The sequence below is a fragment of the Pseudomonas sp. VEM90 genome, assembly GCF_054611535.1.
The window spans coordinates 1-56,193 of record NZ_JBTRAR010000005.1 but is presented as its reverse complement, the minus strand read 5'-3'; the positions used below and the strand labels follow the sequence as shown (position 1 = coordinate 56,193).

The window sequence follows — 56,193 nt, the reverse complement described above, 5'->3', positions numbered from 1 at the left end:
GGGTGCAGGTGCAGGTTGCGCATGTTCTTCAGCGCGCCCAGATAAAGCGGGCTTTGCAGATGCTCCGCCACTGCAGAGCGGTCGAGCAGTTGCACCTGCTCGCCCATGCCACGGCGTCGTGCTTCGGCCTCGAACGCACGCAGCTCGTTCATGTGCGAAGGCTTCATGGCTGCATGCAGGTGGCCACGCTTGAGGTCGCAATCGATGCCATAGCGCGCCACGCGTTGCTCGATCACCTGGTGCCCGCGCCAGCGCAAGTGCCAGATGAAATCGTCGACTTCGGCGCCCAGGTGGTTGCGCATCTGCGCGCGCATGGCCTCGTCGCCCGACAGGCTGCCGGTGACCTGGCCACCGTTGCGCCCGCTGGCGCCCCAGCCGATGCGGTTGGTTTCGACGATGGCGACCTTCAGGCCGCGCTCGGCCAGTTCCACCGCCGTGGCCACGCCCGTAAAGCCACCGCCGATGATCGCCACATCCACCTGCACTGTGCCCTTGAGTTGCGGGTACTCGCTGTGGTCGTTGAGGGTAGCGCTGTAATAGGACGGCGCGCGCTGCGCCGGGCCGTTGTTCAATGCTGCGTTCATGGGTGTTCCTTGTTATGTGGGGGCTCAGGCCTGGTGCAGGTACCAGCGCCAGTCCTGTTCGCTGACTTCGGCCATGAACTGGCGGTACTCGGCGCGCTTGACCTTCAGGTACACGCCAAGGAAGTCTTCGCCCAATGCTTCGCGGGCCCAATCGGAATGTTGCAGGGCGTCGAGGGCGGTCAGCCAGTCGGTGGGCAGGTGTTCGGTGGCCTGGGCATAGCCGTTGCCTTCAACGGGGGCGCCTGGGTCAAGCTGTTCGCGGATGCCCCGGTGGCTGGCAGCAAGGATCGCCGCAGCAGCCAGGTAAGGGTTGGCATCAGCGCCACAGATGCGGTGCTCCACATGCCGGCTGTTGGCCGGGCCACCTGGCACACGCAGGCTCACGGTGCGGTTGTCCACGCCCCAGGTTGGCGCCAGGGGCGCATAGCTGTTGGCCTGGAAACGGCGGTACGAGTTGGCGTTGGGGCAGAACAGCAACAGCGAGTCGCGCAGGTGACGCAGCATGCCGGCCACGGCCTGGCGCAGCAACGGGGTGCCGGCCTTGTCTTCACTGGCGAACAGGTTGTTGCCAGCGCTGTCGGCCAGGCTCAGGTGCATGTGCATGCCGGTGCCGGCCAGTTGGGCGAATGGCTTGGCCATGAAGCAAGCCTGCATGCCGTGGGCATGGGCCACACCTTTTACCAGGCGCTTGTAGCGCACCGCCTGGTCCATCGCCTGCAGCGCATCGCCATGCTCCAGGGTGATTTCTACCTGGCCGGGGGCGTACTCGGAAATGGCCGTGCGCGCCGGGATGCCTTGGGCCTTGCAGGCAGCGTACAGGTCGGCGAGGAACGGTTCGATCTGCTCCAGTTCGCGCAGGCCATAGACCTGGGTGCTGCGGGGGCGACCACCATCGTTGTCCAGCGCCGGTTGTGGGCGGCCTTGGGCATCACGCTGCTGGTCAAGCAGGTAGAACTCCAGCTCGCAGGCCATCACCGGGTGATAACCGTCAGCCTTCAGCGCTTCGATGGTGCGCAGCAGCACATGGCGTGGGTCAGCGATGCTGGCCGGCAGCCCCTCGCTGGGGTGCATGCTCACCTGCACTGCGGCAGTTGGCACCCGGCGCCAGGGCAGGCGCACCAGGCTGCCGTCAAGCGGGTAGGCACGGCAGTCGATATCACCGACGTCCCACACCAGGCCGGAGTTTTCCACGTCGTCGCCATTGAGGGTCAGGCCCAGGATGGTGCTGGGCAGTGGCCGGCCGGTCTGGTACACGGCCAGCAGTTCCTCGCGGTGCAACAGCTTGCCGCGTGGCACGCCGTTGGCGTCGAGGATGAACAGTTCGAACAGCTCGATATCGGGGTTGTCGGCCAGAAAACGGGTAGCCTGCTCTACAGGGGCAAAGTGCATGATCAATTCGCTCATAGACGCGCAGGGCCACCGCGCAAGCAGGCGGCCCGGTTGAGTCAAACGGCCAGAAGGTGGCCGGGTTTGGTCACAATGGCGTGAGCGAGGTGTCCGGTGGGCGCGCGTGACGGCAGTGCCACAAGGCCCAGAAGGCGAGGATGATGTGGACCAGCGGATTTTCCCCGGCACGCCTCCGGGCCTTCGGCAGCGAAGGGCGGGACGACGGTGGGGCGATGGGCTGGGCGGGAGTCATGCCTTTGATACTCACATGCGGCGTAAGGTTGATTAAAGCAGTGAATGGCAACCTTTACATCGCACTTGGCTAAACATTCGTGTTGAAAGCATCACGGTCAAAGTGGGAGCGTGCAGGCAGCAGAGAATCCGCAAATCTGCGACAATCGCCCGACTTTCCGAATGCCGATCATGAAAAAGCAGGCTCACCTGCATCACTAAAAAGCCCCATGACTGACCACGCCATCGACAAACTGCTGCAAAACCTCGACCACGCCATGATTGCCGACCGCCATCGCCTGCGCCGGCAACTGCACGAACTGCGCAAGCGCCCCGACGAGGCGAAGCTGGCGCAGTGGGTGGAGAAGGTCCAGGCCTCCTGCGCTCAGGTCACCGCGCGTCAGCAGAGCGTGCCGACCGTACGCTACGACGACAACCTGCCCATCGCCGCCAAGCGTGACGAAATCAAGAAGGCCCTGGCCGAAAACCAGGTGTTGGTGATTGCCGGCGAAACCGGCTCTGGCAAGACGACCCAGTTGCCGAAGATCTGCCTTGAGCTTGGCCGTGGCAGCCATGGGTTGATCGCCCATACCCAGCCACGCAGGATCGCAGCGCGTAGCGTGGCAGCGCGGGTCGCCGAAGAGCTGGGCACGCCCTTGGGCGCGCTGGTCGGCTACCAGGTGCGTTTCGAAGACCAGAGCGATTCCAACACCTTGGTCAAGCTGATGACCGACGGCATCCTCCTGGCCGAAACCCAGCACGACCGCTTCCTTGAACGCTACGACACGATCATCGTCGACGAAGCGCACGAGCGCAGCCTGAACATCGACTTCCTGCTCGGCTACCTGAAAACGTTGCTGCATCGCCGACCGGACCTGAAGCTGATCATTACCTCGGCCACCATCGACCTGGAGCGCTTTTCCAGGCACTTCGACGGCGCACCGATCATCGAGGTGTCCGGGCGCACCTTCCCGGTGGACACCTGGTACCGCCCGCTGACCAGCGAACAGGACGAAGAGGGCAACCAGATCGAGGACGACCTCACCGTCGATCAGGCCATCCTTGCCACCCTCGATGAGCTGGCGCAGCACGAACGCAGCGAAGGCAAGGGCCCCGGCGATGTGCTGATCTTCCTGCCGGGCGAGCGGGAAATCCGTGATGCCGCCGAGATTCTGCGCAAGGCGCAACTGCGCCATACCGAGATTTTGCCGCTGTACGCGCGCCTGTCACCGGCCGAGCAGCAGCGTATCTTCCAACCGCACACCGGGCGCCGCGTGGTGCTGGCCACCAACGTCGCCGAAACCTCGCTGACTGTGCCGGGCATCCGCTATGTGATTGACACCGGTACTGCGCGCATCAGCCGCTACAGCTACCGCGCCAAGGTCCAGCGCCTGCCGATCGAGGCAGTGTCACAGGCCAGTGCCAACCAGCGTAAAGGCCGTTGCGGCCGGGTCGAGCCTGGCATTTGCGTGCGTCTCTACAGCGAAGAGGACTTCAACAGCCGGCCAGCGTTTACCGACCCGGAGATTCTGCGCACCAACCTGGCGGCGGTGATCCTGCAGATGTTGCACCTGCGCCTGGGTGCAATCGATGCCTTCCCGTTCATCGAGCCGCCAGATGGCAAAGCCATCAGCGACGGCTTCAACCTGTTGCAGGAGCTTTCGGCGGTCAACCGCGAGAACCAGCTGACGCCAATTGGCCGCCAGTTGGCGCGCTTGCCGATCGACCCTCGGCTGGGCCGCATGCTGCTTGAAGGCGCACGCCTGGGCAGCCTGCAGGAAGTGCTGATCGTCACCAGCGCGCTGTCGGTGCAGGACCCGCGTGAACGCCCTCCAGAACGCCAGCAGGCCGCCGATCAGGCGCACGCACAGTGGAAGGACGTGGACTCGGACTTCGCTGCGCTGGTCAACCTGTGGCGTGGCTTCGAGGAACAACGCCAGGCGCTGACCGCCAACCCGCTGCGCAACTGGTGTCGCAAGCAGTTCCTGAACTACCTGCGCCTACGCGAGTGGCGTGATGCTCATCGTCAGTTGGCGCTGATTTGCCGCGACCTGCAACTGACGGTGAACAAGGAACCGACCGATTACCAGAAGCTGCACAAGGCGATCCTCAGCGGGCTGCTCAGCCAGATCGGCCAGAAAACCGAAGAGGGCGACTACCAGGGCGCCCGCCAGCGGCGCTTCTGGGTGCATCCGTCGTCGGGCCTGGGGCGCAAGCGCCCGCAGTGGGTCATGGCTGCCGAGCTGGTCGAAACCACCAAGCTGTATGCGCGCATGGTGGCCAAGATCGAGCCGGACTGGATCGAGCCGCTGGCCGGCCACCTGATCAAGAAAAACCATTTCGAGCCGCACTGGGAGAAGAAGCGCGGGCAGGTGGTGGCCTACGAGCAGATCACCCTCTACGGCCTGATCCTGGTCGGCCGCCGGCCAGTGCACTACGGCCCGATCGACCCGGCGACCTCGCGCGAGCTGTTTATCCGCGAAGGCCTGGTGGGTGGCGAAATCCAGTCGCGGGCCAAGTGCCTGACGGCCAACAAGCGCCTGCTTGAAGAGCTGGACGAGCTGGAAGCCAAGGCTCGCCGGCGTGACATTCTGGCTGACGAAGAAACGCTGTACGCTTTTTACGAAGCGCGCCTGCCGGCAGAAATCCACCAGACGGCGACCTTCGACAGTTGGTACCGCATGGGCAGCCAAAAGGACGCCAACCTGCTGATCATGCGCGAGGAGGACGTGCTGGCCCGCGAGGCCAGCGAAGTGACCGCCGCACAGTACCCCGACAGTATGCAGGTGGGCGATTTGCGTCTGCCGCTGAGCTACCACTTCGAGCCCGGCCACCCCCGCGATGGTGTGACGGTGCGGGTGCCGGCGCCGCTGTTGCCGAGCCTGCCGGGCGAGCGCCTGGAGTGGCTGGTGCCAGGTCTGCTGGAGGCCAAGTGCGTGGCGCTGGTGCGCAACCTGCCCAAGGCCCTGCGCAAGAACTTCGTCCCGGTGCCAGACTTCGTCAAGGCTTCGCTGGCGCGCATGACCTTCGGCCAAGGGGCGCTACCGCAGGCCCTGGGCCAGGAGTTGTTGCGCATGACCGGGGCACGTGTGTCGGATGAGGCCTGGGACGAGTCGGTCAACCAGGTCGAAGGCCACCTGCGCATGAACATCGAAGTGGTCGATGGTCAGGGCAAGTTCCTTGGCGAAGGCCGTGACCTGGCAGAACTGACCGCGCGCTTTGCTGCCGCCAGCCAGGCTGCCTTGGCCGTGCCGCGTGACGCCAAGGGTGAGCAGCCGGTGCAGGCCAAGGCCTTCAGCGAAGTGAAGCAGACCGCCCAGCAGAAGATCGCCGGCCTGTCGATGACCGTGTACCCGGCACTGGTGGAAGACAACGGCACCGTGCGTGAAGGGCGCTTCTCGACCCAGGCCGAAGCCGAGTTTCAGCACCGCCGCGCATTGCAACGGCTATTGCTGCAGCAGTTGGCCGAGCCGGCCAAGTTCCTGCGCGGCAAGCTGCCGGGGCTGACCGAGCTGGGCCTGCTGTACCGTGAAATGGGGCGAGTAGAGGCGCTGGTCGAAGACATTCTGCTGGCTAGCCTGGACAGTTGCATCCTCGAAGGCGAACAACCGTTGCCACGTGATGGCGCGGCCTTGGCCGGGCTGGCTGAACGCAAGCGCGGCAGCTGGGCCGAGCATGCCGAGCGCCTGGCCAGGCAGACCCTGGAAGTGCTGAAGCTGTGGCATGGGCTGCAGAAGCGCTTCAAGGGCAAGATCGACCTGAGCCAAGCGGTGGCACTGAACGATATCAAACAGCAGCTAGGCAACCTGGTGTACCCGGGCTTTGTGCGCGAAACGCCTGGGGTGTGGTTCAAGGAGTTGCCGCGTTACCTCAAGGCGGTTGAATTGCGCCTCGAGAAACTTGGCTCGCAAGTACAGAAGGACCGGGTGTGGAGCGGCGAGCTGGCCAATTTGTGGACGCAGTACAAGGCCCGTGCCGACAAGCATGCCCAGGAAGGCAAGCGCGATGAGCAACTGACCGTGTACCGCTGGTGGCTGGAAGAGTATCGAGTGTCGCTGTTTGCCCAGCAGTTGGGGACCAAGGTGCCGATTTCTGACAAGCGATTGAGCAAACAATGGAGTCAGGTGGAAGGCTAACCTTCATTATTTGTGGCAAACTTTGGGGCGTTTGGGGCCGCTTTGCGGCCCTTGGCGGGTAAGCCCGCCCTGCGGGGGTAAATGTACGCCCCTGAATTGGCACTAAAGTGCCATTAACCTGTCATATTCCCAGCCAGCGCCTTGTGGCGATGGCCTTTGACCAGAGGAACGACCGTGCATAACGTCGTGATCAGCGGCACCGGCCTGTACACCCCGGCCCAGAGCATTTCCAACGAAGAGCTGGTGGCTTCCTTCAACGCCTGGTCGCAGCAGTTCAACCAGGACAACGCTGCCGCCATCGAGCGCGGAGAGGTCGAAGCGGCGCCGCTCTCCGACGCGGCGTTTATCGAAAAGGCCTCGGGCATCAAGAGCCGTTTTGTCATGGACAAGGCCGGTATCCTAGACCCGCAGCGCATGAAGCCGCGCCTGCCCGAGCGCAGCAACGATGAACCGTCGGTGCTCTGTGAAATGGCCGTGGCCGCTGCCCGTCAGGCCCTGCAGCGCGCTGGCCGAACGGCGGCCGATGTCGACGGGGTGATCGTCGCCTGCTCCAATTTGCAGCGCCCGTACCCGGCCATCGCCATCGAAGTGCAACAGGCACTGGGTATCCAGGGTTTTGCCTTCGACATGAACGTGGCCTGCTCGTCGGCCACCTTCGGCATCCAGACCGCCGCCAACAGCGTAGCGCTGGGCCAGGCGCGGGCAGTGCTGATGGTCAACCCCGAAGTGTGCACTGGCCACCTCAACTTCCGTGACCGCGACAGCCATTTCATATTTGGCGATGCTGCCACCGCCGTGTTGCTGGAGCGTGCCGACCAGGCCACTTCGGCGCACCAGTTCGACGTCGTCAGCAGCAAGCTCTGGACTGAGTTCTCCAACAACATCCGCAACAACTTCGGCTTCCTCAACCGTGCGGCGGAAGAGGGCGAAGGCGCTGCGGACAAGCTGTTCATCCAGGAAGGCCGCAAGGTGTTCCGCGAGGTGTGCCCGAAGGTGGCCGAGCTGATCGGTGAGCACCTGCAGGAGAACGGGCTGCAACCGGGCGACGTGAAGCGCTTCTGGCTGCACCAGGCCAACCTCAGCATGAACCAGCTGATCGTCAAGAAACTGTTGGGGCGTGAGGTGGCCGAGGAAGAGGCACCGGTGATTCTGGACCGTTACGCCAATACCAGCTCGGCGGGGTCGGTGATTGCCTTCCACCTGTATCAGGATGACCTGGCCAAGGGCTCGTTGGGCGTGTTGAGCTCGTTTGGTGCGGGGTATTCGATTGGTAGCGTGATTCTGCGCAAGCGCTGATTGAGCAGAAGCCTGTTCCGGCCCTTTCGCGGGTAAACCCGCTCCTACGACGGGCCGTGCCGGACCGCCCATGCGTGTACACCACCGACCGTTGTAGGAGCGGGTTCACCCGCGAATACGGTAGCGCCGGCACCGGTGAACGCCCGGTAGAAAGTGGCCGATGCATTTCTGGCAGGCAAAAAAGCGGGAAACGCCGGATGGGGTCGGCATTTCCCGCTTCAGGTGAAGCAGAGCAGGGTGTCGCTTAGAACTTGGCTTCCAGATCAACCTGCAGGGTGTCTACGTCAGCATTGCTGTTCGGCAGCTGCGACAGGTCGGTCTTGGCCATCAGATAGGCAGCACCCAGGGAGAAGTTCTTGTCGATCTCGTAACCGACCTTGAACTTGTGACCACGCGAACCGGTGAAGCCGTTGCCGAAGTCCGAATCGGTGAACAGGCTGACCACCGCGTTACGCTGCACATCGCGGTAGTTGTAGTCCAGGCTCCAGGCGCCCATTTTGGTTTTCAAGCCAGCCAGCCAGGCCTGATCTTCGCCATCGGTGCTCTCGGTATTCTTCACGTACTGGCCATAGGCCGACAACGGAATGGCCAAGCCGGTGAAATCGATCTGGCCAAAGCCTTCCACCAGATTGAACTCGTTGGTGGTGTTGCCGAACGACTGCAGGATGGCTGCTTCCTTGTCGTTGTCGTAACCATAGATGCTGGCACCCACGGTGAGCTTGAGCACGTCGGCCGGCGCGAACTTGGCGCCCAGCTGTCCGTGGTAGACCTGCGCATCGTGCTTGTACTGGACGCCGTCACCATCGACGTTATCCTTCAGGGTGTACTGACCGGCGCTGGCAAAGACCTCGGCCCCACCCAGGTCAGCCTTGTAAGTGGCAGCCACACCTTCCGGGTTGATGTCGCCATCCCAGATGATGTCGCCCATGCTCACCCAAGGCTGTGGCATCTTGCCGCCAATCAGGTGCAGGTTAGGGACTGCAGTCGGGTGCCAGTCGAGGTAGGCCAGGTCGACCCACAGCGACTTCTTGTCGAAGTAGTTATCGAGGCTTTGGTTGGTCGAGCGCCGGTCGGCGCTGCTGCCAGTGGCTATACGAACCCCTGCGTCGACCTGCGGGTTGATCTCGCTGTAGAAGCCGACACGGGCACGCACGCGCTGGCGGTCCTGGTTGCCGCTGCTGCTGTTCGGGTCGTCGACGTTGACGTCTTCGTAACGCAGGCGTACGTCACCTTTGATCTGGGTCTTGGCGGCCCATGCCACTTTTTGTTCAAAGGAGCTCATACGTTCGGACTGAGCTTTCTGGTCGGCCTTTTCCTTGGTTTCTTTTGCCAGGTCGCCCTGCAGTTCGTTGTACTGCGCCTGGTTGATCGAGCCATTGGCGCGGAGCATTTCGAGCAGCTTGGCGTCGACAGCAGCACTGGCCGGGGCACTCAGGGCCAGCATCATGCCGGTGAGGCTTACTCCGGTAAGTGTGGAAACAAGACGCATAAGGTTCTCCCTACTGAAAAAAATGGGGGAGGCTCGAGCGCCTGCCCCTGCATTGGCATGTCTTCGGAAAGGGCCTGAGTAGACAGGTTCTGTGGATCCGGAAAACAGGCGCAAGTATTGCGGGGGCCAATGACAGATTAATGTCTGATTAGTGGCACTGTTGTTAAGTAATTGAGAATGAAGGGATCAACCCGTCGATCGTCATTTGAGCGGCGGGCCTTCCTTGGGGATACTGACGGTCTTCAGACAGCGAGCCGAAAACGTGACCAGCCTGTACAGCCTTGCCCATCTGCGTGATCTTCCGACGGCCACCTGGGATGCCCTTGTGCCAGCCGGTCAACCCTTCCTGCGCCATGCTTTTCTCAGTGCAATGGAGGACAGCGGCAGCGTGGCGCGCAACACCGGCTGGGCCAGCGAGCACCTGGTGCTGGAGCGTGACGGGCAGGTGCGGGCGCTGTTGCCCGCGTACCGCAAGTGGCACTCGTTTGGCGAGTATGTGTTCGATCATGGTTGGGCCGATGCTTGTCAGCGGGCCGGTATCGCCTACTATCCAAAACTGCTTGGCGCTGTACCGTTCAGTCCGGTCAGTGGCCCGCGTTTGCTGGCTGCTGACCCAGCCGACGGCTTGCTGGTGCTGCAGGCGCTACCGGAATACCTGGGTAAGGGTGGGTTGTCAGGGGCGCACATCAACTTCACCGACCCGCAGCTGGATGCGCAGATGGCTGGCTTGCCGGGCTGGATGGAACGGTTGGGTTGCCAGTTCCATTGGCGCAATCACGGTTACCGCGACTTTCAGGACTTTCTCGACAGCCTCAGCTCGCGCAAGCGCAAGCAGATGCGCAAGGAGCGCGAGCAGGTGGCGGGGCAAGGCATCGATTTTCGCTGGTATCGGGGCGACGAACTGGATGAAGCACAGTGGGACTTCGTCTTCCTGTGTTACGCCAACACCTATGCGGTACGCCGTCGGGCGCCTTACCTGACCCGCGAGTTTTTCAGCCTGCTGGCCGAACGCATGCCCGAAGCGTTGCGCGTGGTGATGGCCCGCCAGGGTGGGCGAGATGTGGCGATGGCCTTGAGCCTCGTGGGCGGTGATAGCCTGTTTGGCCGCTACTGGGGCTGCCTGGATGAGTTTGACCGGCTGCATTTCGAGACGTGTTTCTACCAGGGCATGGACTTTGCCATTGCCGAAGGGCTGCAGCGGTTTGATGCCGGGGCGCAGGGTGAGCACAAGTTGATTCGCGGTTTCGAGCCGGTGTTGACGCGGTCGTGGCATTACCTGCTGCACCCGGGGTTGCGGCGGGCGGTGGAGGACTTTCTGCTCCAGGAACGGGAAGGGGTCAAGGGGTATGCCGAGGAGGCGCGGGGGATGTTGCCCTACCGCCGGGACTGAGCGTTTTGTGTTGCCTGTGCCGGCCTTTTCGCGGGCTTGCCCGCTCCCACAGGTATTGCACAGTTCTGATGGCCTGTGGTGATCCTGTGGGAGCGGGCGAGCCCGCGAAGAGGCCGCACAGGTGTCAATCGACCCCGACAAAGCCTCCGGTCTGGTGGTGCCACAATCGGGCATACAGCCCTTGCTGCTCCAGCAACTCACTGTGGCTGCCACTCTCGGCAATTCGCCCCTTGTCCAGCACCACCAGCCGGTCCATCCGGGCAATGGTCGACAGCCGGTGGGCGATGGCAATCACCGTTTTGCCCTGCATAAGCGTCTCCAGGCTTTCCTGGATCGCCGCTTCCACTTCCGAATCCAGCGCTGAAGTGGCTTCGTCCATGATCAGGATCGGCGCATTCTTCAACAGTACCCGGGCAATGGCGATACGCTGACGCTGACCGCCCGACAACTTGACCCCGCGCTCCCCCACATGGGCATCGAAGCCGGTACGCCCCTGGGCGTCCGACAGTTGCGGGATGAACTCGTCGGCGCGGGCACGGCGCACGGCTTCTATCAACTCCGCCTCGCTGGCGTCTGGGCGACCATACAGCAAGTTGTCGCGGATCGAACGGTGCAGCAGCGAGGTGTCCTGGGTGATCATGCCGATCTGCGCACGCAAGCTGGCCTGGCTGACCTCGGCAATGTCCTGGCCGTCGATCAGGATGCGCCCACCCTGCACGTCGTACAGGCGCAACAGCAGGTTGACCAGGGTCGACTTGCCTGCCCCGGATGGGCCGATCAAGCCAATTTTCTCACCAGGGCGGATGTCCAGGTTGAGCCCTTCGATGACATTGGCAGCCTTGCCGTAATGGAAGTCGACGTCATCAAAACGCACCGCGCCGCGGCTGACCTTCAGTGCCGGCGCATTGGGCGGGTCGGTGACGGTGACCGGCTGGGCGATGGTCTGCAGGCCGTCCTGCACCATGCCGATGTTCTCGAAAATGCCGTTGACCACCCACATGATCCAGCCTGACATGTTGACGATGCGGATCACCAGGCCAGTGGCCAGGGCGATGGCGCCAACGGTGATCAGCGACTGGCTCCAGAGCCACAGGGCAAGGCCGGTGGTAGTGACCACCAGCAGGCCATTGAGCGTGGTGATGACCACGTCCATGCTGGTGACCACCCGTGAGGCCAGCTGGGTTTTTTCGGTTTGTTCGCGGATTGCTTCGCGAGCGTATTGCTGTTCGTAGTCGGTGTGGGCGAACAGCTTGAGGGTGGCGATGTTGGTGTAGCCATCGACGATACGCCCCATGAGCTTGGAGCGGGCGTCGGAAGAAATCACCGAGCGTTCCTTCACCCTCGGCACGAAGTAGCAGAGCGCGGCGATGTAGCCGATGATCCACAACAGCAGCGGCAGCATCAGGCGCCAGTCGGCCTCGGCAAACAACACCAGCGACGTAATGGCGTAGATCAGTACATGCCATAGCGCGTCCACGGCCTGTACGGCGGAGTCGCGCAGCGAGTTGCCGGTCTGCATGATGCGTTGGGCAATGCGCCCGGCAAAGTCGCTCTGGAAGAAGTTCAGGCTCTGCTTGAGCACGTAGGTATGGTTCTGCCAGCGGATCAGGCTGGTCATGCCAGGGTTGATGGTCTGGTGCACCAGCAGGTCATGCAGGCCGAAGAACACTGGCCGCAGCAGCAGGATCACCACCAGCATCCAGATCAGCTCGCCGCTGTGCTCGCTGAAGAAGTTGGCATTGGGCGTACCCTGGGCCAGGTCGATGATGCGGCTGAGGTAGCTGAACATCGCCACCTCGATCAGCGAGGCGAACAGGCCAACCACCAGCAGCGCGAGAAAAGCAGGCCATACCTGGCGCAGGTAGTACAGATAGAACGGCCACACCGTGCTCGGTGGGGCTTCGCTCGGTGCCGCGCGGAAAATATCGATCAGTCTTTCGAAACGACGGTACAGCATGGTCGACAACACTCCTGTTCGTCCGACCCTCAGGCGGTTTCACATCCTTGTGAAGCTGCAGTCAGTCGATACGTTTGGCGGACTTGATATAGACCGGATCGGCCGGTACGTCGCGCATGCCTTTTTTGATGGTGGTGGGCGAGTTGACGATCTGGTCGACCACTTCCATGCCCTTGGTCACTTTGCCGAACACGGCGTAACCGGCGTCGCGGCCCGGGTTGAGGAAGTCGTTGTCGGCGACGTTGATGAAGAACTGGCTGGTGGCTGAATTCGGGTTGGACGTGCGCGCCATCGACAGTGTGCCGCGGGTGTTCTGCAGGCCGTTGCTGGCCTCGTTCTTGATCGGGTCGTTGGTGTTCTTCTGCACCATCTGGTCAGTGAAACCGCCGCCCTGGACCATGAACCCCGGGATCACGCGGTGGAAGATGGTGTTGTTGTAGAAGCCGCTGTCGACGTACTCCAGGAAGTTCTTGGTACTGATCGGTGCCTTCTCGGCGTTCAGCTCGATTTCGACCTGGCCGAAGCTGGTGTCCAGCATGACGTGCGGGGTCTTGTCGGAAGCCATGACACTGGTGGCGAAGGCAACCGAGCAGGCGGTGAGCAGGAGTTTTTTCAGCATGGGCTCAAAGATCCTTGAGAGGTGGAAGCGGCTGCGAGGAACTGCAGCAGGGTCTGGTTGAAGACCTCGGGTTGATCGAGGGGTGTAGCGTGCCGGGAATCGTCGACGACGACCAGCCTGGCGTTGGGTATTAGGGCGACGTAGCGCTCTTTGAGTTGTATCGGCGTGTAATCGTGGTCGGCGGCGATCACCAGAGTAGGGCAGCGAATCTGCCCGATGCGTTCCTGCACGCCCCAGTCGACGATAGCGTCGAAGCTCTTGAGGTAGGCGCGTTTGTCGTTGCGCGCCCAGCGCTGGGCCATCTTCTGCCGCAGGTCTGCTTGTTGTGGTTTGGGGAACAGTCGCTCGGCCAGCCCCTTGCCGACGGTTTCGACACTGAGGACGCGCGCCAGGCTCCAGCGCTTGAACCACCATAGCCAGTCACTGCGGGTGCGGCGCTTGACCTCGGGGGCGCTGTTGACGATGCACAGGCTGCGCAACCATTGCGGGTGGTCGGCGGCAAACTGGAAGCCGACCATGCCGCCCATGGACAGGCCGACGAAGTGCACCGGGCCTGTGTGCAAGTGTTCGAGCAGGGCAAGCAGGTCGGCACTGAAGGTGGCGATCTGGTAACCGTCAGCGGGTTTGTCGGAGCGACCGTGGCCGCGGATGTCCATGAGGATCACCCGATAGTGGCGGCTGAGCACTGGCACCTGCAACTCCCAGTCCTGGCAGCTGGAGCCCAGCCCGTGCAGCAATACCAGGGGTTCGCCCTGGCCATATTCCTCGTAATGCAGTGTGCATCCTTCGTGTTCGAAATAGGCCATGGGCGCGGTCCTCTCAGGCTTGCGGGGGGGCTGCGAAGGGCACGTCCAGTGGCGCGGTGTCAAAATTGCGCAGCAGGTCGATGAGAATCTGCGTGGCCGGGCCCAGGGTCTTCTCTTTGCTCGAGTAAAGGTAGAACAGTGGGTGGCGGCTGCCACCCTGATCCAGTGGCAAGGGCTTGAGCACGCCTTCGCGCAGTTCACGCTCGATCATGTGACGGGGCAGCCAGGCAAAGCCCAGGCCGCTGCTGACGAAGGTGGCGGCGGTGCCCAGGCTGCCGACGGTCCAGCGCTGCTCGGCGCCCAGCCAGCCTACGTCACGCGGTTGGGCGCGGCCGGAATCGCGGATCACCACCTGCAGCTGGCTTTCCAGGTCCTGGAAGGTCAGTTCACGGCCCAGGCGGTGCAGGCTGTGCTCGGGGTGGGCGACGGCGATGAACTCCACTGCGCTCAATTCGGCACCCAGGTAGCCGCCGATGCTGTAGCTGCTGATGGCCAGGTCGGCGATGCCTTCGTGCATCACTTCCTCCACGCCAGACAGTACCTCTTCACGCAGGCGCACCCGGCAGCCGCGGCTTTGCGGCATGAACGCAGCCAGCGCGCGCACCAGGCGGGCACTGGGGTAGGCGGCATCGACCACCAGGCGCACCTCGGCTTCCCAGCCTTGTTCCATGTGATGGGCCAGGTCTTCGAGCTGGCTGGCCTGTTTGACCAGGTGGCGCGAGCGGCGCAGCAGCACATTGCCGGCTTCGGTCAGCACCGCCTTGCGGCCATCGATGCGCAACAGCGGCACGCCCAGTTGCTCCTGCATGCGGGCCACGGTGTAGCTGACCGATGACTGCGAGCGGTGCAAGGCCTCGGCGGCCTGGGCAAACCCGCCGTGATCGACCACTGCTTGCAGGGTTCGCCACTGGTCAAGGGTTACGCGTGGCGCTTTCATCTTTCGCTCCTGTTGTCCTAAGCTGCGCTCTTTCAAGGAGAACGGCCCATGAAGAAATGTTGTGCGGCAATACTGATGTGCCTGCCCCTCGGGGCCATGGCTTATCCCATCGATGTAGAGAAGGAGCTGACCGGGGTCAAGCTCGACTACACCGCCTATGACACGGCCTATGACATTGGCGCCATCACCCTCAACAACTATGGGCAGGTCCCGGCGGCGTGCAAGGTGACCTTTCGCAATGGGCCGGAGGCACCGCGGGTGCGCCGGGTGAACGTACCGGCGGGTAAAAGCGTCGATGTCACCGCCAAATTCAATCGACAAATCATCAAACTGCGCATCGCCTTGAACTGCAGTGCGAAATAAACTGATTAATCGATAGATTGGGCCCACTTTTTACGCTTTTTTATCGATAGGTCAAGCCTTAATCTCACCTCCATCGAATCGCTCCCTTTTTGCCGATGGAGGCACCCCATGTCCCGCGTACTGATCATCGAAAGCAGCGCCCGCCAGCAGGATTCCGTTTCCCGTCAGCTGACCAAGGATTTCATCCAGCAATGGCAGGCCGCTCACCCAGTCGATCAGATCAGCGTGCGTGACCTGGCTGTAAACCCGGTGCCGCACCTGGACGCCAACCTGCTGGGTGGCTGGATGAAGCCCGAAGAACAGCGCACCGCCGCCGAACTGGAGGCCCTGGCCCGTTCCAACGAGCTGACGGATGAATTGCTGGCTGCCGACGTGCTGGTGATGGCGGCGCCCATGTACAACTTCACCATCCCCAGCACTCTCAAGGCCTGGCTGGACCACGTGCTGCGTGCGGGTATCACCTTCAAGTACACCCCGACCGGCCCGCAAGGCCTGCTGACCGGCAAGCGCGCCATCGTCCTGACTGCCCGCGGCGGCATCCATGCTGGTGCCAGCAGTGACCACCAGGAACCGTACCTGCGCCAGGTGATGGCGTTCATCGGCATCCACGATGTCGACTTCATCCATGCCGAAGGCCTGAACATGAGCGGCGAGTTCCACGAGAAGGGCGTCAGCCAGGCCAAGGCCAAGCTGGCGGCGGTGGCCTGAGGCTTCACGAATTCCCAACCCTGACACCTGTTTTTGCTCCTTTGGGTGTACCTGCCCGGCTTGTATGGCCGGGCTTTTTTATGCCTGGGATTTTTAGGGCATCAGTGCTGGCCTCTTCGCGGGTAAACCCGCTCCTACAGGGCCTCCACACGCCGGAAGATATTGCAGGTCCCTGTGGGAGCGGGCGTGCCCGCGAAGAGGCCGGTACAGCCCCTACATTCCTCATGGTTGAACTCCTTCGCCGCAACCCGCTAAGGTCGCCGCCTTGATTCACGAGAGGCAACCATGGGCTACCTGATAATCGTCGCGCTGATCCAGGCGTTTTCCTTCAGCCTGATCGGCGAGTACCTGGCCGGGCACGTCGACAGCTATTTTGCGGTGCTCGCCAGGGTGCTGCTGGCCGGCCTGGTGTTCCTGCCGCTGACCCGCTGGCGTCACGTCGAGCCGCGCTTCATGCGCTGGATGCTGCTGATCGGCGCGTTGCAGTACGGCATCACCTACGTCTGCCTGTACCTGAGTTTCCGCGTGCTTACCGTACCGGAGGTGCTGCTGTTCACGATCCTCACGCCGCTACACGTGACCTTGATCGAAGATGCCCTGAACCGGCGCTTCAACGCTTGGGCGCTAGTGGCCGCGCTGGTCGCCGTGGCCGGCGCCGCCGTGATCCGCTTCGACAGCATCAGCGGCGAGTTCTTCATCGGCTTCCTGCTGCTGCAACTGGCCAACTTCACCTACGCTGCCGGCCAGGTGCTGTACCGTCACCTGGTCGCTCGCTACCCCAGTGACCTGCCACACTACGCCCGCTTCGGGTACTTTTACCTCGGCGCGTTGCTGGTGGTGCTGCCGGCCTTCTTGCTGTTCGGCAACACTCAGCACCTGCCGAGCACGGATGTGCAATGGCTGGTGCTGCTGTTCCTGGGCCTGTGCCCGACGGCGCTGGGGCTGTACTGGTGGAACAAAGGTGCATGCCTGGTTTCTGGCGGTACGCTGGCGGTCATGAACAACCTGCATGTGCCGGTAGGGCTGCTGCTGAACCTGTTGATCTGGAACCAGCACGAGCCGCTGGGGCGGCTGTTCATCGGTGGGGGGATCATCCTGGCGTCGGTGTGGCTGAGCCGCCTGGGTGGGCGCGCACAGGCGCCGCTGGCCGGCAAGGCCTGACGCGCCCTTTGATCCGGGGGCTGCTAGGCAGCCCCGGCACTCTCAAGCTTCGCTCACTTCTTCCAGGCGATGCGGCAGCGCTTCAACCGAGCGCCCCGCCAACCCCACCCGCATGTCATTGCCACTCGGCTGCTGATACAGGCTCAAGCCGAACTCCGGCAACACTGCCAGCAGGTAGTCGAAAATATCCCCCTGAATCCGCTCGTACTCTTCCCACGCCGTGGTGGTAGTGAAGCAGTAAATCTCCAGCGGCACGCCTTCGGCCGTGGTCTGCATCTGCCGCACCATGCAGGTCATGTTCTTGTGCACGTTGGGGTGGTTCTGCAGGTAAGCCAGGGCAAAGGCACGGAAGGTACCGATATTGGTCAGCTTGCGGCGGTTGGCCGACAGCTCCGCCACCGGCCCCAGCGCCTCGTTCCAGCTCTGCAGTTCCTGGCGCTTTGCGGTCAGGTAGTCACCCAGCAGCCGCACCTGGCTCAGGCGCTGCTCTTCTTCGCGGGAGAGAAAGCGTACGCCGCCGGCGTCGATGAACAGGCTGCGCTTGATCCGTCGGCCACCGGACTGCTGCATGCCGCGGTAATTGCGGAATGACTCGCTCATCAGGCGCCAGGTGGGGATGGAAACGAGGGTCTTGTCGAAGTTCTGCACTTTCACCGTGTGCAAGGTGATGTCTACCACGTCGCCATCGGCGCCTACCTGCGGCATTTCGATCCAGTCACCCACATGCAGCATGTCGTTGCTGGTCAACTGCACGCTGGCGACGAATGACAGCAGGGTGTCCTTGTACACCAACAGCAGCACCGCCGACATCGCACCCAGGCCGGACAGCAGCAACAGCGGCGAGCGGTCGATCAGGGTGGCGACGATGACGATCGAGGCGAAGATCCACAACATCAACTTGGCCAGTTGCACGTAGCCCTTGATCGAGCGGGTGCGGGCGTGTTCGGTGCGGGCATAGATGTCGAGCAGGGCATCCAGCAGGCACGACAGCGCCATGGTCATGAACAGCAGGGTAAAGGCCAGGGCGACATTGCCGAGGAAGTGCTGGGCGGTGTCGGACAGCTCAGGCACCAGCTTCAGGCCGAATTGCAGCACCAGTGACGGGGTCGTTTGTGCCAGGCGGTGGAATACCTTGTTGTGGCGCAGGTCGTCCAGCCACTTCAGCGCATGCTGACGGGCCAGCAGGCGCCCGCCTTGCAGTACCAGGAAGCGCGCCAGGCGGCCGACTATCAGGGAAATGAGCAGCAGTGCCGCCAGGCCGATGGCGGCGTGCAGCATTGGATGTTGGTCGAGGGTGCCCCACAGGTCGAGGGAATCACGCCAGAGTTGTTGGATATCCATGGGCTTGCGTACAGTCTTGTTGCGAAACGAAGCTGTATTAGAGCGCGGATAGCGACAAAGTTGCCAAAAGAAATTCGGCTAAGGCGGCAGAAAACGTTACCCTATGCAACTGAATTTCCCGCACTTGTCTGAGGTTACCTCCGTGTTCTCCCAATTCGCCCTGCATGAACGCCTGCTTAAAGCCGTGGCCGAGCTTAAATTTGTCGAGCCAACCCCGGTGCAGGCCGCGGCCATCCCCCTGGCCCTGCAAGGGCGTGATCTGCGTGTGACTGCGCAGACCGGCAGCGGCAAGACGGCGGCCTTCGTACTGCCGCTGCTCAACCGTCTGGTCGACCTCAGCGGCCCGCGTGTCGAGATTCGCGCGTTGATCCTGCTGCCGACCCGTGAACTGGCCCAGCAAACCCTCAAGCAGGTGCAGCTGTTCTCGCAGTTCACCTACATCAAGTCGGGCCTGGTTACTGGCGGCGAAGACTTCAAGGAACAGGCCGCCATGCTGCGCAAGGTGCCCGACGTGCTGATCGGCACCCCGGGTCGCCTGCTCGAGCAGCTCAATGCCGGCAACCTCGATCTGTCCCACGTGCAGGTCCTGATCCTGGACGAAGCCGACCGCATGCTCGACATGGGCTTTGCCGAAGACATGGAGCGCCTGTGCAAAGAGTGCGAAAACCGCGAGCAGACCTTGCTGTTCTCGGCTACCACCGGTGGCGCGGCCCTGCGCGACATCATCGGCAAGGTGCTGAAAGACCCTGAACACCTGATGCTCAACAGTGTCTCGCAACTGGCTGAAGGCACCCGCCAGCAGATCATTACCGCCGACCACGACCAGCATAAAGAGCAGATCGCGCAGTGGTTGCTGGCCAATGAAACCTTCGACAAGGCGATCATCTTCACCAACACCCGCGCCATGGCCGACCGCATCTACGGTCACCTGGTGGCCAAGGACGTGAAGGCCTTCGTGCTGCATGGCGAAAAGGACCAGAAGGACCGCAAGCTGGCCATCGAGCGCTTCAAGCAGGGCAGCTCCAAAGTGCTGGTGGCGACCGACGTGGCAGCCCGTGGCCTGGATATCGACGGCCTGGACCTGGTGATCAACTTCGACATGCCACGCAGCGGTGACGAGTACGTCCACCGTGTGGGCCGTACCGGCCGTGCCGGTGGCGAAGGCCTGGCGATCTCGCTGATCACCCACAACGACTGGAACCTGATGTCGAGCATCGAGCGCTACCTCAAGCAGCAGTTCGAGCGCCGGGTCATCAAGGAAGTGAAGGGCACCTACAACGGGCCGAAGAAGGTCAAGGCCTCGGGCAAGGCGGCCGGTAGCAAGAAGAAAAAGGTCGAGAAGAAGACTGGCGACAAGAAAGCTGCCGCCAAGCGCAAGCCTACTGCCAAGCCGAAGGCCAACGCGCCTCTGGCCAGTGCTGACGGCCTGGCGCCGCTGAAGAAGCGCAAGCCTGCTGCTGAATAAGACTCACGCCGGCCCTTTGCAGAAGCGACGCAAGTTCGCATCTGCGAAGGGCGTGCGCAGGCGACGAACGATCACTCCGCTTTTTTCTCTGCCTGTTTCAACTCCTTGATCCGCTGGTCGATCAGCTGACACTTGTCGGGCAAGTCCTTGCTCGCCGTCCCCAGATCCATCCCCTGAAGCTCATCATTGATCTCCTTGGCCTTTTGCGGGTTCTGCTCGGTCAACTGAGTGACCAGCCCGGCCAGCTCCTCACGTTTCTGCGTTGCTTCTTCACGTGTGCATGCCCAAGCGGGCAGGGCGCAGAGCAGGGCAGTGGCACAGGCTATGGGCAGTAGCGGTTTCATCCTTCCAACCTCCGGCGGTGGTGATGCCCGGTGGAGGGCTGTGGGGGCAGGGAAGTTCAGGGCTTGCGACCGATGGAAGATTTCTTTGGTGGTGGTCCTTGGGAGACCGAGCGCCGCGCGGGCGGCGCTCGATTTGCGCAATCTCCAATCTCCCCACACACAATCCGCAGCCCTTTTTCCCCAGTATCGCGTGCAGAGATTTTTTGTCGTCACAACGGTCTTGGTCGAGATCTAAAAATTTGCTCGAACCCTTTGAGAGCGGGCTGACTTCATCGGCAAATCTGTAAGCAATTTCCCAAAGTAGCCTTGTTTGCTCGCGTTCTATTGCCCCGCCAGGTGTGGGGAGCTAGGGTCAATCGCACCTGAGGGCACGCAGCGCAATCCGCCCTTCGCCTTCGGGAACAACCTCAAGACGGCGATCTCGAAATGCCGTCGTTATCAGCCCAATCCTTACCAAGGAGAGGTAAGCATGGCCTTCGATGCTTATATTCAAATCGCAGAGATCACTGGCGAAGCACTGGACGAGCAGTACGCCAACTGGATCGAGATCATCGGCTACAAGTTCGGCGCCAACCAGAGCACCTCTGCCACCGCAAGCTCCGCGGGCGGCGCATCTTCCGGGCGGACCACGCTCACCAACTTCACCTTTACCAAGTATCTGGACAGCGCCAGCTGCAAGCTGCTTGAGGCCAGCTGTGCCGGCCAGCACCTGAAGGAAGTGAAGCTGGTGGTGTGCCGGGCCGGTACCGAAAAGCTCAAGTACTACGAAGTCATTCTCGAAGAAGTGATCATCGCCGATTACGCCCAGAGCGCCAGCGCCGGGGTGCCGATAGAAGTGATTCAATTGAACTACGGCCGCATCAAGACCACCTATACGCGGCAGAAGCGCCGCGACGGCAGCGCGGGCGGCAACGTGACCGGCGGCTGGGACCGCATCGCCAACAAGAAGTATGCGTGAGGTGCGACCATGTCCGAGGCACGCAGCTTTATCAATCCTCAGGCGCAATCGTTTGAGTCGCTGAAGGCCGGCACGCCCATGTCGGCCAATCAGCGGGCCAAGTTTGATGTGCTAAATGCGCATATCGCCAATGGCGTGGTTGTTGGAGGGGAACTGGTGATTGTTGGTGACCCCAGTACGCCATTGTGTACGAGCCATGAGGCTTTTTTAATGGCGAAGGCAGCGGGAATACATCATCAGCTGGAGGTCAATGGTGCTGGGGTGGATGACTTCTTTCTGGACAACTACGAGATGCTGAAAAGTTTCCTCACCCACGCCTCCATGGGGGCTGGCGCTGTAAGCGATGGCTGGAGTAGGCACCTTGAGTCGATCAAGAAGACCCTGGAAGATATTGAGGTCTTACATCGTCAATATTTGAGAGATGGCACATTTAAGGGGCGTAATGAGTTTTATGCCAGGCGAATGACCTTATTCATGAAGCTAGAAGAGCAGCTGAATAAATTGGCTGCGCACGGTTCAGGCCTGCGAAATAGAGGTTCGGTGAAGAGAGTCCTCGAGATATCAACCAAGAGCTACCTGCATACGGGTGAGATTGCTGGGTACGCCGAGAAGATCGCAGGAATCTCGAGAGCAGCCAATTTGATAAAGAAGGGTACTTATATCGGCTTGGGGCTCGACGTGGCTTCAACAGGGCTGAGTATCCATCATGCATGTACCTTTGGACGCTCTGAAGACTGCAGAAAGGCTAAATATGTGGAAGGCGTCTCTCTGGTTGGCAGTACGGGGGGATCGATCACTGGCGGGGCGATTGGTGGATTTCTAGGGGGAACTGGTTGCGTGCTTTTCCTTGGAGTGACGACAGGCGGTCCGGGGGCTCTCGCGTGCACTGTCATTGGCGGTGCCGTGGGTGGCGCTACAGGCGGTTCGATCGTAGGTGATATCGGTGAAATGCTTGGTGAGTTGATATATGAGGTGGCGCAATGATTGAGTTCGACGCCAGGTGGTTAGGCCTTCCCTTGATGGTGGCTATGTTCATAGTCATATTTATATGGGTTTATGTCTCGGTTCGCTATGTGAGTCAAATAGAGTCGTTGCTTTCTAATAGTTTGATGGTTTCTGGTAATAAAAAGATTTTTGGTCATGCAGGTTTGGTAGGTAAAGTGATGCGTACCGGCTCGGCATCCGTGATGTTGTCGATGAGGGCGATTTGCGTTCGTAAAGGCCTTCTAGACGTTCAGGATGTAAAAAAATTTCCTGGTGGATTGCGCCGCATGCTGGTTAGCTTGTGGTTTCTTCATGTCGCTATTTTCTTGTCGCTCATTGGCCTTTGGAGCTGGTTGAAATTGGGGGGTTATTAAATTTCGTGTCTGGACAGGAAAATTTGCGCCTATCGTAGTGTTTTCAGCGCCTGGGAGACCGGGGCGCCGCCCGCGCGGCGCGCAACAACGCCAGCGCTAAGCGCTTCGGAACGCTTGGCAACCTTGGCAGGTCCCAACCTGTGTACCCCTTTTCGTCCACAGCAGGAGCCCATAGCCATGAGCATCGCCTACGACTGGGACCTGATCGAACGCTTGCTGCACGAAGTGCAGAACGGCGCCGGTCACAGCTTCACGCCCCGCCCCTATGCCGAGCAGCATGCTGCTGCACTGGCCGCCAAGGGTGAGCCGGTGGGTGACCTGGATCACCTGAAAACCCGTGCATGCGAGTATGAAAAGCTGCTATTCGAGCGCGGATTCATTGAATGCCGGCCTGAAGAGGACGGCGGCAATGGCGAAAACTTCGTCCTGACCGAACGCGGCTCGCGCTTGATGAGCCTGATCGACAGCAGCATCCCCGGCTTCGAGCACCCGCGCCAGGTGCTGGATGAGCAGGAGGATGCGCTGGACGAAACGACGTTCGAACAGGTATCTGCGAAGGCACAGATTGCTTGAGGTCGTTTTAAGGCTGGCAAGTGCAGCGTTCAAAACCCGATAATCGGTAGCTTCTGAACGCTGCCGAGCCTTGCCCATGCCTACGATCACCCCAGAGGCCCGCTTATGAGCGCGGTCCGCAAGAACCCTGATGCCTTTGCCTTCCAGGTAATGCTGGGGCTTTGCCTGATCTGGGGCTGCCAGCAGGTACTGATCAAGACCGCCGCCGTCGACATCGCGCCCGTGATGCAGGCAGCACTGCGCAATGGCATTGCCGCTGTGCTGGTAGGCCTGATGCTGTGCTGGCGGGGAGGCTGGGAGCAGGTCGGCAGCACCTGGCGCGCTGGGTTGCTGGCGGGCGGGCTGTTCGGGGTGGAGTTTCTGTTCATTGCCGAAGGGCTGAAACTGACCTCGGCGGCGCATATGTCGGTGTTCCTCTACACCGCGCCGGTATTTACCGCCTTGGGCCTGCATTTTCGGCTATCCAGTGAACGCTTGCGGCTGTTGCAATGGCTGGGCATTCTGCTGGCCTTCGGCGGCATAGCCATGGCCTTTGCCGGTGGCACTTCGTTCGAGCACATGGACGGCCGCACCTTGCTGGGTGATGCCTTTGGCGTGATCGCCGGGCTGGCTTGGGGCGCGACTACGGTGGTGGTGCGTTGCTCACGGCTATCGGAGGCGCCGGCAACCTTGACCCTGTTCTATCAGCTGGCGGTCGGGTTTGCCGGGCTGCTGCTGATTGCCCTGGTCAGCGGGCAGATCGGCGCGGTGTCGCTGACGCCGCTGGCTATGGGCAGCGTGTTGTTCCAGGGGATTGTGGTGTCGTTCGTCAGCTACCTGACCTGGTTCTGGTTGCTACGCAAATACCTGGCGTCGAACCTCGCGGTGTTTTCCTTCATTACCCCGTTGTTTGGGGTGACCTTTGGCGTTTTGCTGTTGGACGAGCCGCTCAGTGCGAATTTCGTGGTGGGGGCGTTGATGGTGTTGCTGGGTGTGATCCTGGTAAGTGCCGAGCCTTGGGTGAAACAGCAATTGCGGCGGTTGGTAGGGTGATGCGTTGCCTATACCGGCCTTTTCACGGGCAAGCCCGCGCCTACACAGCCGTTGTAGGCGCGGGCTTGCCCGCGAAGAGGCCGGTACAGACTGCATCGATTCAGGATGCAACCTTGGCCTGACAGGCGCTTCCCTGTTGTGCATTACCCGGCAACTGGACCAACCCGCCAGCCACCGCCAACCCGCCCGCCGCCAGCATCAATGCGGGTTGCAGCCCGCCGCTGTAATGGCTGCTGAGCGCGGCCAGCAGCGGACCACTCAACTGCCCCAAGGCAAAGCACGCGGTCAGCAGCCCGGCATTGCGCTGTGTGGCATGTGGCGCCAACTCGCGCGAGCGTTGCATGACCAGTTGCATGCAGGCCAGGAATGGCCCGCCACACAGCGCAACACCCAGCGCCAGGCCGGTCCCTCCACCCATCAGGCAGGCCAGCACACCCAGCCCTTGCAACCACAGGGTGACGGTCAACCAGGTTGAAGTGCGACCGCCACGGCGCACGCTCACCAGCAGGACGCCCAGCGCCGCCGCCAGGCCAAACGCCGGCCAGAACAGGTCGGCCAGCCACTGCCCGCGAAACTGCTGATTGGCCATCTGTGACAGAAAGGTAGCTGGCAGGATGTAGCCCATGCCATACAGGCCATACACCAACCCCAGGCGGCCAGTGCCGACACTGCGCGTCGGGCCTTGTCGTACTGGCAACTGAGTCGGCGCGGTTTGCAATGCCCGTGGCAACCATGGCCGCACGGCCAACAGCATCACCAGGGCAGCCACGGCATAGATCAGCCACAGCGCTGCCGAGCCCAGTCCCTGCACATGTGCGGCCATTGCCAGTAGCCCGGTCACGGCAATACCCAGGCCGGGCCCGGCGAATACCAGCGCTCCCAGGCGTTGGCGGTTGTGCACATTGGCTACCTGCTGGCTGAGGCTGGTGATCATCACCAGCACCCAGGCGCTGGCTACGCCTGTGCCAAAGCGCAGCAGCAGGTGGCCCCAGAAGCCGTCGGCAGCCCACGAGGCCAAGGTCAGCAGCACACACAGCCACAGCCCCGCATGCAGGCGCAGGCGTACCTGGCCTGGCGAGCGGGCGAACATGGCGTCCACCGCGCCCACGAAATAGCCCAGGTAATTGGCCGCCGCGACCAGCCCGGCGACTGTCAGGTCGAACTGGCCTTCGGCAATCAGTTGTGGCAGTTGCGGGGTGAGGGCGAAACGACCGATGCCCATGGCCATCATCAGCGCCACGGCGCTGGCGAGCAGTTGAATGAGTGGCGACATGACAGGTCTCCTGCGCAGATAAAGTGATGGCTGGCAGGTTAGGGCGCTTTTATTTTCAATAAAATTGAATAATGATGATCAAGTTGTTCTGTTTTGGAGAATGCTGTGGAATTCAGCCAACTGCGTATCTTTCAGGCCGTGGCCGAGGAAGGCTCGGTTACCCGTGCCGCAGAGCGTCTGCACCGGGTGCCATCAAACCTCTCCACGCGCCTGCGCCAGCTCGAGGAGCAGTTGGGCGTCGAACTGTTCCTGCGCGAACGCCAACGCCTTCAGTTGTCGCCAGCAGGCAAGGTGCTGCTGGACTATGCCAACCGCATGTCAGCCTTGCGCGACGAAGCGCTGGGCGCCGTGCGTGGCGGTCAGCCGGCTGGGGACTTCGTGCTGGGGACCATGTACAGCACGGCGGCGACCCACCTGCCGGGGTTGCTGGCGCGCTATCACCAGGCTTACCCGCAGGTGAACCTGCAAGTGCGTGCTGCACCCAGCGGCGAGTTGCTTGAAGGGCTGCTGAACCACACCCTGGATGCTGCTCTTGTGGACGGGCCACCGAGCCTTGCCGGGCTGGATGGCGTGCCGCTGTGCGATGAGCAACTGGTACTGATCACCAGTCCCGAGCACATGGCGGTACGCACCGCCAAGGACGTGGCGGGCAAGGCGGTGTTCACCTTCCGCCAAGGCTGCTCGTACCGCATGCGTCTGGAGGCCTGGTATGCCCATGCCCATACGCCGATGGGGCGGGTGATGGAGATCGAGTCGTACCAGAGCATGCTGGCCTGTGTGATCGCGGGTGCGGGTGTGGCGATGATGGCCCAGTCGATGCTCGACAGCCTGCCTGGACGTGATCGGGTGAGGGTGCACCCGCTGCAGGCGCCTTTCGATCAGGCGGTCACCTGGCTGATGTGGCGCCAGGGTATGCGCGGGGCTAATCTGCAGGCATGGATCGACCTGCAACAAAGCGAAACGATTAACCAGTCGTCGGAATGCGCCGCCACGGCTTGATCCGCGTCAAAATGGCCCTTATCTGTAGGAACAGAGGCATGCGTAATACAGGACATCGGGCTATGATCTGTATGAAACATCGCAGGATTGATTCGCCGTGAGGCTGACCCGTCAAGGGGGCATTATGAATAAACCACTGTCAAACTGGCTCCACGACCTGGCCGTCGCCTTGGGGCTGATTCCACCACCCCTGCAGCCGGTACCGATCCCGACTGATGAAGAGCAGCGCAAACGTCAATCGCGTCGTCGCTGATTAACGACAGAGGCCGCTGCACCCGAGTGTGTGCAGCGGCCTTTTTGTGTCTGTTGATTGTCTATTGCCTGTACTGGCCCTTTCGCGGGCAAGCCCGCTCCTACAAGTGAAAGGGCCGGTACAACGGTCAGGCCAGCTTCACCGCCGCTACTGACTTGCGCGACACCAGGCTCACCACTACAAAGCTCACCAGCCCTACTGCCAAGCTGTAGTAGATCGGCGTATTGGCTTCCATCCCGTCCATGAACATGAACAGCAGAGCGGTGGCAAAGCCCAGCGACATGCTGGCAATCGCGCCTGCGGTGGTCGCACGCTTCCAGAAGATCGCCCCGATCAGCGGGATCAACATGCCGCCGACCAGCAGGTTGTAAGCCAGGGTCAGGGCGTTGATCACATCATTTACCACCAGCGCGATGCCCAGCACCACCAGGCCAGTGAGCAGGGTGAACAGGCGGCTGGTACCCAGGCTCGACTGCTTGCCGCCACGCAGCTTGGGCAGCAGGTCTTCGGTCACGGTGGTCGAGGCAGCCAGCAGGCCGGCACTGGCGGTGGACATCATCGCCGCCAGGGCCGCGGCCATCAGCAGGCCACGGATGCCATCGGGCAAGGTGGTCTTGATCATCTCGGCAAAGGCGTTGTTCGGGTTGGCCAGGTCGGGCATCAGCACGTGTGCAGCCATGCCAATCGCCGCACAGGCCAGGCCATACAGCACGCAGTACACACCAGCGGTGGTACCGGCACGCTGACAGACCTTTTCGTCACGGGCGGTGAACACCCGCTGCCAGATGTCCTGGCCGATGAGGATGCCGAAGAAGTAGATCAGGAAGTAGGTGATGATGGTGTCCCAGCCAATGGTAGTCAGCTGGAAGCTGGCCGCTGGCAATTTGGCCACCAGAGTGTCCCAGCCACCGGCCTTGTACAGGCACACTGGCAGCAGGATGAACATCAGGCCGACGGTCTTGATCACGAACTGGACGATATCGGTCAGGGTCAGCGACCACATGCCGCCGATGGTCGAGTACAGCACTACCACGCCACCGCCGAGCATCAGAGAAGCCCAGAACGGCAGGTCCAGCAGCACCTGCAGGACCGTGGCCATGGCCAGGGTCGAGGTGACCCCGATCATCAGTGCATAAGCCAGCATGATGACGGCGCTGGCCTGGCGTGCGGTGGGGTTGTAGCGCTGTTCCAGCACCTGGGTCACGGTGAAGATGCGCAGGCGCAGCAGCGGTTTGGCGAGGAACAGGTTGATGGCGATGATGCCCATGCCCAAGGCTGCGCACAGCCAGAAGCCGGAGATGCCGTGGACGTAGCCCAGGCGCACGGTGCCGACGGTGGAGGCGCCACCGAGTACGGTGGTGGCCATGGTGCCCATGTACAGCACCGGGCCGAGATTGCGCCCGGCTACCAGGTAGTCTTCATGGGTTTTCGCGCGGCGCATGCCATACCAGCCAAGCCCGAGCATGCCGGCGGTATAGATCATTACAACAATGATGTCCAAGGCCATTGGGGTCTCCCGATTATCTTTATTATGGCGAGATCGACCACGCGGGCGGGGTTCATGGCGCCCGGCGGTCCTGTCGTGTGTTGGCGGGCCTCAGTGGCCCTCCCTCATGGCTCCTGCCGGGGTGTAACGGTTTTAGGCTCTGTATGAAAAGCCTAGCGACGCACCACGCCCGGTAGCACGCAGAGCATCTCGAACAGCAGGTTGGCACCGAGCAGCGAGGTGTTGCCGGTGGTGTCGTAAGGCGGGGAGACTTCGACAAGGTCACAGCCGATCAGGTCCAGGCCGTGGCAGCCGCGAATGATCTCCATCGCCTGGATGGTGGTCAAGCCGCCGATTTCCGGGGTTCCGGTACCGGGCGCCCAGGCCGGGTCGATGCCATCGATGTCGAAAGACAGGTAAACCGGGCCACCGCCGACTTTTTCCCGCACTTCGGCCATCAGTGGCTCCAGTGACTTGTGCCAGCACTCTTCGGCCTGGACCACGCGGAAGCCCTGGCGACGGCTCCAGTTGAAGTCATCGGCGGTGTAGCCCTGTGCGCGCAGGCCGATCTGCACCACGCGCTCACAGTCGAGCAGGCCTTCTTCCACGGCGCGGCGGAAGGTGGTGCCGTGGGCGATCTTCTCACCGAACATGTGGTCGTTGACGTCGGCGTGGGCATCGATGTGCACCAGGCCGATCTTGCCGTGTTTCTTGTGCAGTGCGCGCAGGATCGGCAGGGTGATGGTGTGATCGCCCCCCAGGGTCATGGGAATGACGTTGTGCTCGACGATCTCGTCATACGCTTCTTCGATGATGCGCACGGCGTCCAGCAGATTGAAGGTGTTGATTGCCACATCGCCTATATCGGCGACCGACAGCGAGTCGAACGGGGCGGCACCGGTAGCCATGTTGTACGGGCGGATCATCACCGATTCGGCGCGGATCTGCCGTGGGCCGAAGCGAGTGCCGGAGCGTAGCGAGGTACCGATATCCAGTGGTACGCCGATGAAGGCAGCATCCAGGCCTTCGGCGCTTTGCAGGTGGGGGAGGCGGAGCATGGTGGCGATGCCGCCGAATCGCGGCATTTCATTGCCGCCCAGTGGTTGGTGGAGAGTCTTGTCCACGGTGGGCCTCATCAGTCGGTCGATTGTTGTGTTTGTTCGAACCTGTGCCGCCGCGCGCCATTCACGTGTGGTTTGCCGGCGGGCAGGGACATTTCGGCCAAGTCTGCTCAAGGTAGTGCCCGGGAAGAATCGCTACCGACAAATACTTAGTTCAGGATTTTCTGAACTAAAGGCGGGTGGAGCGGTTAGACTGCGCGCACATACCCTTGTGGAACCGTTGCACCATGGCCTCGACCTTGCCCGACCTGAAACTGCTGCGCATCTTCATCAGCGTGGTGCGCCACCAGGGCTTTGCCAACGCCCAGCGCGAGCTGAACCTGTCGACCTCGGCCATCAGTACCTACATGAGCCAGCTGGAGGGCGCCTTGGGTATCGTGCTGTGCCACCGTGGTCGGGGTGGCTTCAGCCTGACCAGCAAGGGCGAGCTGTTTCATCAGGAGACCCTGCGCCTGCTGGCCGAGCTGGACGGTTTCGAGCAGTATGCCGCCGCCCTCAAGGGCGAATTGCGTGGCACCCTCAACCTTGGGGTGATCGACTCCACAGTCGGTGACCGCGCCTTGCCGCTGGCCGAAGCCATCGGTGCCTACAGCCAGGAACACCCAGCAGTGCACCTGCATCTGTCGGTGTCCAGCCCCTACGAGCTGCAACTGGGGGTGCAGGACAACCGTCTGGACCTGGCCATCGGCGCGTTTTCTTCGCGGATGAGTGGCCTGCTCTACCAGCCGTTGTACCGCGAACAACACTGGCTGTATTGCAGCAGCCGCCACCCGTTGTATGCCGAGCGGCGCATTCCCGAGCAGGTGGTGACCCAGCAGCGCATGGTCGGGCGTGGCTACTGGAGCCAGGCCGAACTGGCCCGGCATGGCTTCAAGCACAGTGCGGCGACAGTTGAAAGTATGGAGGCGCAGCTGATCCTGATCCTTTCCGGGGCCTATATTGGCTACTTGCCTGAGCACTACGCCCAGGCCTGGGTCGACAAAGGTGACTTGCGCGTGCTGTCGCCGTCGACCTTTGGTTACCAGGCCCCGTTCTCGCTGATCATTCGCCGCGGACGTAGCCGTGAACCGTTGATCCAGACCTTCCGTGACCTGCTGAAAAGCCAGCTCAACGTGGGCTGAGATGCGACGCATTCATGCATTCCGTCGGGAGGGGGTTAAATTCCGGTAAACGTTGGCCGCTAACCTGATAGCGCTCTGCTACATATCAACTTGCGCTGATGATTTTCCCTCATTTCATCCTGCAAGGATCGCCCAAGATGCGCATGAATTTGCCCGTCACTGAGCACGAAAGAACCTTCCCCGGCGATCAACGCCTTATTTCCACGACTGACCTCGACAGCCGCATCACCTACTGCAACGACGCCTTTGTGGCGATCAGCGGCTTTACCTACGACGAGCTGGTCGGTCAACCGCACAACCTGGTGCGCCACCCGGACATGCCGCCGGCAGTGTTTGGCCACATGTGGGAAACCATCAAGCAGGGCAAACCCTGGATGGGCATAGTCAAGAACCGGGCGAAGAACGGCGATTACTACTGGGTAAGCGCTTACGTCACGGCGATCTACGAACAGGGCCGGATCAGTGGCTACGAGTCGGTGCGCTCGGTGCCCACGCGCGAGCAGATCCGCCGCGCCGAGGCATTGTATGCGCGCTTGCGCGATGGCCGCGGCCCGGTGCCTTGGGCTGCCCGCCTGGGGCACGGCCTGGGCCATGGCTGGCCGCTGATCGGCGCCGGCCTGCTGTCGGCGGCGGGTTACCTTTGGCTGCCACCCTATGCCGCACTCGCGGTGCTGATGGCAAGTCTGCTCCTGGCTTGGTACGTGGTCGAGCGCCGGCAGAACCAGGCCATCCGCCGCACGCTGGCCGAGCATCCCAAGGCCTTTACCAGTCCGTTGGTGGCACTGACCTACAGCGACAACCCAGGCCTGCAGGGCCAGCTCGACCTGGCTATCATCAGCGAAGAAGCCCGCCTGCAAACGGCCCTGACCCGGCTGGTGGATGCCGGGGTCGGGGTAAAGTCGCGGGCGGCGCAATCTTCCGACCTGTCCGATGCCCAGGCGCAGATGCTCGACCGGCAGCGCAGCGAGACCGACCAATCCGCCACGGCTATCGCACAGATGGCGGCAACCATCCAGCAGGTTACCCACAACGTGCAAAGCACGGCACACGCGGCAGGTGATGCCGACCAGCTGGCGCAGCAGGGCAGCGAGCTGGCCCTGAAGAGCCTGCAGGCCATGGGCAGCATGAGCGATGCAGTCAATGACATTGGTCAGGCGGTCAACGCCTTGGCCGAGCAGACCCAGTCGATTGGTAGTGTGGTCGACGTGATCACTTCGATTGCCGAGCAGACCAACCTGCTGGCGCTTAACGCCGCCATTGAAGCGGCGCGCGCCGGTGAGCAAGGGCGCGGGTTCGCCGTGGTGGCTGATGAAGTGCGGTCGTTGGCGCAGCGCACCCGTGCGTCGACCGAAGAGATCCACCATATCATCGCTTCATTGAGGGCCGGGGCGGAGCGAGCGGTGAGCACTGCCAGCCGGGGCGAGCAGATTTCCCGGGACAGTGTGCACAGTGTCGAGGCGGTGCAGGCGGCGCTGAGCGGGATTGCCCAGGCGGTCAGCCGCATCACCGGCATGAGCCAGCAGATGGCCACGGCATCGGAGCAGCAAACCCATGTGGCAGAAGACATCAACCAGCAGATCGTGAGGATTGCCCAACTGTGCGACCAGAGCGCCGGGCAAGCCAGGCAAGGCGCGGAAATCAGCCAGGACCTCGAGCGCATGGCGGAGTACCTGCATAGCCTGGCGGAAAGGTTCAACCGTTGAAATCGCGGGGCCCGCTAAGCGGGCCCCGGTTATGTGGCAAACTGTCCCCGCCAAGGAGACCGCCATGCCCAGACCCCGCTGCGAGCGCTGCCAGCGCCCGCTCGACCATTGCCTATGCCCACTGATCCCCGCGCTCGACAGCCGCACCCGTGTGATTCTGCTGCAGCACCCCAGTGAAACTGCCCACGCCCTGAACACGGCGCGCCTGGCTGCCCTTGGCCTGAACAATGCCGAACTGCGTATTGGAGAGGTGTTCGATGACCTGCATGACCTGCTCGCCACCCCCGGATACCACCCGGTGCTGTTGTTCCCTGGTGATGATGCTCAGGTGCTGACAGCGTATGGCGAGGCGGGCGACAAACCTTTGCTGCTGATCGTACCCGACGGCACCTGGCGCAAGGCGCGCAAGCTGCTGTACCTGAACCCGTTGCTGGGGGGGCTGCCACGGGTGACGCTGGGGCAGGTGGCCGCTTCACGCTATCGGTTGCGCAAAGCGCCGGAGGCGGGTGCAGTGTCGACGATCGAGGCGGTGGTCGGTGCATTGAACACGCTGGAGCAACCGGCCTGCTTCGATGCACTGTTGGCGCCGTTCGAGGCGTTGATCGAGGGGCAGATCAGGGCCATGGGTGTAGAGACGTTTCAGCGTAATCATGGCCGCGGGTGAGGGTTGGGGGCTGCTTTGCGGCCCATTCGCAGCACAAAGCGGCCCCGCTACCTCAAATCCGCTCAACGCATCTCAGGCAGACGTGCCTCGGTGCGTACTTCGGTAGTCGCCAGCGCCTCTGGCGGCAGCGAAATATGCTGTTTGCTCAGCAATTCACCCATGGTCGCCAGTACGCGGTAGCGCGAGAACTCTTCGGTATAACGCACCTCGGTGTAGCGGCGGTCGGCGTTGTACAGCTCGTTCTCACTGTCGAGTACGTCCAGCAGGGTGCGCTGACCCAGGCCGAACTGGTCCTGGTAGGCCGCACGCACACGTTTGGTGGTCTCGGCGTATTCGCGCGCGGTCGGCAGCTGCTTGCTGGCGTTGTTCATGGCATTCCACGCCAGGCTCAGGTTCTCGGTCAACTCCCGCAGGGCGTTGTTGCGAATGTCCAGTGCCTGGTTGATCTTGTGCGCGTCCGACTGCAGACGAGCCTTGTCGCTGCCCCCGCGGAACAGGTTGTAGTTCATCTCCACGCCAGCTTGCCAGTCGTTGTTGTTGTGGCCTTTTTCGCCGCCGGTGTTGTTGTTGGCACCGGTTGCCAGAATGGCGTCGAAGCGTGGGTAGAAGGTCGACTTGCCCACTTCGTACTGCTTCTCGGCGGCGTTGACGTCAGCCTGGGCAGACTTGATGTACGGGTTGTTCTGGCGCATGCCATCGCGGGCCTCTTCGAGAGTGCCTGGCACCTCGCCCTTGATGGTCTGCGGGCTTTCCAGTTCGTCCGGGGCACGGCCGATCACACTGAAGAAGTTGGCCTCGGCATCGGCCAGGTCGACTTCTGCGGTGTCCAGGTTGTTTTCTGCCAGGGCGCGACGGGCGCGGGACTGGTCGAGGTCGGCTGTGCTGCCGACGCCGCGCTCGTTGCGCAGGCCAATCTGGTCGTTGACGCGCAGGTGAGCTTGCAGGTTGTTCTTGGCCAAGGTCACCAGTTCGCGGCGTTTGAGCACTTCCAGGTAGACCTCGACTGCACGCAGGGCGACATCCTGGGCAACGGCCTGGGTGTAATAGGCGCGGGAGGTAGAGACCGCCTCGGTGCGGCCCACTTCATTCGCGGTGTTGAAGCCGTCGAAGATCATCTGCCGCAGGCGCAGCTCGGACTGGGTGTAGTTGAGGGTTTCCTTGTTGTGATTACCTGCGGCGCGGGTAGTGGCGTTGTCCGAGCGCTGGCGGCCGTAGCCGGCAACCAGGTCCACGGAAGGGTAGTAGCCACCACGCGCGAACTTCACGTCTTCATCGGCCGACAGCTTGCTGTTACGGTTGGAGCTGACTTGTGGGTGGTAGTCCACGGCGCTTTGGACAGCCTCGGTAATCGACATCGCCTGTACGTTGGCACTCGCCAGGGCCAACAATAAAGCACTGGTGATGGGGTTCAAAACGCGCATGGTACATCTCCCTGATCCTGGAATTGATCCTGCTGCTCGCCAAAAAAATGACGATAAACTTATCGCGTATAGTGTTGCAGGTTTTTAACAACACAGCTAAGTACATTCAACGCGATAGGTAAGAAGATTTATTCATATCAAATTGCCATAAAAGATCTTTATTGTCTAATAAGTGTGCATTCAAGCGCACGGAATGGACACGAAGAATGCCTTGAAAACCAATGGATACAAGGGCTATGCGCAGTTCCAGAACTAATTCGGATAAAGAGGGTGTTGATTAGGCGAAAGCGATATTTGGCGACAAAATATTGTCACTTTGGCTTGTGCAGGGTTTTCAGGCTGAGAATGTACAGGGTGACCAATGTGGCACTGGTCAGCATGAAGGTGCGCGCCCAGAACAGCGGCACCAGATAGCACGACAGGCCAATGCTGGCCCACATCAGGCCGATGGCGTAGACCTTGCCCTTGAGGGGGATGCCTTCACCACTGAGGTAGTCACGGATCCATGGCCCCAGCTTGGGATGATGGACCAGCCAGTGATGGAAGCGCGGCGAGCTGCGGGCAAAGCAGGCCGCCGCCAAAAGCAGGAATGGGGTGGTGGGCAATACCGGCAGGAATATCCCCAGCACCCCCAGCGCGACGCTGAGCCAGCCCGTGGCCAGCAGCAGGTAGCGCACAGCTTGCTCAGTGGTGGCGTGGCTTGAGCAGCGCCGGTTTTTCGTCAGGGGCGTGCAGCAGCAGGAACAGTGCACTCAGTGCCTCGGGGATCTGCACGATCATGTCATCCTGCAGGTTGGCGTTGCTGGCGATGTCGGCGAACTCTGGTTGCTCGTCAAACAACCCCGAACCCACCATGATCGGCAGCAGCATCTCGCTGACCTCTTCTTCGGCGTTCTCGAACCACGCCTCTTCCCGCAGGAACACGCCTTCCATGAAGCCGATGCACCAGCCGCGCAGGTCGGAATCGTCCGGCTCATCGGTCAGGTCGAGGTCGCATGGCAGGTCGAATTCTTCGTCGCTGGCCAACTGGCGGGCAATGTGCGCCTTGAGCGCCACCAGGGTGGCCTCGATTTCGGTGCGCTGGGCTTCGCTGGCGTAGTGCGGCTCTTCGGCGAACAGAGCGTCGATCCACTCGCGCTCGGGCACGTCCTCGGCGTTGATCGAAAGAGCAGTGAGGTAGCCATGTGCGGCGACGTAGTCCAGCGCTTCTTCGTGCAGCTCGTCGGCGTCGAGGAAGGCTTGCAGGCGGGTCAGTTGCTCGGCGAAGGACATTACAGGGCTACCTTGGGGAATAAACGATAACGAATTCTAGCACCTTGCAGCGGCAGCGGGGCAAAGGGAACGTCTATCGCCGTGGTGCCTGTGCAGGGCGGTGCTGCGGTATACTCCGCGATTTTTCATCCAGGGGCAGGTTTTGCCGGCTGCCTGGCAAAAACCGCTTACGCATTTGGCGTGTGCGGGGCGGGTTTTTCGTCCAGCCTTTATCCAGGATGGTACGGCGATTTGGAGTTGCACATGCTCGAACAGGCTCAGCGCGTTCTCAAGGACATCTTCGGCTACGACAGTTTCCGTGGGCGCCAGGCAGCGATCATCGAATGCGTGGCCAATGGCGGCGATGCCTTGGTGCTGATGCCCACCGGTGGTGGCAAGTCGCTGTGCTTCCAGGTGCCGGGGCTGCTGCGCCCGGGCCTGACGGTGGTGGTATCGCCACTGATCGCGCTGATGGACGACCAGGTCGCCACCCTTGACGAGCTGGGGGTGTCTGCGGCCGCCCTGAACTCTACCCTGACGGCAGAGCAGCAGCGTGAGCTGGCCGGGCGCCTGCGCCGTGGTGAAGTCAAGATGCTGTACCTGGCGCCGGAACGTCTGGTACAGCCGCGCATGCTCGACTTCCTGCGCGATCTGGACATCTCGCTGTTCGCCATTGACGAGGCCCACTGCGTTTCGCAATGGGGTCACGATTTCCGCCCCGAGTACCTGCAGCTGGGTCAGCTGGCCGAACTGTTCCCGCATGTTCCGCGCATTGCGCTTACCGCCACGGCCGACATGCGGACCCGCGAGGAGATTGTCCAGCGCCTGCACCTGCAAGGCGCCGAGCGCTTCCTGTCGAGTTTCGACCGGCCCAACATCTTCTACCGCATCGTGCCCAAGGAGGCACCGCGCAAGCAGTTGATGGCCTTTCTCGGCGAGCGCCGTGGCAACGCTGGCATCGTCTACTGCCTGTCGCGCAAGAAGGTCGACGAAACCGCCGCCTTCCTCTGTAGTCAGGGTTTCCCCGCGCTGCCGTATCACGCCGGCCTGGCCGCCGAGACGCGGGCGGCCAACCAGCATCGCTTCCTGAACGAGGAAGGGCTGATCATGGTCGCTACCATTGCTTTCGGCATGGGTATCGACAAACCCAACGTGCGCTTCGTTGCCCACCTCGACCTGCCCAAATCGCTTGAGGCCTACTACCAGGAAACCGGCCGTGCCGGCCGTGACGGCCTGCCCTCCGATGCCTGGATGGCCTACGGGCTGCAGGACATGGTGATGCTCAAGCAGATGCTGCAGAACTCCGAAGGCGACGAGCGCCACAAGCGCATCGAGCAGCACAAGCTGGATGCCATGCTGGCGCTGTGCGAAGAAACCCGATGCCGCCGCCAGTCGCTGCTGGCCTACTTCGACGAGACCCTCGAACAACCGTGCGGGCATTGCGACAACTGTGTCGACAACATCCAGACCTGGGACGCCACCGAGCCGGCCCGCCAGGCGCTGTCGGCGGTGTTCCGCACCGGCCAGCGCTATGGTGTTGGCCACCTGGTCGATGTGCTGTTGGGCAAGGACACCGAGAAGGTGCGCAATTTCGGCCACGAGAAGCTGTCGGTATTTGGCGTTGGCAAAGGTCTGGCCGAGGTCGAGTGGCGCTCGCTGTTCCGTCAGTTGGTGGCGCGCGGGCTGGTCGATATCGACCTGGAAGGCTACGGCGGCCTGCGCCTGTCCGACAGCTGCCGGCCGCTGCTGCGCGGCGAGGTGACCTTGCAACTGCGCCGTGACCTCAAACCGCAGACCACGGCCAAAACCTCGTCGTCCGGTGGCGGCAGCCCTGCCAGCCAGCTGGTGCGTGCCGAAGAGCGCGATCTGTGGGAAGCACTGCGCACCCTGCGCCGCAAGCTGGCCGAAGAACACAGTGTGCCACCCTACGTCATCTTCCCTGACTCGACACTGCTGGAGATGTTGCGTAGCCAGCCGGTCAGCCTCAGCGACATGGCCCAGGTCAGCGGTGTGGGGGCGCGCAAGCTGGAGCGCTACGGCCAGGCGTTCCTCGAAGTGCTGAACAACAGCGGAGGCACCGACGAGGCACCGAAAGTGGTGCTCGACCTGCGCCACGAACTGGTCAGCCTGGCCCGTGCCGGCATGACCCCGGCGCAGATCGCCGGGCAGCTCAATTGCAGCGAGAAGAACGTGTATAGCCTGTTGGCCGAGGCGTTGGGCCGCCAGGAGCTGAGTCTTGACCAGGCCATCGACCTGCCGGAAGACCTGATGATGGAGGTACAGGACGCCTTTCTTGATGGCGAAGGTGAACTGCCACCGGTGTCGGCCATTGCCCCCCAGTTCGGGGCGCGGGTACCGGAGGGCGTACTTTATTGCGTGCGGGCAGCACTGGCGGCGGAATTCGAATTGTGAGCACAGGCAGGATCGAAGGCAGAAGCGCCATCTGCTGACCTTTGTCATGCTTTTTGACGATTTTCGACCGAGCAGGCGTGGCCGAGCCTTGCCTCGTGGGGCAGGGCATGGTTAGCTGCCTAATAATTAGATCTACTCAATGAGCTCCTTATGCCCCTGAACGACAACCAACACCGCTTTGGCATGCAACTGGCCCAGATGTCCCGAGGTTGGCGTGCCGAGCTGGACCGCCGCCTGGCCGGGCTCAACCTGTCCCAGGCGCGCTGGCTGGTGTTGCTGCACCTGGCTCGCTTCGAGGAAGCCCCGACCCAGCGTGAGCTGGCCCAGAGCGTAGGCGTTGAAGGCCCGACCCTGGCGCGTCTGCTTGACAGCCTGGAAGCGCAAGGGCTGGTGCGTCGTCAGGCGGTGCTGGAGGATCGGCGGGCGAAGAAGATTGTGCTGTGCCCGCCGGCCAAGCCGTTGATCGATCAGATCGAGACCATCGCCAACCAGCTGCGGGTCGAGCTGTTTACCGGCGTGGACGAGGCTGACTTGCAGGTCTGTATGCGCGTGCATGCCAAGATCCTGGCCAACCTCGAAAAGTCCTGAGCCCGCCCATCGATTCAGGTGCAGTGCAAGCCTCAGAAGGTGTGCCCAAGGTTCAGGTACACCGCTTGTTCATGTGCACTGTTGGCGCCATAGCTGAAGTTCAGCGGCCCTAGAGGCGTCTCCAACCCCAGGAAGATGCTCGCCGCATTGATGTACCCACTGTCGAACTCGTTGTCGTTGTTCCATGCCCGCCCACGCTCCAGCGAACCGCCGATGTATAACGGGAAGTCCAGCGGCACATAGGCCCGCGGCGTCAGCCGGCGGTAATAGACCATGCGCAACAGGCTTACGTTCTGCCCCGATACCGAGTCCTGGCGGAAGCCTGACAGCTGTCGCGCCCCGCCTATCACAAAGCTCGACGTCACCACTTCGGTATCGTCCAGCGTGCGCCCGTAGCCCCCACCCAGCACGAACGTGTTCGGCCCGCTGCTGATGGCCTTGTCCAGGTTAAACAGCCACTGCCGGTAATCCTGGTCGGAGTCCAGCGACTTGTCGTATTTGCGCAAGGTCAGGCTGATGTCCTCGCCATGGTGCGGGAAGTACACGTTATCGAGGGTGTCGAACGAGTACTTCAGTTCGTAGAAACCTTCGTTGAAACTGACTTTGGGCAAGTCCTGGTCGCCGATGCGCACTTCGGCTTCGCCCCAGGCCTTGCCCGCGCCCAGGCGCACTTCACCGCTGTTGCCGATCTGCCGGCCTACATTCAGGCCAAAGCCGTAGCGCTCCAGGCGATACTCGGCGACGGGGTCGTTGTCCAGGGTCGCTTCGATGTTCTGCGAGCCCAGGTCCAGGTACGGCGCGATGAAGTAGCGTGAGCCCACATCCAGGGGTTGATAGAACTCACTGTACAGCTCTTGCTTATCGCCGATCTGGCCGCGGGTCAGCCATTCGGCGCCAAGGCTGTTGATGCCGTTGACCCGGTAGCTGGCGCCCAGGTTGAAAGCGCTGTCGCCACGCAGGTCATCGGACAGGTTCAGGCCCAGGCGCAGGTAGTCGGTGCCGCCGCGTCGTCCGCGGGCGTTGATCACCAGGGTGTTGTCGTTGCCCTTGTGCACCACGCGGTACTGCACCCTGTCGAAGTAGTCCAGGCCATACAGCGTACCCATGTCGGTCTGCAGGCGGTCCAGTTCCAGCGGTGCGTCGATCGGCTGGCGGATGTACGAGCGGATCACATCATCACTGACCTTGGAGTCGTTTTCGATCCGGATTGCGGTAATTACCGGCGTGCGCTGGCGCGGCGAGCGGGCCACGGCCAGGCTGGCGTCGCCCTCGAGTTGGCGCAGGGCGGCCAGGCGCGGGTCAAGCAGGCGAGTGGCGCGGTAACCGGCGTCGATCATGTCGCGGGCGCGGCCGAAATCTGTCACGCCGAAGGCGGTCAACGATGGCTGGATGAGGATGTCGTCGCGGTGCAGGCTGGCCAGTTGTTCTTCGGAGTTGCGGCGGGTCATCAAAGTGATCGACTGATTCAGCACGTCGACCACCGTCAGTAATTGTTTGCGATCGCGCAGCGGGGTGCCGATGTCGACCACGATGGCCAGGTCCACGCCCATTTCGCGGGCCACATCCACCGGAATGTTGTCGACCATGCCGCCGTCCACCAGCAGGCGGCCGTCCAGTTCGACCGGGGCGAACACGGCGGGGATCGACATGCTGGCGCGGATTACCTGGGGCAGGTGACCGCGGCGGAATACGACTTTTTCGCCACTGGCGATGTCGGTGGCCACGGCGCGGAAGGGAATGGGCAGCTTGTCGAAGTCGCGGGTGTCGGCTGTATGCGCCAGTTTGCTTTCCAGCAGCATTGACAGGTTCTGGCCCTGAATCACACCCAGCGGCAGGCCCAGGCTGCCATCGTCGCGAAAACTGAGCTTCTGCTTGACCAGGAAGTCGCGGTCATCCTGCTTGCGTCGGAACGGTACATCCTCGCGCGGCGGGGCATCGGAGAGCGCCTGTTGCCAGTCAAGGGTGGTAGCGAGTTTTTCCAGCTCTTCGACACTGTAGCCCGAGGCGTACAGGCCGCCGACCACCGCGCCCATGCTGGTGCCGGCGATGGCGTCAATGCGCACACCCTGTTCTTCCAGCGCCTTGAGTACGCCAATGTGGGCCAGGCCACGGGCTGCACCGCCAGACAATACCAGGCCGACCTTGGGCCTGGCGGGTTCCGCAGCGATTGCCGTAAGGGAGGTAATGAGGAGCAGAAAACAGAGCAGCAAACGGCGCATCGTGAGTCTCAAACCGTGGGCTAAAGACCGCTAGTATAAGCGGCCCTTTACCTGGAGATGTTTCACCATGGCTGACAACAAGCCGGAAATCGTCATCACCTATTGCACCCAGTGCCAGTGGCTTTTGCGTGCTGCCTGGCTGGCTCAGGAACTGCTCAGCACCTTTGCCGACGACCTTGGCCGGGTAGTGCTGGAGCCGGGTACCGGGGGTATCTTCCGCATCACCTGCAATGGCGTGCAGATCTGGGAGCGCAAGGCCGACGGTGGTTTCCCCGAAGCGAAGGTACTGAAGCAGCGGGTGCGCGACCAGATCGACCCGCAGCGTGATCTTGGTCACAACGACCGCTGATCAGGCGCCCTCGGTCAGTGGTCGCTGCCTGGGCGGTTGCTCGGCAGCCAGACGGCTGGACAGCACGATGGCGAGGATGATCAGCGCGCCGCCCAGCAGCATGCGCACGGTCGGGGTCTCGGCGAATACTGCCCAGGCCACGGCAATGCCGTAGACCGGCTCCATGCCGAACACGACGGCGGCGGTGCGCGCCTTGATCACCGCCAGGCTGGCAACGAACAGGCTGTGCGCCACTCCCGTGCAGAAGATGCCGAGCAGGGCGATCCACAGCCAGTCCAGGGGCGCAACGTCGGCCAGGCCGGGCGCCGCGAACGGCAGCAGGCACAGGCCCACCACCAGGTTCTGCCACAGGGCTGCCTGTACCGCAGGCAAACGGCCGGAGCCGGCCCGGTTGGTCAGTGACAGTAGCGAGAACAGCAGGCCCGAGAGCAGTGCCCAGAGTAGGCCGCCGGTGGCTTCGCTGGCCAGATCGAATGCCGGCGTGACCAGTATCAGGCCGATGCTGACCAGCACGACCAATACCGCTTCGTTACGGCGGATTCGCTCGCGGAACAGCAGGCTTTCGAGGATCACCGTAAAGGCCGGGAAGCTGGCGAAGCCGAGGGTGGCGATGGCCACGCCGCCCACTTTGACGGCGATGAAGAAGCTGACCCAGTGGCCGGCCAGCAGCACGCCGCCGAGCAACAGGCGGCGCGCGTCCTGGCTGTTCAGGCGTTGCCAGCCCGGGCCGGCCAGGCTGACGAACAGGGCCAGGGCGAGTACGGCGAAGGCAGCGCGACCGAAGACGATGATCGCCGGGTTGGCGCTGGCAGCCAGTTTGCCGAAGACGCCGGTAAGGCCGAAGAACAGCGCGCCAATGTGCAGTGCGCCGAGGGCGGTGCGGTGGTTCATGGTAGTCCTTGATGAAGATCTCTACAGGCAGTGCCGGCCCTTTCGCGGGTAAACCCGCTCAGGTTGTGCACAACCTTCAGGGCTGCGGAAATCCTGTAGGAGCGGGTTTACCCGCGAAAGGGCCGGTAAAGGCAAAGTGTAAAGCCTCAGGCAAACACATTCTGTCGCAAGACTGCTGTCAGTTATCGCCAGGCTCTCGTCGCAAAGCCAACGGTGTACACCCGAACGCCCGCAGCATCGCCGCTGAAAAGGCACTTTGCGAGCTATACCCCACCTGCGCCGCAATTTCGCCCATCGGCAGCACGGTCTGCACGATTAGCCGCCGCGCCTTGAGCAAACGCCGCTGGCGAATGTAGTCCATCGGAGTCATCCCGCACTCTGCGGTAAAGCGCGCATGCAGTCGGGCAATGGACAGCCCGGCGATGCGCGCCAGGTCGGCAACCTGCAGCGGGTAGGCAGCATGCTGTTCGATATGCGCATCGAAGGCTGCGTAGGGCAGGCGCTGGCTGGTGTGCACGCTGGCTGCCGCCGTGGCGTTGAGGCTGGCCAGCAGCAGTGCCGCGCCTTGCCTGGCGATCAACGGGTCGTGCATGGGGCTGCTCGCCAGCCAGTCCACCAGTTGCTGCTGGCGTTCATCCAGGCCCAGGGTGACGGGGCGGTCGAGCAGGCGGCGGCTGGCATCGGCATGCTCGCCCAGGTGCTCGCGCAACCAAGGCTCCCCAGGCACATCAAGCACCAGGCAATCACTGCCGGCATCGCTGGCGCACGTGTGATGAGCACCCGCCGGGACCACTACCAGCCCCTGCCGATCGATCCCGGCGCCATGCCCCTGGACCTCGAACTCCAGGCGGCCGCGCAGGCCGAACACCAGTTGCGGGTGTTCGTGGCTGTGGGCGATCAGGCTGTCGCGGTAATGGCGCAGCGAGAGGATCGGGCCGGCGGTCATGGGGGCTTCCTCGCAGGGCGGGCGCCCATTGTGCCTCAATCCCTGCACGCCATCACTCGTCACTGTTTTGCCATGGCGCTGTCATGTACGCCTGCCAGTCTCCAGCAAACTGCGCCGGAGCCTGCCCATGACCCATGCCGAACTGTCCCGCCCCTCGCGCAAGCAACGCGTGCGTACCCTATGGATCTCCGACGTGCACCTGGGTACCCGCGACTGCCAGGCCGAACACCTGTCGCAATTTCTCAAGGGCTACCAGGCTGACCGTGTCTACCTGGTGGGCGATATCATCGATGGCTGGAAACTGCGCGGCGGGATCTACTGGCCGCAAGCTCACACCAACGTGATCCGCCGGCTGTTGACCATGAGCAAGCGCGGCACCGAGGTGATCTACGTCACCGGCAACCACGACGAATTCCTGCGCCGCTACTCAAAGCTGATTCTGGGCAACATTCAGCTGGTGGACGAGGCCGAGCACCTGACAGCCGATGGCCGCCGTCTGCTGGTGGTCCATGGCGATCAGTTCGATGTGATTACCCGTTACCACCGCTGGCTGGCGTTTCTGGGTGACCGCGCCTACGAATTCACCTTGGTGCTCAACCGCTGGCTCAACCACTGGCGTGCGCGGTATGGCTATGGTTACTGGTCGCTGTCTGCGTACCTGAAGCACAAGGTGAAAGGGGCGGTGAACTTCATCAGTGACTTCGAGAATGCCATTGCCCACGAGTGCACCCGCCGTGGTTTTCATGGGGTGGTGTGCGGGCATATCCATCATGCCGAAATCCGCAAGGTGGGTGAGGTGGACTACCTCAATTGCGGGGACTGGGTGGAATCGTGCACGGCACTGATCGAGCATTGGGACGGCAGTGTCGAACTGTATCGGCTGGCTGAGGCACAGGCAGCGGCGGCGTTGCGCGAGCCGGCTTAAGGGCCTCAGATGCTTACAGCCTGAGCTTGCCCAGCAGGATATCCCGGAACATCACGAAATCCCCGGCCAGGCTGTAAAGCGGATAGGTGAAGGTCGCTGGCCGGTTTTTCTCAAAAAAGAAATGCCCGACCCAGGCAAAGCCATAGCCGAACACCGGCACGGCCAGCAGCAGCAACCATTTGCCACTGCCAATGGTGTAGGCCAGCAGCGCTATCACCAGGCTGGTGCCGACGAAGTGCAGACGGCGGCAGGTGGGGTTGCTGTGCTCCCCAAGATAGTACGGATAGAACTCGGCAAAACTGCGAAACTGCGCTTTGCTGTTCATGGCAGTGCTCCGGGATTAATACTTCTGGACAAGATACACGGCGTGGAGCCTGATTCGAGTCTAGAGTGACTGACGGGGCCTACCAGTGACAATAGGCGCCAAATGAGTATCCTTGGGGTTCACCGCAGGAGCGGTCGGTAAAAGAAGCCTGTCATGAGCGAAAGAACAACGTCAGCCAGTTGGGCATCAGGGATCGTGAAGGCACTTGAACTGGAAGGGCTGGATTGCAGAGCCATGTTCAAGCAGTTGGGGCTGGACTTTGCCGCCCTCGATGACCCTGATGCACGTTTCCCTCAAGATTCCATGACCCGCCTCTGGCAACTGGCGGTGGAGCTGTCGGGCAATGAGGCCATCGGCCTGAACATGGCACGGGTGGTCCGCCCGGCGTCGTTCCATGTGGTGGGCTATGCGTTGATGTCAAGCCGCACCCTGGCCGAGGGCTTCGAGCGCCTGGTGCGCTACCAGCGCATCATCGCCGAAAGCTCCGACCTCAGTTTCGTCCTTGGCGCCGAGGGCTACTCGCTGATTCTGACCGTGCATGGCGACCACCTGCCGCCGACCCGGCACAGCGCCGAAGCGTCGCTGGCCTGTGCGCTGGCGCTGTGCAAATGGCTCAGTGGCCGGCCGGTACAGCCGCGGCGGGTACTGGTGCAGGGGCCGCAGCCGAAGAATGTCGAGCCTTACAAGGTGGCGTTCCATTCGCCGCTGGTATTCGGTGCCCCGCATGATGCGCTGGTGTTCGAGCGGGCCGACATGGAGGCGCCGCTGCCGACCGCCAACGAGGCCATGGCGGTGCTGCACGACCGGTTTGCCGGCGAGTACCTGGCACGCTTTTCCGAAAGCCGGGTCAGCCACCGCGTGCGCCAGGTGTTGTGCCGCATCCTGCCGCAGGGTGAGCCCAAGCGCGAAACCCTGGCCCAGGCCCTGCACCTGTCGCAGCGCACCTTGCAACGGCGGCTGCAGGAGGAAGGCACCAGCTTCCAGACCTTGCTTGACGACACCCGCCGCGAGCTGGCCGAACAGTACCTGGCCCAGCCGGGCATGACCTTGCTGGAAACCGCCTACCTGCTGGGCTTTGCCGACCCCAGCAACTTCTATCGGGCGTTCCGTCGTTGGTTCGATGCCACGCCCAGCGAGTACCGCGCACGCCTGGGCACGGAAGGCGAAGCGCTCAGTGACGCCAGAACGCCGGCATGCACAACACCAGCACCGTGATGATTTCCAGGCGACCCAGCAGCATGCCGGTCGCCAGAATCCATTTGGCCGCGTCAGGCAGCGTGGCGTAGTTGCCCGACGGGCCGATCACTTCGCCCAGGCCCGGGCCTACACCCGAAACCGTGCCCGCGGCGCCGGTCAGCGCGGTCATCCAGTCCACGCCCAGCAGCGACAGCAGCAGCGCCATGACACAGATGGTGATGGCGAAGAAGAACGAGAACGTCAGGATCGAACGCACGATGTCTTCATCGAGGCGATGGCCGTTGTATTTCTGCTTGATCACCGCGCGCGGGTGAATCAGCTGGTTGAGGCTGGCCTTCAGCAGGATGTAGGCCACCTGGAAGCGGAAAATCTTGATACCGCCTGCGGTCGAGCCGGAGCAGCCGCCAACGAAGCCCAAGTAGAAGAACAGCATCAGCGAGAAGTTGCCCCACAGGCTGTAGTCACCCAGGGAGAAGCCGGTGGTGGTGACCACTGAGGTCACGTTCAGCGCTACATGGCGCAAGGCATCGAGCCAGTGCAGATCGGTGCTGTACCAATACCAGGTGCCCAACACCAGCCAGGTGGCCACCAGCATGCCCAGCAAACCTTGCACCTGCTGGTCGCGGATCAGCGCCTTGCGGTTGCCACGCAGGGTAGCTACGTAAAGGGTGAACGGCAGGCTGCCCATGATCATCACCACCACCGCAACCCAGTGCACGGCCGGGATATCCCATTTCGCCAATGACTGGTCGGAGGTGGAGAAACCGCCGGTAGAGATAGCCGACATGGCGTGGTTGATTGCATCGAACGGGCTCATGCCCGCCCACCAGAAGGCCAGCGCGCCCAGTATCGAGAAGCCGACGTAAACCCCCACGATCGACTTGGCGACCATGTGCGACCGCGGCATGACCTTTTCCGAGCGGTCGGACGATTCGGTCTGGAACAGGCGCATGCCGCCGATGCGCAGCAGCGGCAGGATCGCCACCGCCATGGCGATGAAGCCGATACCGCCGAGCCAGTGCAGCATCGAACGCCACATCAGGATGCCCGGCGACATGTTATCGAGCCCGCTGAGCACGGTGGCGCCGGTGGCGGTGATGCCTGACATGCTTTCGAAGAAGGCGTCTGTGTAGCTGATGTGCTGGGTCAGCAGGAACGGTAGCGCGGCGAACACGCACACCACCAGCCAACTGCTGACGGTCAGCAGGTACATGTCGCGCGGGCGCAGGTGTACATGCTCCGGGCGCCCCTGCACCACCAGGGCCAAGCCGGCGATGAAGGTGATCAGGCTCGACCAGAGAAACGACGGCATGTCGCCGGTGCGCTCGAAGATCACCAGGGTCGCCATGGGCACGGCCATGCTCACGGCCAGCGTAATCAGGAAGATGCCGATGATGAAACCAATAATCCTTAAGGTCGGCAACGCCATGTGATCTGCTCAGACTCGAAACGGAAGGGCGCCATTCTACCTATGGGTCCGGTGATGTAAACGCTAGAATGGCCGCACATTCAACTGCCAGGAGGGTAGCCGATGGAGGCTCTCGACGCATTGCTCAACCGTGTTTCCGTGCCACGCCTGACCGACCCGGCGCCCAATGCCGCCCAGCGTGAGGCGCTGTTCCAGGCTGCCCTGCGCGCCCCGGACCACGGCCAGCTGCGGCCGTGGCGTTTTCTTACCATTGAAGGCCAGGGCCGCGAGAAGCTCGGCGAGCTGTTCGCCGAAGCCTTGCAGCACAAGGGCGATGCCAGCCAGGCGGCAATGGACAAGGCCCGTGCCATGCCGCTGCGGGCGCCATTGTTGATCGTGGTGGTGGCCAGGTTGCAGGACCACTTCAAGGTGCCCAAGTCCGAGCAGCGTCTGGCCGCAGGCTGTGCAGCGCACGGCATTCTGATTGCTGCGCATGCGCAGGGGATCGGCGCGGTGTGGCGTACCGGTGACATGGCCTTCGATGCCCATGTGCACAAGGGGTTGGGGTTGGCCGAGAACGAGGAGCTGATCGGCTACCTGTACGTCGGCACGCCGCTGACCGAGCCGCGGACGGCGCCGGTGCTGGAAACTGCCGATTTCGTCAGTGGCTGGGGTGAGTAAGGCTGCCTTGGACTGATTGATGTATCAAGGCTTCCGGCCTCTTCGCGGGTAAACCCGCTCCTGCAACGGCATCTACATCCCCTGTAGGAGCGGGTTTACCCGCGAAGAGGCCAGGCGCCGTTACACCCATCAACTGCCTGCTGCTTCAGCCAAGGGCAACTCCAGCCTGGCCACAAACCCACCCTGTGGATGATTTTCCAGCACCAGGCTACCGCCATGGCGCTCCGCTGCCTTGCGTGCAATCGCCAGCCCCAGGCCATGCCCCGGCGCTGCCTGCCCCGGCGCGCGGAAGAACGGCTCGCCCAGTTGCGCCAGGTGCTCCGCTGCCGCCCCAGGCCCATGGTCACGTACGCTGATCACGATACGGTCCTGCTCACGTGCGGCGCTGACCTCGATCGGCTGGCCGGCCGGGTTGAAGCGCAGGGCATTGCGCAGCAGGTTGTCCACGGCCCGCTCTATCAGCGTTGGCCAACCCTGCAAGCTCAACCCCGGCTGCGCCTCCAGGCGCACGTCCTGCTCCGGCGCGCTCAACAGGGCGTCCTTGCGTACGCTGCCGAGCAAGGCATTGATGTCGACTGGTTCGGCATGAGCCTGTTCGGCATCCACTCGGGCCAGGGCAAGGATTTCGCTGATCAGGTCTTCCAGACGGTCGCATTCGCGGGTCAGGCGCGGCCACAGCGCTTGCCGCTGCTCAGGCTCGGCGCGTTCGGCCAAGGCCAGGGCGATACGCAGCCTGGCCAGCGGCGAGCGCAGTTCGTGGGATACATCGCGTAGCAGCTGGCGCTGGCTGCCAATGGTGCTTTGCAGGCGTGCGCCCATCTTGTTGAAGTCCTTGGCCAGCACGCCAAACTCGTCGCGCCGCGCTGCCAGCCGTGCCAGGCTGTTCTGCTGATAGGTGGTCTGGCCCAGGTCGTGTACGGCGCTGCGCAGGCGGCTTAGCGGGCGGGTGATGGACAGCGTCACCAGCAGGCTGAACAGGGTCAGCACGACCAAGGCAATGCCCAGTGCGCTGAGCGGCCACAGCAGGCTCTCGCGGTGCCAGGCATCCAGCGCCGGGTGGGGGATGCGGTAGATCAGCAAGTAGGTTTCGCCGGTGTCGGGGCTGGTGTATTCCTCGGTCAGCCGGCGCCATGGCAAGCGCCGCTGGTCATTGTGCTGGCGCGCTTCGAGGGCTGCCGCACGGCGTGGGAAGGTACCGGGCACCAAGGCCTCACCGCTGTCGTCCAGCACCTGCACGTCGATCTTGTAGCGGTTCTTGCGTCGTTCCAGAAAGTGCTGTGCCGCATCCAGTCCTTCCCGCTCGTAGTGCTTGGCCCACTTGCTGGCCAAGGTATTCAGGCCCGGGTGGCGGCTGAGGATCCAGGCGTCCTGGTTGAGCATGTGCCCGAGCAGGATCGACAGGCCTGCGACCAGGGTGATGGCCAGCCAGAAACTGGCCAGGATGCGCCAGAACAGTGAACGCAAGTGCACCTCCTAAACGGGAAAAGCCCGGCCCGCAGTGATGCGGGCCGGGCACGGGGCGGACAGCTTACTGGGCCTTGGCGCCTTTTTCAGCTTTCCAGGCCTTGAACTCCTGCCACTCGGCTTTCTTGGCGGCGCGTTCCTTTTGCAGTTCATCGAACTTCTTCTGCTGGTCAGGCTTGAGCAGGTTGCGCACCGCGCTGTCGGTCTTGTCGCGGCTGGCTTTCAGCTCGTCCTTCATGGCCTTCTGGTCGGCGGCCGGCAGCTTGGACAGGTAGCGCTCGGTGATGTCGCGGCGCTGCTGCATCTGCTCGCCCATCAGCTTGCCGATCTGCTGGCGCTGCTCGCGGCTCAGGTCCAGTTGGTGGAAAGGCGCATCACCGCGATGATGCGGGCCGTCGTGGCGCGGGCCGCCGTCAGGCATGGCCATGGCAACGGTCGGCAGAGCGGCAGCGAACATCAGGGCGATAAGGGTCTTGCGCATGGTGTCTCTCCTTTACATGGGCCGGTGATTACCGGATGAGCACAGTCTAGGGAGATCACCGTCAAGCGCAGTCAGGGGAGGGTAAAGGCAAAGTAAAGATGAGTGGCCCGTGCAGGCGCGGCCTTGTACCGCGAATGAGGCGCGCACCTTTACAGGCAGTAGTAATAGCCACGGCTACGCAACGCCACGATGCGTGGACGGCCATCGGCGTGTGGGCCGATCTTCTTGCGAAGGTTGCTGACATGCATGTCCAGGCTGCGGTCGTACAGGGTCAGCTTGCGGCCCAGGCCGATCTGCGCCAGTTCCTGTTTGTCCAGCGGCTCGCCGGGCTGACGCAGCAGCGCTTCAAGAATACGGCTTTCGGACAGGGTCAGGGTCATTTCGCGGCCATCGATGCTGGCCACACCCCGCGCAGGGCTGTAGACCAGGTCACCCAATTCCATCTGGCTGGTCGTGGCGGTGGGGTGGCTGCGGCGCAGTACCGCGCGCAGGCGGGCAGTGAGCTCACGCGGGTCGCAGGGTTTTGCCAGGTAATCGTCGGCGCCCAGTTCCAGGCCGAGAATGCGGTCCAGCGGCTCGCCGCGGGCTGACAGCATCAGCACCGGCAACTCGGCATGCTGGCTGCGCAACTGCTTGAGAAGCTCCAGGCCGCTGCCGTCGGGCAACATCACATCCAATACCACGGCAGCAGGCGCATGCTCGGCCAAGGCCTGGCGAGCGCTCTGGCCATCGTGGCAGGCACGCACGGAAAACCCTTCCTGGGTCAGCCAGCTGCCGAGCAGCTCGCACAGTTCCTGGTCATCATCAATCAGTAACAGCTCGCTCATGACTCACTCAATTCAACCATTTACGGCGGTGATTCGGTCCGCCACTGGCAAAGATACCGCAGACTGATGACCTGAGTATAACTGCTGGTACCGCGTGGCCCTCTTCGCGGGTGAACCCGCGCCTACAGCGGTCTGTGTCCAACCACCGAGATGTGTCCACCACAAATCTGTGTAGGAGCGGGTTTACCCGCGAATACGGTAGCGGCGGCAACGGTGAACGGTGGGTGGAGATTGGCCGGCAGGCCCGGCCCTTTCGCGGGTAAACCCGCTCCTACAGCGGTCTGTGTCCAACCACCGAGATGTGTCCACCACCAATCTGTGTAGGAGCGGGTTTACCCGCGAATACGGTAGCGGCGGCAACGGTGAACGGTAGGTGGAGATTGGCCAGCAGGCCCGGCCTCTTCGCGGGTGAACCCGCTCCTACGGGCGATGGCACAGGTCCGAAGGTTTGTGGGTACCTTGTAGCGAAGAGGGCCGTGCCGTCTCAGGTCAAGGCAGTACTTGCTTGAACGGCTTGACCACAACCTTGTCGTACACGCCGGCAGCGATGTACGGGTCGGCATCGGCCCAGGTCTGCGCGGCTGCCAGCGACTCGAATTCGGCAACGATCAGGCTACCGCTGAAACCCGCTTCGCCCGGGTCGTTGCTGTCGATGGCCGGGTGCGGGCCCGCCAGCACCACGCGGCCTTCGGCCTTGAGCTGCTGCAGGCGTTCGATGTGCGCCGGGCGGGCAGCCAGGCGCTTTTCCAGGGAGTTTGCGACGTCGCTGGCGATAATGGCGTAGAGCATGTCAATCCTTGGGTTTGGAGGTAGAAGGGTCATCGTGCAGGTGGCGCGACAGGTACACGCCTTGCACCACCAGGAAAATCACGGTCATGCCCAGGCTGCCGAACACCTTGAAATCCACCCAGAAGTCCTGGAAGGTGAAGGCGACGAACAGGTTGGCCGCGCCGCAGAACAGGAAGAAAGCGATCCAGGCCAGGTTCAGGCGCGTCCAGATGGCATCAGGCAGGGTCAGGGCGTGGCCCATGATGCGCTTGATCAGCACCCGGTCGCCGATGAGATGGCTGCCGGCAAAGCCCAGGGCAAACAGCCAGTTCACGACGGGCGCTTTCCATTTGAGGAAGGTTTCGCTGTGGAAGGTCAGGGTCAGGCCACCGAACACCAGGCAGGCGATCAGCGTCAGCCACTGGCCCTTTTCCAGCTTGCGCTGGCGCAGGAACAGAGCGCCGTAAACGACCAGCGAGCTGATGATCAGCATGGCCGTGGCGCTGTAGATGCCGCCCAATTCGAAGTGATGGCCGGCGACTTCCATGGGGCGCGGGTCGAGCTTGTAGACGATGAAGAACAGCAGCAGTGGGATGAAATCGATGAATTGTTTCACAATGGCAGCCAGAATCGGGATGTGACGGCATAATAACAAACATCGATTCCAGCGAAAGCGCTCCTCCATGAATGTTGATCTGCACTGTCACAGCACGGCCTCCGACGGCGCCCTGTCGCCTTCCGTACTGGTTGCCCGGGCCCATGAACACGGGGTGCAAGCACTGGCGCTGACCGACCATGACACCCTCGAGGGCCTGGCCGAAGCGCGCCAGGCCTGCGCTGACCTGGGGATGCACTGGGTTAGCGGGGTGGAGCTGTCTTGCACGTGGGGCGGCGCGACCATCCATGTGCTGGGCTATGACTTCCCGCTCGACGCACCGCCGTTGCTGGCGGCAATCCAAGCGTTGCACCGCGGCCGCTGGCTGCGTGCCGAAGAAATCGACAAACGGCTGGCGGCCAAGGGCATGCCCGGCACGCTTGAAGGCGCGCGCACCGTGCAGCATGAACTGGGGGACAGCGGCAACGCCCCGGCGCGGCCGCATTTTGCCGAGTATCTGGTGCGTGCCGGCCACGTCAAGGACCGTGGCGAAGCGTTTCGCAAGTGGCTGGGCGCCGGCAAGCTGGGCGACGTCAAGCAGCACTGGCCGACGCTCGACGAAACCGTTGCCACGCTGAGGCAGTCCAACGCCTGGGTGAGCCTGGCGCACCCCATGCACTACGACCTGACCCGCAGCAAGCGCAGGCGGCTGATTGCCGACTATATTCAGGCAGGAGGGCAGGCGCTTGAAGTGGTCAACGGGATGATGCCTGCCGAGCAAGTGGGCACCATGTCCATCCTTGCCCGTGAGTTCGGCCTGCTGGCAAGCGCTGGCAGTGACTTCCACGGCCCCGGCACCTGGGGCGAGATCGGTGCCTATCGGCCTTTGCCCGAGGATCTGCCACCTTTGTGGCGTCGATTCAGCCATGAACAGCCTTTGGCGCTATGAACAGGACGACTACGTGAGCCAATTTTTCCAGATTCATCCGGAGAACCCACAGGCGCGCCTGATAAAACAGGCCGTCGAGATCATCCGCAAGGGGGGCGTGGTGGTGTATCCGACGGATTCGGCCTATGCGCTGGGTTGCCAGATAGGCGACAAATCGGCAATCGAGCGGGTGCGGCGCCTGCGCGGGCTGGACAAGTCGCACAACTTCACCCTGATGTGCTGCGACATGTCGCAACTGGGGTTGTATGCCAAGGTCGATACCGGCACCTTCCGCTTGCTGAAGGCGCATGTGCCGGGGCCTTACACCTTCATTCTCAACGGCACGCGTGAAGTGCCGCGCCTGCTGTTGCACGATAAGCGTCGCACCATCGGGCTGCGTGTGCCGGACCACGCCATCACCTTGGCCTTGCTGGCCGAGTTGGGCGAGCCACTGATGAGCGTAAGCCTGATCCTGCCGGGTGACAGCGAGCCGATGACCGACCCTTACGAGATCCGTGAACGGCTGGAGCACCATGTCGACCTGGTGATCGATGGCGGGTTCGGCGACCTCAAGGCGTCGACCATCATCGACCTCTCCGGCGACGAACCGGAACTGATCCGCGAAGGTTGTGGCGACCCCACGCCATTCCTGGTCAACGCGTGAGCCAGCTGGAAGCGCCTGAGGCGCCGGCCGAACGGGTCGAGGAGCCTCGGCAACTGCAGTTGGCGCTGGTCTATGGCGAAGCCCTGACCGAGCTGCCGCTGGACTTGTACATCCCGCCGGACGCCCTTGAAGTCATCCTCGAAGCTTTCGAAGGCCCGCTGGACCTTTTGCTGTACCTGATCCGCAAGCAGAACATTGACATTCTCGACATCCCTGTCGCCGAGATCACCCGGCAGTACATGGGCTATGTAGAGCTGATGAAAAGCGTGCGCCTTGAGCTGGCCGCCGAATACCTGGTGATGGCTGCCATGCTTGCCGAGATCAAGTCGCGCATGCTGCTGCCGCGCTCCGCCGACGTCGAGGAGGAGGAGGGTGACCCACGCGCCGAGCTGATCCGCCGCCTGCAGGAGTACGAGCGTTTCAAGGCCGCCGCCGAGGGCATCGACGAGTTGCCGCGGGTCGGACGCGAGGTGGTGGTACCGCGCCTGGAGGCGCCGCAGGCCAAGGTACGCAAGCTGTTGCCTCAGGTCAGCCTGGAAGAGCTGCTGGTGTCCATGGCCGAGGTGATGCGCCGCAACGACCTGTTCGAAAGCCATCAGATCACCCGTGAGACCTTGTCCACCCGCGAGCGCATGAGCCAGGTGCTGGAGCGCCTCAAGGGCGGTGCCTTTGTGCCGTTCATCGCGCTGTTTGCTGCCGAGGAGGGCAAGCTCGGTGTGGTGGTGACCTTCATGGCCATTCTCGAACTGGTGAAGGAATCGCTGATCGAACTTGTGCAGAATGAACCTTTCGCCGCCATTCACGTGCGGCTTCGCCCGGCGCCAGTTGAAGAACCCGATGAACCTGAATGAACCACGCGACCTGGCGTCGCTGATCGAAGCCTTCTTGCTCGCTTCGGGCAAGCCGCAATCCCTGGAACGCCTGTACGAGCTGTTCGAGGAAGCCGAGCGCCCTGAGCCCAAGGTGTTCAGGCGGGCCCTGGAGGTGCTGGGCAAGTCGTGCGATGGCCGTGCCTTCGAGCTCAAGGAGGTGGCCAGCGGCTATCGCCTGCAGATCCGCGAGGCGTATGCCCCTTGGGTCGGGCGCCTGTGGGAAGAGCGCCCGCAGCGCTATTCGCGGGCGCTGCTTGAGACGCTGGCCCTGATTGCCTACCGCCAGCCGATCACCCGTGGTGAAATCGAGGACGTGCGGGGCGTTGCGGTGAACAGCAATATCATCAAGACCATGATGGAGCGCGAGTGGATTCGCGTGGTCGGCTACCGCGAAGTGCCCGGCCGGCCGGCGATGTTCGCCACCACCAAGGCGTTTCTCGACCATTTCAACCTCAAGAGCCTTGAGGACCTGCCGGCATTGGCCGAGCTGCGCGAAATGGAACCAGAGCCGCAACTCGACCCGGATGATGCGCCGGTGCCTGCGCACCTGCAGGCGTTGGCGGATGCCAGCCTTGGGGAGGAGGAGGTTGGTGAGCCGAAAGAGGAGACCAGCTTCCGTAGCCTGTTGGTGGAGCTGGATGCCATGGAAGACGGTTTGAAAACCGATTTTGATGATTTGCGGGGAGAAGAGCCTGAGCCTTCGGTGGAGGAAGAGAACAAGGCACAACCCTGATTGATCTGCTGCCTGCGCTGGCCTCTTCGCGGGCAAGCCCGCTCCCACAGGGGGATCACAGCTCCTGAAGGTTGCGTGTACCTGTAGGCGGCTTGCCCGCGAAGAGGCCAGCACAAAGCCCACTGGGCAGAAAATCATACCCAGCCCAACAAAACCCTCTACCCTCCAGTGCGTTCGCCTGATGAACCGCGTATGATGCGCGGCCTTTTGGCGCGTTCGTCGCCAGAACCCTGTTTTCATTCCTACACCGGGAGGTGCCCAGATGAGTGAGCAAGACCTGAAAGAAACCGAAATCACCCCGCCATCCGGCGAAAAGCTGCAGAAAGTGCTGGCGCGCATTGGCGTGGGCTCGCGGCGTGATGTCGAGGCCTGGATCAGCCAGGGTCGCATCAAGGTCAACGGCGTCGAGGCCACCCTTGGCCAGCGCGTCGACCTGCACGACGCCATTGCCGTGGACGGCAAGCTGATCAAGCGCGAGGAGGCCGCCGAGGCCACCCGCCGGGTGATCATGTACAACAAGCCCGACGGCGAAATCTGCACTCGGGACGACCCGGAAGGCCGCCCGACCGTGTTCGACCGTTTGCCACGGCCGAAAGAAGGCCGCTGGATCAACATCGGCCGCCTCGACATCAACACCACTGGCTTGCTGCTGTTCACCACCGACGGTGAGCTGGCCAACCGCCTGATGCACCCGTCCTACGAGATGGACCGTGAGTACGCGGTACGTGTGCGTGGTGAAGTCGACGACGAGATGATCGAGCGCCTGAAAGCCGGCGTAATGCTGGAAGATGGCCCGGCCAAATTCACCGACATCCAGAAGGCCCCGGGTGGCGAAGGCTTCAACCACTGGTACCACTGCGTGGTGATGGAAGGACGTAACCGTGAGGTGCGCCGCCTGTGGGAATCCCAGGGCATGGTAGTCAGCCGCCTGAAGCGTGTGCGTTTTGGCCCGGTGTTCCTCAATTCCGACCTGCCGATGGGCCGCTGGCGCGAAATGACCCAGGGCGAAATCGACATCCTCGCCGCCGAAGTCGGCCTGCAGCCGGTCGCGCTGCCAGCCATGAAGCTCAAGGCCAAGGACAAGATGGAGCGCCTGCAGCGCAAGTCGACCCGTCCGCTGGGCCGTGGCGAGCGCGTGCGCAACCTGCGCCCGGCACACGAAGGTGCCGCCACTGGCGAACGTCCGGCGCGTCAGCCGCGTGAAGAAGCTCCACGTAAAACCAACCGTGGCAGCACGGTGGCTGAGCGCCCGAGCGAGATGCGCAAGCGTCCAGGCAAGGCTGATGGTGACAAGCCAGCAGGCCGTGGCCGCGGCAAGCCGCGTGGCTGATAAGCCAGTGTGACAATCAAGGAACCAGCCTTCGGGCTAATGCCAGTCAGTTAAGCTGACTGGCATTTTTCATTTTCGGGTGGGGTACTTCGCTGGACGTTGCTTCACCGTTCGCGGAAACCATCGGTCAGGCCGTCGATGTGGCAAAACATATTGTGCCGCCG

53 protein-coding genes (1 of these 53 only partly in view) are annotated in these 56,193 nt (G+C 62.4%); 28 read left to right on the top strand and 25 right to left on the bottom strand.

The window, feature by feature from the left end:
* Positions 1-584 carry the start of an NAD(P)/FAD-dependent oxidoreductase gene (locus tag ACYCCG_RS07045; protein ID WP_339443834.1) on the bottom strand. The gene continues 724 nt to the left of window position 1, outside the view, so the window shows 584 of its 1,308 coding nt (coding positions 1-584); its start codon is at positions 582-584; its stop codon lies off the left edge, out of view.
* A 24-nt stretch (positions 585-608) separates the two neighbouring features.
* Positions 609-1,973 carry a glutamine synthetase family protein gene (locus ACYCCG_RS07040; protein WP_339443854.1) on the bottom strand — a complete coding sequence of 455 codons (1,365 nt, stop codon included), beginning with the start codon at positions 1,971-1,973 and terminating at the stop codon, positions 609-611.
* 458 nt (positions 1,974-2,431) lie between these two features.
* On the opposite strand from ACYCCG_RS07040, the gene hrpA reads away from it, so the two are divergent.
* Positions 2,432-6,337: an ATP-dependent RNA helicase HrpA gene (gene hrpA, locus ACYCCG_RS07035; protein ID WP_209967506.1), complete on the top strand. Its 3,906-nt coding sequence runs from the start codon at positions 2,432-2,434 to the stop codon at positions 6,335-6,337.
* Between the two features lie 174 nt (positions 6,338-6,511).
* The gene (locus ACYCCG_RS07030) at positions 6,512-7,633 is read left to right on the top strand and encodes a beta-ketoacyl-ACP synthase III (RefSeq protein ID WP_339534885.1); all 1,122 of its coding nucleotides are present in this window, start codon (positions 6,512-6,514) and stop codon (positions 7,631-7,633) included.
* 244 nt (positions 7,634-7,877) lie between these two features.
* Here the strand turns inward: ACYCCG_RS07030 and ACYCCG_RS07025 are convergent, their stop codons facing one another.
* Positions 7,878-9,122, bottom strand: coding sequence for a putative porin (locus tag ACYCCG_RS07025; protein ID WP_176685577.1), 1,245 nt, complete (start codon positions 9,120-9,122; stop codon positions 7,878-7,880).
* Between the two features lie 262 nt (positions 9,123-9,384).
* Here ACYCCG_RS07025 and ACYCCG_RS07020 point away from each other — a divergent pair, with 262 nt between their 5' ends.
* On the top strand, positions 9,385-10,512 hold the full coding sequence (locus ACYCCG_RS07020; RefSeq protein ID WP_459669881.1) for a GNAT family N-acetyltransferase: 1,128 nt from the start codon (positions 9,385-9,387) through the stop codon (positions 10,510-10,512).
* A gap of 124 nt (positions 10,513-10,636) precedes the next feature.
* Here the strand turns inward: ACYCCG_RS07020 and ACYCCG_RS07015 are convergent, their stop codons facing one another.
* The 4 genes from ACYCCG_RS07015 to ACYCCG_RS07000 form a co-directional block, all read right to left on the bottom strand.
* Positions 10,637-12,469 carry an ABC transporter ATP-binding protein gene (locus ACYCCG_RS07015; RefSeq protein ID WP_209967503.1) on the bottom strand — a complete coding sequence of 611 codons (1,833 nt, stop codon included), beginning with the start codon at positions 12,467-12,469 and terminating at the stop codon, positions 10,637-10,639.
* Between the two features lie 61 nt (positions 12,470-12,530).
* Positions 12,531-13,088, bottom strand: coding sequence for a peptidylprolyl isomerase (locus tag ACYCCG_RS07010; RefSeq protein ID WP_021783413.1), 558 nt, complete (start codon positions 13,086-13,088; stop codon positions 12,531-12,533).
* Positions 13,082-13,894 carry an alpha/beta fold hydrolase gene (locus ACYCCG_RS07005; protein WP_209967501.1) on the bottom strand — a complete coding sequence of 271 codons (813 nt, stop codon included), beginning with the start codon at positions 13,892-13,894 and terminating at the stop codon, positions 13,082-13,084. Before ACYCCG_RS07005 ends, ACYCCG_RS07010 begins: the two co-directional genes overlap by 7 nt.
* 13 nt (positions 13,895-13,907) lie before the next feature.
* Complete coding sequence (locus tag ACYCCG_RS07000; RefSeq protein ID WP_003254610.1) at positions 13,908-14,831, bottom strand: LysR family transcriptional regulator; 924 nt, start codon at positions 14,829-14,831, stop codon at positions 13,908-13,910.
* Between the two features lie 48 nt (positions 14,832-14,879).
* On the opposite strand from ACYCCG_RS07000, the gene ACYCCG_RS06995 reads away from it, so the two are divergent.
* The 3 genes from ACYCCG_RS06995 (at position 14,880) to ACYCCG_RS06985 (ending at position 17,063) form a co-directional block, all read left to right on the top strand.
* Positions 14,880-15,194 carry a 3-phosphoglycerate kinase gene (locus tag ACYCCG_RS06995; protein WP_459669876.1) on the top strand — a complete coding sequence of 105 codons (315 nt, stop codon included), beginning with the start codon at positions 14,880-14,882 and terminating at the stop codon, positions 15,192-15,194.
* A 108-nt stretch (positions 15,195-15,302) separates the two neighbouring features.
* Positions 15,303-15,902 (top strand): FMN-dependent NADH-azoreductase, encoded by a 600-nt coding sequence (locus tag ACYCCG_RS06990; RefSeq protein WP_339443838.1) that lies wholly within the window; start codon positions 15,303-15,305, stop codon positions 15,900-15,902.
* A 285-nt stretch (positions 15,903-16,187) separates the two neighbouring features.
* Positions 16,188-17,063 carry a carboxylate/amino acid/amine transporter gene (locus tag ACYCCG_RS06985; protein ID WP_459669875.1) on the top strand — a complete coding sequence of 292 codons (876 nt, stop codon included), beginning with the start codon at positions 16,188-16,190 and terminating at the stop codon, positions 17,061-17,063.
* Positions 17,064-17,105: 42 nt separating this feature from the next.
* Here ACYCCG_RS06985 and ACYCCG_RS06980 read toward each other — a convergent pair whose 3' ends face one another.
* Positions 17,106-18,404, bottom strand: coding sequence for a mechanosensitive ion channel family protein (locus ACYCCG_RS06980; RefSeq protein WP_459669872.1), 1,299 nt, complete (start codon positions 18,402-18,404; stop codon positions 17,106-17,108).
* A gap of 103 nt (positions 18,405-18,507) precedes the next feature.
* On the opposite strand from ACYCCG_RS06980, the gene ACYCCG_RS06975 reads away from it, so the two are divergent.
* Positions 18,508-19,869, top strand: coding sequence for a DEAD/DEAH box helicase (locus ACYCCG_RS06975; protein WP_012051553.1), 1,362 nt, complete (start codon positions 18,508-18,510; stop codon positions 19,867-19,869).
* A 71-nt stretch (positions 19,870-19,940) separates the two neighbouring features.
* On the opposite strand, the gene ACYCCG_RS06970 is transcribed toward ACYCCG_RS06975, so the two are convergent.
* Positions 19,941-20,213, bottom strand: coding sequence for a hypothetical protein (locus ACYCCG_RS06970; RefSeq protein ID WP_339534903.1), 273 nt, complete (start codon positions 20,211-20,213; stop codon positions 19,941-19,943).
* A gap of 469 nt (positions 20,214-20,682) precedes the next feature.
* On the opposite strand from ACYCCG_RS06970, the gene ACYCCG_RS06965 reads away from it, so the two are divergent.
* From ACYCCG_RS06965 to ACYCCG_RS06945, 5 genes are all read left to right on the top strand, one after another.
* The gene (locus ACYCCG_RS06965; protein WP_176685194.1) at positions 20,683-21,171 is read left to right on the top strand and encodes an Hcp family type VI secretion system effector; all 489 of its coding nucleotides are present in this window, start codon (positions 20,683-20,685) and stop codon (positions 21,169-21,171) included.
* A gap of 9 nt (positions 21,172-21,180) precedes the next feature.
* A complete protein-coding gene (locus tag ACYCCG_RS06960) occupies positions 21,181-22,155 on the top strand; it encodes a hypothetical protein (RefSeq protein ID WP_339443842.1) in 975 nt (324 codons plus the stop codon).
* Entirely contained in the window at positions 22,152-22,529 is a 378-nt protein-coding gene (locus tag ACYCCG_RS06955) for a hypothetical protein (RefSeq protein ID WP_339443844.1), read from the top strand. The genes ACYCCG_RS06960 and ACYCCG_RS06955 overlap by 4 nt, the downstream gene beginning before the upstream one ends.
* Before the next feature lie 177 nt (positions 22,530-22,706).
* Positions 22,707-23,102, top strand: coding sequence for a transcriptional regulator (locus tag ACYCCG_RS06950; protein ID WP_176685197.1), 396 nt, complete (start codon positions 22,707-22,709; stop codon positions 23,100-23,102).
* Positions 23,103-23,207: 105 nt separating this feature from the next.
* Positions 23,208-24,134, top strand: coding sequence for a DMT family transporter (locus ACYCCG_RS06945; protein WP_176685198.1), 927 nt, complete (start codon positions 23,208-23,210; stop codon positions 24,132-24,134).
* A gap of 100 nt (positions 24,135-24,234) precedes the next feature.
* On the opposite strand, the gene ACYCCG_RS06940 is transcribed toward ACYCCG_RS06945, so the two are convergent.
* On the bottom strand, positions 24,235-25,407 hold the full coding sequence (locus tag ACYCCG_RS06940) for an MFS transporter (RefSeq protein WP_176685199.1): 1,173 nt from the start codon (positions 25,405-25,407) through the stop codon (positions 24,235-24,237).
* Between the two features lie 105 nt (positions 25,408-25,512).
* Between ACYCCG_RS06940 and ptrR the strand changes: the two genes are divergently transcribed.
* On the top strand, positions 25,513-26,406 hold the full coding sequence (gene ptrR, locus ACYCCG_RS06935) for a putrescine utilization regulator PtrR (RefSeq protein WP_176685200.1): 894 nt from the start codon (positions 25,513-25,515) through the stop codon (positions 26,404-26,406).
* Positions 26,407-26,530: 124 nt separating this feature from the next.
* Entirely contained in the window at positions 26,531-26,659 is a 129-nt protein-coding gene (locus tag ACYCCG_RS06930; protein ID WP_256122388.1) for a PA1414 family protein, read from the top strand.
* A 127-nt stretch (positions 26,660-26,786) separates the two neighbouring features.
* Here the strand turns inward: ACYCCG_RS06930 and ACYCCG_RS06925 are convergent, their stop codons facing one another.
* Together ACYCCG_RS06925 and speB are read right to left on the bottom strand one after the other, a co-directional pair.
* Positions 26,787-28,166: a sodium:solute symporter family protein gene (locus tag ACYCCG_RS06925; RefSeq protein WP_176685201.1), complete on the bottom strand. Its 1,380-nt coding sequence runs from the start codon at positions 28,164-28,166 to the stop codon at positions 26,787-26,789.
* 152 nt (positions 28,167-28,318) lie between these two features.
* On the bottom strand, positions 28,319-29,269 hold the full coding sequence (speB, locus tag ACYCCG_RS06920) for an agmatinase (RefSeq protein WP_129932884.1): 951 nt from the start codon (positions 29,267-29,269) through the stop codon (positions 28,319-28,321).
* A 224-nt stretch (positions 29,270-29,493) separates the two neighbouring features.
* Between speB and ACYCCG_RS06915 the strand changes: the two genes are divergently transcribed.
* From ACYCCG_RS06915 to ACYCCG_RS06905, 3 genes are all read left to right on the top strand, one after another.
* Positions 29,494-30,387, top strand: coding sequence for a LysR family transcriptional regulator (locus ACYCCG_RS06915; protein WP_003254585.1), 894 nt, complete (start codon positions 29,494-29,496; stop codon positions 30,385-30,387).
* A gap of 137 nt (positions 30,388-30,524) precedes the next feature.
* Entirely contained in the window at positions 30,525-32,090 is a 1,566-nt protein-coding gene (locus tag ACYCCG_RS06910) for a methyl-accepting chemotaxis protein (protein WP_176685202.1), read from the top strand.
* A gap of 64 nt (positions 32,091-32,154) precedes the next feature.
* Positions 32,155-32,754, top strand: coding sequence for a tRNA-uridine aminocarboxypropyltransferase (locus ACYCCG_RS06905; RefSeq protein WP_176685203.1), 600 nt, complete (start codon positions 32,155-32,157; stop codon positions 32,752-32,754).
* Between the two features lie 62 nt (positions 32,755-32,816).
* Here ACYCCG_RS06905 and ACYCCG_RS06900 read toward each other — a convergent pair whose 3' ends face one another.
* The 3 genes from ACYCCG_RS06900 to ACYCCG_RS06890 all read right to left on the bottom strand — a co-directional run bounded on the left by ACYCCG_RS06900 (position 32,817) and on the right by ACYCCG_RS06890 (position 35,447).
* The gene (locus ACYCCG_RS06900) at positions 32,817-34,175 is read right to left on the bottom strand and encodes a TolC family outer membrane protein (protein WP_021783426.1); all 1,359 of its coding nucleotides are present in this window, start codon (positions 34,173-34,175) and stop codon (positions 32,817-32,819) included.
* A gap of 311 nt (positions 34,176-34,486) precedes the next feature.
* Positions 34,487-34,852 carry a YbaN family protein gene (locus ACYCCG_RS06895; RefSeq protein ID WP_176685205.1) on the bottom strand — a complete coding sequence of 122 codons (366 nt, stop codon included), beginning with the start codon at positions 34,850-34,852 and terminating at the stop codon, positions 34,487-34,489.
* Positions 34,853-34,859: 7 nt separating this feature from the next.
* Positions 34,860-35,447, bottom strand: coding sequence for a YecA/YgfB family protein (locus ACYCCG_RS06890; RefSeq protein WP_010955200.1), 588 nt, complete (start codon positions 35,445-35,447; stop codon positions 34,860-34,862).
* A 243-nt stretch (positions 35,448-35,690) separates the two neighbouring features.
* Here ACYCCG_RS06890 and recQ point away from each other — a divergent pair, with 243 nt between their 5' ends.
* Positions 35,691-37,838, top strand: a complete 2,148-nt coding sequence (gene recQ, locus ACYCCG_RS06885) for a DNA helicase RecQ (RefSeq protein WP_176685206.1) — start codon at positions 35,691-35,693, stop codon at positions 37,836-37,838.
* Positions 37,839-37,988: 150 nt separating this feature from the next.
* Positions 37,989-38,426 (top strand): MarR family transcriptional regulator, encoded by a 438-nt coding sequence (locus ACYCCG_RS06880; RefSeq protein WP_010955198.1) that lies wholly within the window; start codon positions 37,989-37,991, stop codon positions 38,424-38,426.
* A gap of 32 nt (positions 38,427-38,458) precedes the next feature.
* Here the strand turns inward: ACYCCG_RS06880 and ACYCCG_RS06875 are convergent, their stop codons facing one another.
* A complete protein-coding gene (locus ACYCCG_RS06875; protein ID WP_459669863.1) occupies positions 38,459-40,645 on the bottom strand; it encodes a patatin-like phospholipase family protein in 2,187 nt (728 codons plus the stop codon).
* A gap of 67 nt (positions 40,646-40,712) precedes the next feature.
* Between ACYCCG_RS06875 and ACYCCG_RS06870 the strand changes: the two genes are divergently transcribed.
* Positions 40,713-40,994 (top strand): Rdx family protein, encoded by a 282-nt coding sequence (locus ACYCCG_RS06870; RefSeq protein WP_459669860.1) that lies wholly within the window; start codon positions 40,713-40,715, stop codon positions 40,992-40,994.
* Here the strand turns inward: ACYCCG_RS06870 and ACYCCG_RS06865 are convergent, their stop codons facing one another.
* Together ACYCCG_RS06865 and ACYCCG_RS06860 are read right to left on the bottom strand one after the other, a co-directional pair.
* On the bottom strand, positions 40,995-41,885 hold the full coding sequence (locus ACYCCG_RS06865) for a DMT family transporter (RefSeq protein WP_339443852.1): 891 nt from the start codon (positions 41,883-41,885) through the stop codon (positions 40,995-40,997). It abuts the gene before it with no gap.
* Positions 41,886-42,063: 178 nt separating this feature from the next.
* The gene (locus ACYCCG_RS06860; protein ID WP_459669857.1) at positions 42,064-42,831 is read right to left on the bottom strand and encodes a helix-turn-helix transcriptional regulator; all 768 of its coding nucleotides are present in this window, start codon (positions 42,829-42,831) and stop codon (positions 42,064-42,066) included.
* A gap of 127 nt (positions 42,832-42,958) precedes the next feature.
* Between ACYCCG_RS06860 and ACYCCG_RS06855 the strand changes: the two genes are divergently transcribed.
* The gene (locus ACYCCG_RS06855; RefSeq protein ID WP_209967425.1) at positions 42,959-43,756 is read left to right on the top strand and encodes a UDP-2,3-diacylglucosamine diphosphatase; all 798 of its coding nucleotides are present in this window, start codon (positions 42,959-42,961) and stop codon (positions 43,754-43,756) included.
* Between the two features lie 13 nt (positions 43,757-43,769).
* Here ACYCCG_RS06855 and ACYCCG_RS06850 read toward each other — a convergent pair whose 3' ends face one another.
* A complete protein-coding gene (locus ACYCCG_RS06850; protein WP_014590083.1) occupies positions 43,770-44,081 on the bottom strand; it encodes an Mpo1-like protein in 312 nt (103 codons plus the stop codon).
* Positions 44,082-44,234: 153 nt separating this feature from the next.
* Here ACYCCG_RS06850 and ACYCCG_RS06845 point away from each other — a divergent pair, with 153 nt between their 5' ends.
* The gene (locus ACYCCG_RS06845; RefSeq protein ID WP_209967422.1) at positions 44,235-45,296 is read left to right on the top strand and encodes an AraC family transcriptional regulator; all 1,062 of its coding nucleotides are present in this window, start codon (positions 44,235-44,237) and stop codon (positions 45,294-45,296) included.
* Here ACYCCG_RS06845 and ACYCCG_RS06840 read toward each other — a convergent pair.
* The gene (locus tag ACYCCG_RS06840; RefSeq protein WP_021783436.1) at positions 45,253-46,707 is read right to left on the bottom strand and encodes a TrkH family potassium uptake protein; all 1,455 of its coding nucleotides are present in this window, start codon (positions 46,705-46,707) and stop codon (positions 45,253-45,255) included. The genes ACYCCG_RS06845 and ACYCCG_RS06840 overlap by 44 nt on opposite strands.
* A gap of 102 nt (positions 46,708-46,809) precedes the next feature.
* Here ACYCCG_RS06840 and ACYCCG_RS06835 point away from each other — a divergent pair, with 102 nt between their 5' ends.
* The gene (locus ACYCCG_RS06835) at positions 46,810-47,367 is read left to right on the top strand and encodes an NAD(P)H nitroreductase (protein WP_209967420.1); all 558 of its coding nucleotides are present in this window, start codon (positions 46,810-46,812) and stop codon (positions 47,365-47,367) included.
* 129 nt (positions 47,368-47,496) lie between these two features.
* Here the strand turns inward: ACYCCG_RS06835 and ACYCCG_RS06830 are convergent, their stop codons facing one another.
* From ACYCCG_RS06830 to ACYCCG_RS06810, 5 genes are all read right to left on the bottom strand, one after another.
* On the bottom strand, positions 47,497-48,837 hold the full coding sequence (locus tag ACYCCG_RS06830; RefSeq protein ID WP_209967418.1) for an ATP-binding protein: 1,341 nt from the start codon (positions 48,835-48,837) through the stop codon (positions 47,497-47,499).
* 58 nt (positions 48,838-48,895) lie between these two features.
* Positions 48,896-49,312: a Spy/CpxP family protein refolding chaperone gene (locus ACYCCG_RS06825; RefSeq protein WP_103444750.1), complete on the bottom strand. Its 417-nt coding sequence runs from the start codon at positions 49,310-49,312 to the stop codon at positions 48,896-48,898.
* Between the two features lie 149 nt (positions 49,313-49,461).
* On the bottom strand, positions 49,462-50,139 hold the full coding sequence (locus ACYCCG_RS06820; RefSeq protein ID WP_209967416.1) for a response regulator transcription factor: 678 nt from the start codon (positions 50,137-50,139) through the stop codon (positions 49,462-49,464).
* A 489-nt stretch (positions 50,140-50,628) separates the two neighbouring features.
* On the bottom strand, positions 50,629-50,928 hold the full coding sequence (locus ACYCCG_RS06815) for a YciI family protein (protein WP_003254549.1): 300 nt from the start codon (positions 50,926-50,928) through the stop codon (positions 50,629-50,631).
* A gap of 1 nt (position 50,929) precedes the next feature.
* Positions 50,930-51,523, bottom strand: a complete 594-nt coding sequence (locus tag ACYCCG_RS06810; RefSeq protein WP_209967413.1) for a septation protein A — start codon at positions 51,521-51,523, stop codon at positions 50,930-50,932.
* Positions 51,524-51,590: 67 nt separating this feature from the next.
* Between ACYCCG_RS06810 and ACYCCG_RS06805 the strand changes: the two genes are divergently transcribed.
* The 5 genes from ACYCCG_RS06805 (at position 51,591) to rluB (ending at position 56,029) form a co-directional block, all read left to right on the top strand.
* Entirely contained in the window at positions 51,591-52,451 is an 861-nt protein-coding gene (locus tag ACYCCG_RS06805) for a PHP domain-containing protein (protein ID WP_459669852.1), read from the top strand.
* A 13-nt stretch (positions 52,452-52,464) separates the two neighbouring features.
* A complete protein-coding gene (locus ACYCCG_RS06800; RefSeq protein WP_103444853.1) occupies positions 52,465-53,094 on the top strand; it encodes an L-threonylcarbamoyladenylate synthase in 630 nt (209 codons plus the stop codon).
* A 110-nt stretch (positions 53,095-53,204) separates the two neighbouring features.
* A complete protein-coding gene (locus tag ACYCCG_RS06795; protein ID WP_162149596.1) occupies positions 53,205-53,945 on the top strand; it encodes a segregation and condensation protein A in 741 nt (246 codons plus the stop codon).
* Positions 53,932-54,699, top strand: a complete 768-nt coding sequence (gene scpB, locus ACYCCG_RS06790; RefSeq protein ID WP_176685217.1) for an SMC-Scp complex subunit ScpB — start codon at positions 53,932-53,934, stop codon at positions 54,697-54,699. The genes ACYCCG_RS06795 and scpB overlap by 14 nt, the downstream gene beginning before the upstream one ends.
* 262 nt (positions 54,700-54,961) lie before the next feature.
* Positions 54,962-56,029, top strand: a complete 1,068-nt coding sequence (gene rluB, locus ACYCCG_RS06785; RefSeq protein WP_176685218.1) for a 23S rRNA pseudouridine(2605) synthase RluB — start codon at positions 54,962-54,964, stop codon at positions 56,027-56,029.
* The last annotated feature ends 164 nt before the right edge of the window (positions 56,030-56,193 follow it).

Coding starts and splice junctions, on each gene's coding strand:
- ACYCCG_RS07040 (WP_339443854.1), bottom strand. CDS start 1,973: ATGCACTTTGCCCCTGTAGAGCAGGCTACCCGTTTTCTGGCCGACAAC.
- hrpA (WP_209967506.1), top strand. CDS start 2,432: ATGACTGACCACGCCATCGACAAACTGCTGCAAAACCTCGACCACGCC.
- ACYCCG_RS07025 (WP_176685577.1), bottom strand. CDS start 9,122: ATGCGTCTTGTTTCCACACTTACCGGAGTAAGCCTCACCGGCATGATG.
- ACYCCG_RS07015 (WP_209967503.1), bottom strand. CDS start 12,469: ATGCTGTACCGTCGTTTCGAAAGACTGATCGATATTTTCCGCGCGGCA.
- ACYCCG_RS07010 (WP_021783413.1), bottom strand. CDS start 13,088: ATGCTGAAAAAACTCCTGCTCACCGCCTGCTCGGTTGCCTTCGCCACC.
- ACYCCG_RS07005 (WP_209967501.1), bottom strand. CDS start 13,894: ATGGCCTATTTCGAACACGAAGGATGCACACTGCATTACGAGGAATAT.
- ACYCCG_RS07000 (WP_003254610.1), bottom strand. CDS start 14,831: ATGAAAGCGCCACGCGTAACCCTTGACCAGTGGCGAACCCTGCAAGCA.
- ACYCCG_RS06995 (WP_459669876.1), top strand. CDS start 14,880: ATGAAGAAATGTTGTGCGGCAATACTGATGTGCCTGCCCCTCGGGGCC.
- ACYCCG_RS06990 (WP_339443838.1), top strand. CDS start 15,303: ATGTCCCGCGTACTGATCATCGAAAGCAGCGCCCGCCAGCAGGATTCC.
- ACYCCG_RS06985 (WP_459669875.1), top strand. CDS start 16,188: ATGGGCTACCTGATAATCGTCGCGCTGATCCAGGCGTTTTCCTTCAGC.
- ACYCCG_RS06980 (WP_459669872.1), bottom strand. CDS start 18,404: ATGGATATCCAACAACTCTGGCGTGATTCCCTCGACCTGTGGGGCACC.
- ACYCCG_RS06975 (WP_012051553.1), top strand. CDS start 18,508: ATGCAACTGAATTTCCCGCACTTGTCTGAGGTTACCTCCGTGTTCTCC.
- ACYCCG_RS06970 (WP_339534903.1), bottom strand. CDS start 20,213: ATGAAACCGCTACTGCCCATAGCCTGTGCCACTGCCCTGCTCTGCGCC.
- ACYCCG_RS06965 (WP_176685194.1), top strand. CDS start 20,683: ATGGCCTTCGATGCTTATATTCAAATCGCAGAGATCACTGGCGAAGCA.
- ACYCCG_RS06960 (WP_339443842.1), top strand. CDS start 21,181: ATGTCCGAGGCACGCAGCTTTATCAATCCTCAGGCGCAATCGTTTGAG.
- ACYCCG_RS06955 (WP_339443844.1), top strand. CDS start 22,152: ATGATTGAGTTCGACGCCAGGTGGTTAGGCCTTCCCTTGATGGTGGCT.
- ACYCCG_RS06950 (WP_176685197.1), top strand. CDS start 22,707: ATGAGCATCGCCTACGACTGGGACCTGATCGAACGCTTGCTGCACGAA.
- ACYCCG_RS06945 (WP_176685198.1), top strand. CDS start 23,208: ATGAGCGCGGTCCGCAAGAACCCTGATGCCTTTGCCTTCCAGGTAATG.
- ACYCCG_RS06940 (WP_176685199.1), bottom strand. CDS start 25,407: ATGTCGCCACTCATTCAACTGCTCGCCAGCGCCGTGGCGCTGATGATG.
- ACYCCG_RS06930 (WP_256122388.1), top strand. CDS start 26,531: ATGAATAAACCACTGTCAAACTGGCTCCACGACCTGGCCGTCGCCTTG.
- ACYCCG_RS06925 (WP_176685201.1), bottom strand. CDS start 28,166: ATGGCCTTGGACATCATTGTTGTAATGATCTATACCGCCGGCATGCTC.
- ACYCCG_RS06915 (WP_003254585.1), top strand. CDS start 29,494: ATGGCCTCGACCTTGCCCGACCTGAAACTGCTGCGCATCTTCATCAGC.
- ACYCCG_RS06910 (WP_176685202.1), top strand. CDS start 30,525: ATGCGCATGAATTTGCCCGTCACTGAGCACGAAAGAACCTTCCCCGGC.
- ACYCCG_RS06905 (WP_176685203.1), top strand. CDS start 32,155: ATGCCCAGACCCCGCTGCGAGCGCTGCCAGCGCCCGCTCGACCATTGC.
- ACYCCG_RS06900 (WP_021783426.1), bottom strand. CDS start 34,175: ATGCGCGTTTTGAACCCCATCACCAGTGCTTTATTGTTGGCCCTGGCG.
- ACYCCG_RS06890 (WP_010955200.1), bottom strand. CDS start 35,447: ATGTCCTTCGCCGAGCAACTGACCCGCCTGCAAGCCTTCCTCGACGCC.
- recQ (WP_176685206.1), top strand. CDS start 35,691: ATGCTCGAACAGGCTCAGCGCGTTCTCAAGGACATCTTCGGCTACGAC.
- ACYCCG_RS06880 (WP_010955198.1), top strand. CDS start 37,989: ATGCCCCTGAACGACAACCAACACCGCTTTGGCATGCAACTGGCCCAG.
- ACYCCG_RS06875 (WP_459669863.1), bottom strand. CDS start 40,645: ATGCGCCGTTTGCTGCTCTGTTTTCTGCTCCTCATTACCTCCCTTACG.
- ACYCCG_RS06870 (WP_459669860.1), top strand. CDS start 40,713: ATGGCTGACAACAAGCCGGAAATCGTCATCACCTATTGCACCCAGTGC.
- ACYCCG_RS06865 (WP_339443852.1), bottom strand. CDS start 41,885: ATGAACCACCGCACCGCCCTCGGCGCACTGCACATTGGCGCGCTGTTC.
- ACYCCG_RS06860 (WP_459669857.1), bottom strand. CDS start 42,831: ATGACCGCCGGCCCGATCCTCTCGCTGCGCCATTACCGCGACAGCCTG.
- ACYCCG_RS06855 (WP_209967425.1), top strand. CDS start 42,959: ATGACCCATGCCGAACTGTCCCGCCCCTCGCGCAAGCAACGCGTGCGT.
- ACYCCG_RS06850 (WP_014590083.1), bottom strand. CDS start 44,081: ATGAACAGCAAAGCGCAGTTTCGCAGTTTTGCCGAGTTCTATCCGTAC.
- ACYCCG_RS06845 (WP_209967422.1), top strand. CDS start 44,235: ATGAGCGAAAGAACAACGTCAGCCAGTTGGGCATCAGGGATCGTGAAG.
- ACYCCG_RS06840 (WP_021783436.1), bottom strand. CDS start 46,707: ATGGCGTTGCCGACCTTAAGGATTATTGGTTTCATCATCGGCATCTTC.
- ACYCCG_RS06835 (WP_209967420.1), top strand. CDS start 46,810: ATGGAGGCTCTCGACGCATTGCTCAACCGTGTTTCCGTGCCACGCCTG.
- ACYCCG_RS06825 (WP_103444750.1), bottom strand. CDS start 49,312: ATGCGCAAGACCCTTATCGCCCTGATGTTCGCTGCCGCTCTGCCGACC.
- ACYCCG_RS06820 (WP_209967416.1), bottom strand. CDS start 50,139: ATGAGCGAGCTGTTACTGATTGATGATGACCAGGAACTGTGCGAGCTG.
- ACYCCG_RS06815 (WP_003254549.1), bottom strand. CDS start 50,928: ATGCTCTACGCCATTATCGCCAGCGACGTCGCAAACTCCCTGGAAAAG.
- ACYCCG_RS06805 (WP_459669852.1), top strand. CDS start 51,591: ATGAATGTTGATCTGCACTGTCACAGCACGGCCTCCGACGGCGCCCTG.
- scpB (WP_176685217.1), top strand. CDS start 53,932: ATGAACCTGAATGAACCACGCGACCTGGCGTCGCTGATCGAAGCCTTC.
- rluB (WP_176685218.1), top strand. CDS start 54,962: ATGAGTGAGCAAGACCTGAAAGAAACCGAAATCACCCCGCCATCCGGC.